Here is a 55,519-nt window from a genome sequence, read left to right on the forward strand (position 1 = left end):
CCGTACCCGGAGCACGGGAGCGGCCTCGTCGGCGGGCAGTACCACCTGGTGCGGCTCGCCGTCACGGTCGGGGTAGACCGTGCGCAGCACCTCGTGCCGGCCGATGACGTCCGCGAGGGCGCGCTCCAGCACGTCCCGGTCCAGCGCGCCGTCGAGGCGGAGGGCGAGAGGGATCTGGTACGGGGAGTGCTCGGGATCCATCGTGTCCAGGAACCACAGCCGGCGCTGCCCGAAGGAGGCGGGTACCGCCGCGCCACGCGGCCGGGGCCGCAGAACCGGACCCGCGTCCTGTCCCGTACCGAGCTTTCCGGCGAGGTCGGCCACGGTCGGCGCGTCGAAGACGGCACGCACCGCGAGTTCGGCGTCCAGGACGGTGCGTACGCGGGAGGCGAGCCGCATGGCCAGCAGCGAGTTGCCGCCCAGGTCGAAGAAGCTGTCGTCGATGCCGACCCGTTCGGCGCCGAGAAGCTCGGCGAACAGACCGCACAAGGTCTCTTCGAGAGGGGTGCGCGGCGCCCGGCTCTCCGCCCTCCCGGACAGTTCGGGCGCGGGCAGGGCCCCGTGGTCCAGTTTGCCGTTGGGGCTCAGGGGCAGCGTGTCGAGGACGACCACGGCGGCCGGGACCATGTACTCCGGCAGTCGTTCGGCGGCGTGCCGGCGCAGGACCGTGGCCGGCGTGCCGGCCTCCTGCGGGGGCGCCGGCTGTTCCCCGTCGGCCGCCACCACGTAGGCGACGAGCTGCTTGCCGCCGCCCGTGTCGTCGCGGGCCAGCACGGCCGCCCGCGCCACGCCGGGGTGCTCCTGGAGCACGGCCTGGATCTCTCCCAGCTCCACCCGGAAGCCGCGGATCTTCACCTGCTCGTCCGCGCGGCCCACGTACTGCAGCTCACCGCTCGGCAGCCAGCGCACCAGGTCGCCGGTGCGGTACATCCGCTCGCCGTCACCGAAGGGGCACGGCAGGTACCGCTCGGCGGTCAGTCCGGGACGGCCCAGGTAGCCACGCGAGACCCCGGCACCCGCGACGTACAGTTCGCCGACGACACCGACGGGGGTGGGCGCGAAGTCGGCGTCCAGGACGTAGACGCGGCCGTTCCACACCGGGCGCCCGATGTTCTGGCCGCTGGTTCCGCGCATGCGCTGCGGGCTCGTGGCGTCCGCGGTGCACTCGGTGGGGCCGTAGCAGTTGTACGTCTCCAGGCCCGGCATCGCCTCGACCTCGGCCAGCAGCGCCTCGCCGATCGCCTCGCCGCCCATGACGAGGACGGCGGGGTGGCGGCCGTCGAGCAGCCCGGCGAGCACCAACTGCTCGGCGAAGGAGGGGGTGACGTCGACGATGTCGATGAGCTGTTCGTCGACGAAGCGCACGAACGCCGCCGGATCGTACCGGCACACCTCGTCGACCAGGTGCAGTTCGTGCCCGTCGAGCATCCACATCATGCCGGCCACCGAGGCGTCGAACGAGATCGAGGCGGCCAGCGCCATCCGCAGACGGTCGGCCCCGGCGCGCCGGGCGGCCGGGCGGAAGTACTCGCTGCGGTGATTGTGGAAGAGGTTGACGGCGTTGCGGTGTTCGATCACCACGCCCTTGGGGGTGCCGGTCGACCCGGAGGTGTAGATGACGTACGCGGCGTTGGCCGGGGCGAGCGGGGCGGTGCGGTCGGCGTCGGTGAGGTCGGCGGCGGACCGGGCGGCCACGGCCGCGGCGACGGCGGGATCGTCCAGGAGCAGCGTCGGCGTGCCCTCGGGCAGCCGCGCCGCGTCCTCCCCGCTGGTGACGACCAGGACCGGTGCCGCGTCGGTCACCAGGTGGGCTATGCGGGAGACCGGGTACTCCGGGTCGACGGGTACGTACGCGGCGCCGCTCTTCTGGATGGCCAGTACCGCGGGCATCAGCTCGGGGGAGTGGCGCAGTGACAGGCCCACCAGACGTTCGGGTCCCGCGCCGTGCGCGACGAGCACCCGCGCCAGCTGGTTGGCCCGCGCGTTCAGCTCGGCGAAGGTCAGGGCCGTTCCGGCGAACACGGTGGCCACCGCGTCGGGGGTGCGTGCCACCTGTAACTCGAACAGTTCGGGCAGGGTGAGGGCCGGCACCCGGTGCGCGGTGTCGTTCCATTCGACCAGGAGGCGGTGTCGCTCGGCCTCCCCGAGCAGGTCGACCGCCGACAGCGGCTGGTCGGGGTCGTCGGCGTACGCGGTGAGCAGCCGTACCAGCCAGTCGAGGAGCCGGTCCGCGGTCTGCTCGTCGAGCGCGTCGCGGCGGTGGTCGATGCGGAGCCGCAGGCTGGATCCCGGCAGCACGGTGAGACCGAGGGGGTAGTGCGTGGCATCGATGTCGTACAGGTCGACGACGCGCGGCTCCAAGCCGTCCTGCCGGCTGCGGGCCGGATAGTTCTGGAACACCATGAGGGTGTCGAACAGCGGCCCGGAGCCCACGAGTTGCTGGATCTCGGTCAGCCCCAGGTTCTGGTGCGGGATGAGGCCGGCCTGCTCTTCCTGCAGGGCCCCGAACAGGGTGGACAGCGACGCCGACGAGGAGACGCGCAGTCGCGCCGGCAGGGTGTTGATGAGCAGTCCGATGATCCCGTCCACGCCCGGCAGCTCGGCCGGGCGGGTGGAGGCCGTGACGCCGAACACCACGTCGTCCCGGCCGGTGAGCCGGGACAGGGCCAGTGCCCACGCCCCCTGCACGACGGTGTTCACGGTGAGCAGTCCGCCACGGGCCCGCTCGGTGAGCGCCGCGGTCAGTTCCTCGCCGAGTTCGGCCTCCACCGTGCGCGACGGCTCCGCCACGGAGCCGGTGACGTCCGGGGCGACCAGAGTGGGTCCGTCGAGTCCGGCGAGCGCCTCCCGCCAGGCCGCGCGCGCCGCGGCCCGGTCCGTTCCGGCCAGCCACTCCAGGTAGGTCTCGTACGGGACGACCGGGGGCAGTCCGGCGCTGTCGCCCCCCTGGCGGTAGAGGGTGAGGAGTTCGTCGACCAGCGGCGGTACGGACCAGCCGTCGAGCAGGATGTGGTGGTGCGTCATGACCAGACGCCACCGGGTCGCGGACCGGCGTATCAGGGTGAACCGCAGCAGCGGCGGCTTGGCCAGGTCGAACGGGATCACCCGGTCCGCCGCCATGATCCGGGCGATGTCGGCCTCGCGCTCGGTGTCGGGCAGCCGGGACAGGTCGTGCTCGCGCAGCGGGACGTCCACCGTTGCGGGGATGAGCTGGGCCGGAGTGCCCTGCTTGCGGCTCATGCGGAAGCAGGCGCGCAGGTTGGCGTGGCGTTGCGTCAGCGTGTGCACGGCCTCCCGCAGGACTCCCGCGTCGACGTGCCCTTCGAGCTCGATCACCAGCTGCGGCATGTAGAGGCCGGCGGACCGCTCGTCGTACAGGGAGAGGAAGAGCATCCCCTCCTGCAGGGGCGACAGGGGCAGGACGTTGCTCAGTGCCCGGCTGTCAGAAGTCATTGGCCCACTCCTGCGTGAGGTCGTCGATGTCGTCCTGGCTCAGTGCGAGCAGGCCGGGGCCGGCGGATGCCGTCGTCGGTGCCTGCTGCGGCGCCACCGGTTCGAGCAGGTCGGCCAGGGCCGCGACCCGCTGCTGGGCGAACACGTCCTTCGGGGCGAGGGCCCAGCCCGCCTCACGGACCCGCGCCGCCAGGCGGATGGCCAGCACGCTGTCCCCACCGAGGTCGAAGAACGCGTCGTCGGGTCCGACGTGCTCGATGCCGAGCACCTCGGCGAACAGCCCGCACAGCAGTTCCTCGCGGGCGGTGCGCGGTGCGCGTGCGGGAGCCGAGCCGGACCGTTCGGGGGCCGGCAGGGCACCGCGGTCCAGCTTTCCGTTGCGGGTGACCGGCCACGCGTCGAGCAGCACCACCGCGCTGGGCACCAGGTACTCGGGCAGCCGGTCGCCGAGGTACCGGCGCAGTGCGACCGGGTCGGGGGCCGCGCCGTCGGCGGGTACGGCGTAGGCGACCAGGCGCTTGCCGCCCGGAGTGTCCTCCCTGGCCACGACCACGCTGTCCGCGACCTCGGGGTGCGTCTCCAGAGCGGCCTCGATCTCGCCGGGCTCGATCCGGAAACCGCGGATCTTGACCTGCTGGTCGATCCGGCCGCGGAACTCCAGATTGCCGTCCGCCCCCCACACGACGAGGTCGCCCGTACGGTACATGCGCTCGCCCGGCGGGCCGAACGGACACGGCAGGAACCGGTCCGCGGTGAGGCCGGGCCGGCCCAGGTAGCCGCGGGCGAGTCCGGCGCCGGCGATGAACAGCTCGCCCTCCTCGCCCGCGGGGACCGGCCGCAGGTCCGCATCGAGGACGTACACCCGGGTATTGACCACGGGGCGGCCGATCGGCGGCACGCGGACGCCGGCGGTGACCTCGGCGGCCAGAGCGTCCACGGTGGCCTCGGTGGGGCCGTAGGCATTGAACATCCGCCGCCCCGGGGCCCATTGGGCCACCAGCTTGCCGGTCAGCACGTCGCCCGCCGTGGCGATGGTCCGCAGCGTGGGGTAATCGGCGGCCGGCAGGGCCGCGAGTATCTGCGGCGGGATGGTCACGTGGGAAGCGCCCGTACGGTCGATGAGGGCGCCGAGTTCGTCCCCGGACAGGCAGTCCCGCGGACGGATGACGAGGGCCGCGCCCGAGCACAGGGCCATCACCAGGTCGCCGACGGAGCAGTCGAAGTTGAACGACGCGAACTGGAGCACGCCGTCGCCCTCGACGATGCCGAACCGCTCGATGTGGTCGACCGCGAAACTCGCCAGCCCCGTGTGCGTGACCACCACGCCCTTCGGCGTACCGGTGGACCCGGAGGTGTGGATGACGTAGGCGGCGTTGTGGGGGTGCAGCGGGCCGAGTCGCTCCGCGTCCGTCAGGTCGTGCCGGTGCTGCGCCGCGATCCGTTCGGCGGTGCCGGGGTGGTCCAGCACGAGGTGTTCGGTGCCCTGCGGCAGCACGGTCGAGGCCGACTCGGTGGTGAGGGTCAGCAGCGGTGCCGCCGAGTCCAGCAGGGCGGCGATCCGGGCCGGTGGGTACTCCGTGTCGATCGGGACCCAGGCCGCGCCGGACTTGGCCACGGCGAGGAGCGCGACCACCGTCTCCGCTGAGCGGGGCAGCGCCACCCCGACCAGGGTCTCCGGGCCGGCGCCCCGCTCGACCAGGATCCGGGCCAGCTGGTTGGCCCGGGCGTTGAGTTGCCGGTAGGTGAGGACAGTGTGGTCGTACACGACGGCCGTGTGGTCGGGTGTACGCCGGGTTTGTGCCTCCACCAGCGCGGGAAGCGTCGTCGTCAACCCGTCTCGGGCCGTGTCGTTCCAGTCCGCCCACGTCGCCCGGGTCGCCTCGGGCTCGGTGGCGGGCAGCGCACTCGTGTGCATCGGTCTCCCCCGTCGAATGGATCAGTCGCGTCGCCGGTACAGCGGGCGGCGGTCACAGCCGCCCTCTGCCACGTGCGAGGCCCGGCCTCCCCTGAGCGCGGGGCGCTCGGGACCACCCCGCACGACGCCTCAGCGGTGGGCGGGTGTGGCGTCACCGCGCTCCGGCGCACCACTCCAGAACGGCCATCGCCGCGTACATCTTGTTCTCCGACTGGTCGAAGGCCAGGCTGTGCGGGCCGTCCAGGACCTCCGCGGTGACGTCCTCACCGCGATGGGCCGGAAGGTCGTGCAGGAACACCGCGTCGGGGCTCTTGTCCCACAGCGCGGTCGTCACCTGGAACGGCGCGAAGACCGTCCGCCAGTCGGGATCGGGCTTGTTGGTGCCCGTCGTCTGCCACCGGGTCGTGTAGATGACGTCGCAGCCGACCGGGGCGCTCTCCATGGAGTGCACCTCCTCCACGTGCGCACCGTGGGCCTGCGCGTACCGCTGGGCCCGACGCAGCACGTCCGGGTGCAGGCCGTAGCCGGGCGGGGTACGCAGTTCGAGTTCCACCCCGCGGAACCGGCTCAGGGTGAGCGCCAGCGCGGCGGCCGAGTTGTTGCCCTCGCCGATGTAGCACACCCGCAGGTTCTCGATCCTGCCGAAGTGACGGAGCATCGTGGTCAGGTCGGCGATCGCCTGGGTGGGGTGCTCGTCGGAGGTCATCGCGTTGACCACGGACATGCGCTGCTGCCGTGCGAAGGCCCGCAGTTCGGCCGGGTCCCCCGCCGTGCGCACCACGAGCAGGTCGAGCATGCGGGACAACACCTCGGCGGTGTCCTCCAGCGTCTCGCCCGTGTTGGTCTGCAGGTCACCGGGGCCGAAGGAGATGAGCCCGGCACCGAGCCGCAGGGCGGCGGCGGAGAAGGAGGTGCGCGTCCGGGTGGACGTCTTCGTGAAGTAGATGCCGGCGACCAGGCCCGCCAGCTGATGGCCGGACCGTACCTTTCCGGCGGAGAACTCGGCGCCTCTCTCGACCAGGGCGTGCAATTGGGCGTCGGTCAGGTCGGTGCTCGAAATGAGGTGCTGCACCGGGGCGTTCGTCACTGTCTGCCTTTCACGACCCGTCGGTCTGGATCTGCCCGTCATACGGTTCGCCGTTCGGCCGGCGGCCGCTGTGGCCTCGCGTGCGCGTGGCGTCGGTTGTCAGGCGGTCGCCGTGTCACGGCGGCGCAGGCTGGCGGGCCTCATGTCGGTCCACACGTCGTCGATGTGCGCAAGACATTCCTGCTTGACGCCCTCGAAACCTTCCGCGCGCCACCCCGCCGGGATGTCCCTGCCCACGGGCCAGACCGAATACTGCTCTTCGCCGTTGATTACCACGCAAAAACGTTGGTCGTCACTCATGAATCCCCCTGAACGCGCAAGGATTCCCCGTCGGAGAATCTTTTCGCGGTTTCGATCCGTCCAAGTCGCATGCAGGCACCAGTGGTTCGCCGGTTCTGCAGCCCCTGTTCGTATACGTGACACACCGTCCGGCGCCCTGCGCCGACGTGTCCACACGTGACTGCGATGTCCCCCCGATCCCCCTGGCGACTCGTGTACACGGGCCTTGAGCTGTGGCGCGCGTAGACAAGCAAGCTGGCGTGCCGCCGGCGGCGGTCACGACCGCGACAGGTTGCCATTGAGTTACGCCGCGCAACTATGACCAAGGTCACATGAGGAATCGGAAGCGCCGAAAGGAGGCAGTGTCGACACCGTTTTCGGCCATCGCGCCGTGAACCCGTTCCTGCCCGACAGGGCCCGGATTCCATGCCCCGGAATCGATCCCGGTCGGCAGAGCAATATCATTCGGGCAAATTGCCGTCGAATTTCAGACGGGCGCTTTTCGCCGGATCCAGGCGGCGGCTTTCGGTCAGGTGCGGTGTGTTTCGGTCGCGCGCGGGTGGAACGGGCACCGCCAGTCCGGCTCGGCTGCGCGTCCGGAATACTGCCGTGCCTCCGACACCTCGCCGAACTCCCCGAGGTTCGGATTGATCGACTCCTGCAGCCGCACCTCACGCTCCCGTATCCGGCGCTGGAGCCCCCAATACACCCCGTTCTGCTTCAACCGGTCGAACTGGTGGTGCGAGTTGAAGGCCAGCGCCGTGAGCGGGGCCCGGCGGGTGATCCGCGAGGAACGCTCGTGCAGGCCCACCACGAAGAACGGGTGACCCGCGACGCTGTAGGCGAACCGGGGCGACTCCGGGTCCCGTTCCACGTCCGGGGCCCAGCCGTACCGCCGCGCGTCCAGCTCGTGCAGGTGCGTCAGCTGCTCCCACAGGGCGGACTCGAACTGCTCCTCGGTGAGCCCGGCGGGGCCGTCGAAGACCGCGATGAAGGTGGCGAAGTTCTCCTCCGGCGTGAGTTTCTCGGCCACGAACCGCTCCAGCTCCCGGTGCAGGTCCTCAGTGGCCTCCGGCTCGCCGAGCCGCCCCAGCGCCGCGTAGGTGATCAGGTCGCGGCGCAGCGCCGCCTTGCCCGCCAGGCAGCTGAAGCCGCCGCTTGTGATCCACTCACCGATCCGCGAGCGGACTTCGGCCTCCCACTGGTCGAGCTTCTCGGACACGCGACTCTCCCCCTTGCCACGGTGCACTGACGGCGTACGCGGCCATCGTGGGCACGCATCACCACGAACCCGGCGGTGCGCACTCCTCGCAATGTGCAGGGGCGAGATCGGTGGGGTGAACAAAAACGAGCAAGCGGTGTATATGGCTGTGTCTGCAGGCAAATCCCGGCCTCGCCACAGCACTTCGTCGCCCGAACGGCTCGTCCGCCTCACCACCCAGGACGTGGCCTGAGTACCGTCGGTCAGGCCGAAGACAGGCAACGCACCGCCCAACCCCCTTTCCAGGAGAAGGACATGAGACTTCTTGTCACGCCGGAGGCTCGCGCTCTCGGACTGCACCACCCGCGCGCGTGGCGGCTCACCGCCGCCGAGCCCCTGCTCGGCGGGGACGGTCTGACCGCTGAGCAGGTGGCAGCGATGTACGACACCGATTCGCCGCTTCCGGAGGGGTACCGCAAGCTGCTGGCCGGGCTCGGTCACCCGGACGTCGTCCCCGCCGGTGAGCGGCTGCGCACCCTGCTGGACACCCGTGGTTGGCGCTCGCACGGGCCGGTGGTGGACGCGGTGACCGTGGCGACCCTGCGCCACGGTGCGGGCATCGGGCTGCACCGGCTGCTGCCCGGCGATGCCGAGCGCGACCTCGTCGTGGGCCGGGCCGCCGGCGGCGAGCGCATCGTCCCCGCCTTCTCCAGCCGCTCCCGACCCATTCCGGCCGGAGACCTCGTCTACGGGGTGCCGCACACCGAGTCGGATCTGGAGCCGTTCGCCTGGCTGGGCCGCCGCGACTGCGACGCGGCCGAACGGCAGCTCGGCGAGGCCGACCGTGAGGGTCTGCTGGTCGTCCTGGGCTGTCCCGGCGAGGGGGCCGACCACACCGAGGCCATCGGGGCGACGGTCGCCGAGGTGCTGCGCGAGGTGCGCCCCGACATCACCCTCACCCCGCTGCCCGGGAGCGAGGGATGACGGCGGCGCGGTGACCGAGGCCCGTACCTGGGCGGTTTCCGGCCAGCCGGCGCCTGAGCGGCGCAACACCGCCCTTGTGCGCCTCTTGAACTGTGCCTACGTTTCTCCCTGTCGTAGGAGACAGCTGAGCGATTGACGCTCAACACGAGAGCTCTGGCCGGTGTGGGCCAGGGAGACGCCGAGGACTTCGCCCGAGGCTTCGCAGGCGATGGCACAGGTCGCCGGTGCCCGTTCCGGGGCCTCCGGCGCGCCGGGTGCGCGCCAGGGTCCGGTGGCCTCCTCCCGGCGGGGTGCCGGACGGGTCGCGGCGACCCACTCTTCCAGGTTGACGCATGGGGCCGGCAGAGCCCGCGTGTGCGCACACCGACGCCGAGGCCCGGTCGCGGGCCGCGTCCGGTGCCGTGCCGCGGGCACCGTCGTCGCGACCGTGCGCGAGCCAGATCTCAAGGAGCTGTGTGTCCACCATGTTCAAGGGGCTGATCCCGCCTCCCGGCCCGCCCCGAGGCCTTGCCCTCGCCCAACTCGTGTGCAGGCTGGGGGACGGCGCCTACAACATCTGCGCCGCCCTGTTCTTCACCCGGATCGTCGGACTGTCGCCGCTCGAGATGAGCCTGGGCCTGACCATCGGCTGGTCGGCGGCGCTCGTGCTGAGCGTTCCGCTGGGGCACCTGGCGGACCGGGCCGGCCCGCGCGGCACGGCCGTCGCGCTGTTCACGTGCGCGGCCCTGTCGATCCTGTCCTTCATCTTCGTCTCGTCCTTCGTACCGTTCGTCGTCGCCTCGTGCGTGTACGCCGTGAGTCAGCGCGGCGGCTTCGCGGCCGAGCAGGCGCTGCTGGCCGGTCTGGTCCCCAAGGAACAGGTCACCCGGGTCCGCGCGTACGTACAGTCCAGCTACAACGCGGGCATGACGATCGGCGCCGGGCTCGGCGGACTCGTGCTCCTCTTCGACACCCGGGAGGCCTACTACGCGGCGTTCGCGCTGAACTCCGCCGCCTTCCTGGTCTCCGCCTGGATCCTGCGCCGGCTGCCCGCCGTGGCGCCCCAGCCCGCCGCTCCCGCCAAGCCTGCCGACGCCGCGGTCGGCCGACGCGACGGATCGGTGTTCCGGGACGCCCCCTACGTCGTCCTCAGCGTCCTGAACACCTTCCTGCTCCTGTACGTTCCGCTCATCGCCGTCGCCCTGCCCCTGTGGATCAGTGAGCACACATCGGCCCCCGTGTCGCTGCTGTCGGTGATGCTGATGCTCAACACGGTCGTGGTGGCGCTGTTCCAGGTCCGGGTCTCCGAGGGAGTGAAGAATCTCGCCGGTGCGGCGCGCTATCTGATCCTGGGCAGCTTCCTGCTGGCAGCCGCATGCGTCGCGTTCGCCTTCTCCGCGGCCGGGGACTCCGCCTGGACGGCGGGGGCTCTCCTCGTCGCCGGCGCGGGCCTGATGGTGGTCGGCGAGATGATGCAGGCCGCCGGGGAATGGGAAGCGAGCTTCGGCCTGGCGCCCAAGGGCAAGACGGGCCAGTACCAGGCGTTCTTCGGCAACGGGATCACCATCTCGGAGATGCTCGGCCCCCTGGTCCTCACCGGACTGATCGTCTACTGGGGGCCGCCCGGCTGGATCCTGCTCGGCGTCATGTTCGTCGTTGTGTCCTTCGCCATGAAGCCCGTCATCCACTGGGGTGCCCGCGTCCGCGAAGAGAAGGACCGCCAGGAGCAGGAGCAGGAGCAGGAGCAGGAGCGGGAGGCACACCACGCCATGGAGGCCGCCACGCCGGACCCGGCCCGGCGCGGGCAGGACCGGGCCGAGCCGATGGACGAAGCGGTGTAGGGCCTGCCCTGTGCCCGGGCGCGGGCAAGGGGTCCATCCCTGGTCGGCCAGAAGGCGGCCCCATCACAGCGAAAAGCCCTCGTGCCTGCGGAAAAGCCGTCGGCACGGGGGCCTCGATCACTGTCACTGTTGAGCGACCTCGGACGGCCCAGGGACGGCCCAGACAACGGCCCGGCGGCGGCCTACGAGCTGATGGGCAACTCCCGTGCTCTCTGGCGTGCTTGGGCCCGGAGCTCCTTCAGGCGACTGTGAAACGCGTTGTGGCGGTTCTGGTCGAGGTTCAGCGGGAGGTCGAGTTGGGAGATGAGCTGTGACTCCGAGGTCCACGGTTCGTCTTGCTCGACCCAGCACACCCGCGCGTTGTCCGCCATCCACTGGCTGAGGGCGGCTTCGCCGGCCTTGCCGAACGTCATCCGCTTGCCGCTGCCCACGCGGCGCAGCTCAAGTCCGAGCAGGCACCCAAGAGTGAGCCGCAGGGTTGAGCCGGCCGCGTTGCCCCGGCAGTGGTAGCGCACCCGCTTGCGCAGGTTCTGGGTGCTGGTCCGGTTGGCCATGTACCGCGGGGCTATCCCGACGTAGAGCAGGCGCCGGGCGTCCAGATCCGGATGAGGCGGTTGCACGAAGTGCCACCCGTACAGCCCTGCCACCGCCGGGACAGGGCTCGGACGCACCAAGACCTCCTGCGCTGACCACAGTCGGTCGGGACTGACGAGAGCGGTAGCGTCCACGAAGCCTCCAGGTGTGCCACGGCTGATCATCGCAGGCTACTGGTCGATGCTGACAAGGTCCCTGGCCTGCGCAACTGCGTGACATCAGCTTGGGAAGCTGCGAGCATTTGGGGCGGTTCGGGCTCTGGCCTGCGCGAACGTTGGGTCACTGATCTTCCGGGCTCGGTCGCTTTCACCGTGGTTCCCCGTTGTTCCCCGCTCGTTCTGGTGCGGCAGTGGTGCAGAGCTGTGGCGACCAGGAGGTGATCAGCTGGGTACCTGCCATTCATGGAGGCGGATCTTCACCTGGCAGTTGCGGTCCGTGTGCCAGATCACCTCACCGGCGACAGTCGCGCCCAAGGTGGGCAGTTGCATGTGGTGAGGCATGGCGGTGATCTCGGCAAGGCCGACTGCATTCGGCAAGCCATCGATGAGGAGGAAGACGCCGAATGGCTGCCGGCCGATGACCCGTCCGCTGGCGTGAGATCCGAGGGGCAATGCGGCAACTGTTGCTGGCCAGCTCCGGTCGACGGCATCTGAGGGTGGCACCAGGGAGCGGTCCGGCCAACTGAACTCGGGCATTGGCCAATCATGGCCAGAGCAGTGGATGTTGTCGACAGCGGGGCGCAACGCCACACTGCTCGGCCGCGCAGGACCAACACGCTCTCCAACTGTGTTGGTGGGGTGGTGTGCCGAGTCTGGGGCCGTTCACCTGCGTTCATAGACGGCCGGTCGTGAGAGCGGCTACCGGGCTTCCGTCCCGACTGAACGACCGTGAACGGCGCTGAATGAGACGGAAAAGACTGAGACGGGACCGAGCTGGGCGAACGCTGAGGCCCGTTCAGCGCATGCTTCGAAAGGCCCCATGTTGTGGTGCTGTAGGCCACACTGGGCGCCCGGTTAAGCCAAGGGGGAACCACGAGCAGCCCGCACATCAACGCGCCCATCCAAGCTCGTATGTACGCGAACACACTGCACAAGGTGATCTGGGTGGTTGTGGTCGTGGTGTCGGCCGGCCTTCTTGCCCCGCCCCTGTTTTTCATCGCCGCTAAGAAGCGTGTCGTCAGCATGGTCGTGCCAGCTGTCTACGCGGTGATTATCTACGGGTCCGCTGTTCTGGGGTCGGTTCTCGGCAACCCGAAGAACTGGGTGGGTGGGTCCTTGTCCGTAGCTCTACAGAGTTCAGTCAGGAAGACATTCATCTGGCGGCCGACGAGCGGTGTCCGTTGCACGCCGCCTGGCGCGGCCCTGGCGGTTGGCGTCAAGCGTTGGGCGTTTCAAGCTTCTTCCGACCGATCAAGAGCCGATCGGTCGGAAGAAGCTTTGGCCATCACCCAAGTGCGGCACGCTCTCGCGCATCGAGGTCAGGCTGGGCGCAGCGCCCCGTACTCCTTGTCCAGATAAGCGCGGCCGAAGTCGTCACTGTCGTCGCTGTAGCCGGCCGACCAGGGCACTGGGCAGGGACCACTGTGGTCCGGGTCGGGACACAGGACGCGAATGAGTTCTTCGCGCAGGCTATCCATTTCACGGCGCGTAGCCAGTAGCCCTACCCGGATCTCGTATACCTGCCGCTGACCTGGCTCCTCCTGGAGATGCTCGTCGCTCCACTGCTGGGGCAACTCGTCGTAGAACTCAGACAGCGTTATGCCACCCGGTCGAGTTCCCAGTCTTCCTTCGACAACTCGAAGCTTCCACGGCACTCGCTCCCCCAGGGCTCGCTTGCAGCCGTCGACAATCGCCGCGATGTCGCCATCCGCGGCGTAGATACCGAGTTGGATCTCAAAGAGACCGACACTGGAGGTCATGAACTCCTGTCTTCGCTTGGTCGAGGGGGAAGCTAGCGGCGGCCGACGCTCTTCACGTCACAGTGCTTGGCCCGGTAACCGGGGCCAGCCCAGTCATTGGCGTTCTTCTTTGCGGCCTTGATGGAAGTATCCCTCGTCGGTCCAGTGCCTTTGCCCTCGACGAAGCCGACGGCGTCGTTGGTCGAGATCTTGACCTTGGCGCACTTCACCTTGGCAGCCCATCCCCTGGCCATTACTGACACACCGTCAGTGGCACTGGCTGAGCCCACAGGCCCAGCCAGGGCTATAAGGGCACTCGCAGCGAGGGCAGCCGAGATCGCACGCATCCGCATCAACGTGATTCACTCCCCGTGTTCTGATAGCCGCACAGGGCGGCCAACGCTTGTAAGGGCACCAAGGCGCCCCTGGTCAGGCGCAACTGTAGCTTGATCACTTGCGGTGAGCTGTGATGGAGGCAATGGAACCAACGGCAGCCGTAACGCATCCGCACTCCTGGTCCGGCCCGAGTCAAGGCCTGTTCACGGATGGACGACAACCTCGTGCACGATCTCGCAGAGTGCGGCAGGCAGGATGTCCGCCGTCTCGGACGGTCGCCCGTGGTCGGCGTAGTACGTCCACTGAATGCGGGTAACTAGTGCGCTCCGCCGAATGACGACAAGAAGATCGAGGCGAGTATGTGGAAGCGGCGAAGATGAGTAGACCGGCACCTGCCGCACGCGCCTAAACGAAGAGCGGGCGTCTCCCATCAGGAGAAACACCCGCTCTCGCGTCGAACTTCATCTGCGGGGCTAACAGGATTCTCCTTGACAGCCACGACGGACAGATGCTCTCCGTGACCCAGGTCGGCGCTGACAGTCACTTCAGTAGCTGTGTCCTCGATAGATGAAGCATCAATCAGCCACTGTTGCTGCGAATGGCCCGTGATGCGATTGGGCAGAGCGGGCCCTCCGCCAGGGAGCCGACAGTTGGTGCCATTCAAGAAGACTCGCTCTGAGTAGATGCGCAGCGACGCGAGCTCTGTATCTTCCCGCCCAGTGTTCTTGACAGAGACCAGGACGGCCCGAACTGTCTCACCCGAACTCCGTGCAAGGCGATCAGTGAAGAGCGCTTTCAGCGTCACGTTGGGCCGCGCTCGTTCACTTTCGCGTTTGGCTAGACGGGCCTGAGACAGGCTGATCACAACTGCCACCACAGAGACAACGAGGCTGGCGATAGATAGCACCAGGGGGGCCAACTCGGCACCTTTCCCATCGGCAAGCATGGAGGTCACGGTTGATCCTTGCAGTTCTACGGTCCCGAGACCGGTGGTACGCAGAACTTCCGATACACAGGGCTTCGCCCACCACTACTCCGGCCGGCACTCGCGAACGGCGCCCCCTCCATCTCGGAGCCTGAGCGCCCCCGCCGGAGGCATGCTTTGAGCGTTGCCGCGCTCCGCGGTTCTCGACTCATGGCTGCGGCAGGTGCGGATGCCGCGCAAGGTGGACGCCGGGTTCCTTCAGGTGTCGGTGACCCTGCGGGAGGATGCCATGCCGTTCATACGGGACTACCGGGCCGTGCCTCACCAACTCACCCTCGGCGCCACGCTGTCGGGCAAGTCCATGTATCTGCGACACCTGATCGCCGGACTCGCCCCTCAGCCGGTCGCCCTCGTCGGCATCGACTGCAAGCACGGTGTGGAACTGGCACCGTTCGCGGCCCGCCTCTCCGCGCTGGCGACCGAACCGGAACAGGCAGCAGAGCTGCTGCTCGTGCTCGTGAAGCAAGCAGGGGTTGAGGGCCGCACCCGCGTCGGCGTGCGGCCCTGCGTATGTGCTTACGGGGTCCAGCCGCCGTACGGCACGGTGATGAGTTCCATGGCGTGGCCCGCCGGGTCCATGAAGTACACTCCGCGGCCACCGTCGTTGTGGTTGATCGCGCCGGGCTGCTTCCGGTGGGGATCGGCGTAGTGCTCGATGCCGCGCTGCGTGATCTGCGCATACGCTGCGTCGAACTCCTCCTCGGAGACCAAGAAGGCGTAGTGCTGGGGAGTGATCCGGTCCGCAGGGATCGTGGCGAAGTCCAGCGTGACGCCGTTGCTCAGGTCGACCGCGATGAATGGGCCCCACTCGGCGGTGATCTCAAGGCTGAGCAGGTTCGCGAAGAATTCTGCGGACTCCCGGTTGTCCCGGGCATGGACGATCGTGTGGTTCAACTCGACTGACAAGGAATGCCTCCGAAGGCATGTCCCGACACCTCCATGCCTCACCCAGTCGGTGACCGACACGCGATGTCGCCGCAGATTCTAATCGCTGCCGCCTACATAGTCAGGCGGCGGTGGCAGATGAGGGCTGCGGCTATGCCGACGAAGGCCAGGAAGTGCTCGGCCTTGTGCTCGTAGCGGCGGTGCAGGCGTCGGCAGCCGGCGAGCCAGGACACCGTTCTCTCGACGACCCAGCGGTGGCGGCCCAGCCGCTGCGAGGACTCGACGCCTTTGCGTGCGATGCGGTGGCGGATGCCCCGCTTGCGGAGCCATCGGCGCAGGTGGTCGTAGTCGTATCCCTTGTCGGCGTGGAGCTTGGCCGGGCGCCGGCGGCGCGGGCCGTGCCGGGAGCGGATCGGTGGGATCCCGCGTACCAGCGGCTTCAGGCCGAGGCTGTCGTGCAGGTTGGCGCATGGAGTCGCAGCTTCGGCTGCACGCGTTCTCCTACCTGGGGTCACGTCCTCTCGGCTCCTTCCAGCCCGCTCACATCCGTGACTGGGTGAGGCAGCTCCAAGAGAACGGCGTCCGTGGCTCGTACGCTCGGACGATCTACTCCAATGTGCGGGCGGCTCTAAGCGCTGCCGTGGACGATGGGCACCTTCCCCGGAACCCGTGTGCTGCTCGCTCGGTCCGGCCGCCGACCGTGGACAGCAAGCGAGTCGTCCCATGGACGGCAGAGCGGGTCTTCGCAGTCCGGGCCGGCATGCCCGAGCGGTACCAAGCCATGGTCAACATGGGCGGCGGCTGCGGTCTCCGCCAGGGGGAGATCCGTGGCATCGCCGTCGACGCGATCGACTTTGCGGCGGGCACGCTCCACGTGGTCCAGCAGCTCAAGCTGAGCCGCAGCAAGCCCGTGTTCGCCCCACCCAAGGGCGGCAAGTTGCGGGACGTGCCGTTGCCCGGTCCGGTCGCTGATGCCCTCCGGGACCACATGAAGCCGTTCCCGCCGGTGGAGATCACCTTGCCGTGGAAGGTGGCGGACGGCCCTCCGGTGACCAAGCGGCTGATCTTCACCGGCCCGCGTGGCGGTCATGTCTGGCGGACGTCGCTCAACGAGGAAGTGTGGAAGCGGGCGCTCGCCTCGGCCGGGGTGATCCCCGAGCGGAAGCCGGGCGAGTCCTACGCCGAGTCCCGCGAGAACGGCATGCACGCCCTCCGGCACTTCTACGCCTCGGTGCTCCTGGACGCTGGAGAGAACATCAAGGCCCTGGCCGAGTACCTCGGCCACTCGGACCCCGGCTTGACGCTCCGCGTGTACGCGCACCTGATGCCCTCCAGCCAGGAGCACACCCGCAAGGCCCTGGCGTCCGTCTTCGAGCGCCAGTGACGAGCCTCATCAGTACCCGACGTGAACCAGTTCTGTGCTGCTAAAGGGCAGCAGTCTCGGCGAGTGGATTCACCAAAGTTGATTCCGTTAGCAGCGTCGTGGGAGATTGGGAGGCAAGCTCCTAGATGGCTTGCATAGGTTCTAGGAGATAGAACGACGGAGGACCTGGATCCGGCTGCAACCAGATCCAGGCCCTCATGCAGTCAGCGAGCCCGGTCGCCCACTAGCAGACCGGGCTCGCTGCATGTACAGCTCCCGGTCGCGACCGTCCTCGCGCGTGACCCGCTCATCGAGCGAACTGCATCACGCCGGTAGCGATGGCCACCAAGAGACCGGCTCCCGTAAGCCAGACCTGCCACCTCTCGGCACTGGTCCACCTACGGGGCTCGTCCTTCTCAAGGCTCACCTCTACTGCCTCCCTTCCTCCTTCAACCGGCCCGCTTCTCGGACCGGTGCCTTGGAACTCCCGAGCCAGTGGGCGGAGTTCAGGGAAGGATCAGGTGAGGCGCGACCAGCATACCGGCCATGTTGTTAGTCACCGAGGGACGACAGAAGGCTTGACAGCGGCCCCAAATCCCTTTCACGGCCCAGCGACGGCCCCACTGCAGCAACAAGGCCCCTGCCAGCGGAGAAACCGCAGGCAGGGGCCTTGATCAGTTCGGCTTACTTCTTCTTCCCCTGGTTCTTGACCGCCTCGATGGCCGCCGCAGCCGCGTCAGGGTCCAGGTACGTCCCGCCCGGGTTCACCGGCTTGAAGTCGGCGTCGAGTTCGTAGGACAGGGGGATGCCCGTCGGGATGTTGAGGCCCGCGATGTCCGCGTCGGAGACGCCGTCCAGGTGCTTGACCAGGGCGCGCAGGCTGTTGCCGTGGGCGGCGACCAGGACCGTGCGGCCGGTGAGGAGGTCGGGGACGATGGCGTCGAACCAGTAGGGGAGCATGCGGACGACGACGTCCTTGAGGCACTCCGTCTGCGGGCGCAGCTCCGGCGGGAGGGTCGCGTAGCGCGGGTCGGAGAACTGGGAGTACTCGGCGTCACGGTCCAGCGCCGGCGGCGGGGTGTCGTAGGAGCGGCGCCACAGCATGAACTGCTCCTCGCCGAACTCGGCGAGCGTCTGGGCCTTGTCCTTGCCCTGGAGGGCGCCGTAGTGGCGCTCGTTCAGGCGCCAGCTGCGGTGGACCGGGATCCAGAGGCGGTCGGCGGACTCCAGGGCGAGCTGCGCGGTGCGGATGGCGCGCTTCTGGAGGGACGTGTGCACGACGTCGGGGAGCAGGCCGGCGTCCTTCAGCAGCTCGCCGCCGCGCGTCGCCTCCTTCTCGCCCTTCGCGGTCAGGTTGACGTCCACCCAGCCGGTGAACAGGTTCTTCTCGTTCCACTCGCTCTCGCCGTGGCGGAGGAGGATCAGCTTGTACGGTGCGTCGGCCATGCCCCAGAGCGTAATCCACGCATTCGCCCGTTCGCGTGGCTGCCCGGCAGGCGGACGGTTGACGGGTTCTGTTAATTGAGTGGCCTCCGTCAAGCGCGGATTCGTAACGTGTGACCCCTGCATGCGCCGCTTACATGCGCCGCCTACATTCTTGCGTCCCGGGGGAGCCCATGTCGTCCATGCCGTACGGCCTGCGTGCCAGACGTGCCGTCCGGGAGACCGTCTCCGGACTGCCCCGCGAGTTCTGGTGGCTGTGGACCAGCACCCTCGTCAACCGGCTCGGCGCCTTCGTCGCGACCTTCATGGCGCTGTACCTGACGCTCGACCGCGGCTACTCCGCCACGTACGCCGGTCTGGTCGCCGCCCTGCACGGGCTCGGCGGGGTGATCTCCTCGCTGGGCGGTGGCGTGATGGCCGACCGGCTGGGGAGGCGGCCGACGCTGCTGATCGCGCAGGCCTCGACCGCCGTGTCCGTCGCGCTGCTCGGGTTCGTGCACCACCCGGTCGCGATCGCCGGTGTCGCGTTCCTCGTCGGCATGGCCAGCAACGCGTCCCGGCCCGCCGTGCAGGCGATGATGGCCGACATCGTCCGGCCCGAGGACCGCGTCCGCGCCTTCTCCCTCAACTACTGGGCCATCAACCTCGGCTTCGCCGTCTCCTCCACGGCCGCCGGGTTCATCGCCGAGGTCAGCTATCTCGCCGGGTTCCTGATCGAGGCGGGGATGACGATGGTCTGCGCGGTCCTCGTCTTCGTGAAGCTGCCGGAGTCCAAGCCCGCCGAGACGCTGAAGACGGCCGTCGCCTCCGAGGAGACGGCCGCGACGTCCGCCGACTCCGTCAGCCTCGGGACCGTACTGCGCGACGGACGCTTCATGGGCGTCGTCGGGCTGTCCTTCCTCGTCGCGCTGATCTTCCAGCAGGCGTACGTGGGGCTGCCGGTGGCCATGGGCGAGGCCGGGTTCACGCCCGCCGAGTACGGCATGGCGGTCGCCGTCAACGGCGTCCTGATCGTCGTGCTCCAGATCCCGGTCACGCGGTTCATCGAACACCGGGACCCGCGCCGGCTGCTCGTCGTCTCGTCCGTCCTCGCGGGGTACGGCTTCGGACTCACCGCCTTCGCCGGGTCGGTCGGCGTCATCGCCCTCACGGTGTGCGTGTGGACGCTGGCCGAGATCGTCAACGCCCCGACGCAGACCGGTCTGGTCGTCCGGCTCTCCCCGCTCCACGGACGCGGGCGCTACCAGGGGATGTACAACATGTCCTGGTCCGTCGCCGCGCTCGTCGCCCCGCTGATGTCCGGGTTCGTCATCGACCGCTTCGGGGCCGAGTGGCTGTGGGGTCTGTGCGCGGTGATCGGGACGGTGGCCGGGCTGGGGTACGGGGTGCTGATGCGGCGGGTGCCGGAGGAGGAGCCGGCTGAGCCCGATGAGTGGGCTCAGCCGACTGAGCCGACCGCTCCGGCCGGGCCTGCCGCCGTGGCCCCGGCGCAGGTCCCGGAGCTGCCCTAGGGCAGGACCCGGAGCCTTCCGCGTCCGCTCCCTGATCCGTTTCCGGGGTGTTCCCGATGGTGTGGCGATACGGCGCTTGATGAGCTGTTCCCATGACCCGTCACCGTCACCGTCACCGCCACCACAACAGGAAACCGCAGGCAGCCCGCCGCCTCCTCGTCGTTCTCGCCGCCCTCGTCGGCACCGCCACCCTCGCCGTCGCCGCCTCCGCGGTGCCCGGTACGTCCCACCACCCGCCGCCCCGATTACAGCCGGACGGCCAGGCAGCCCAGAAGTACCAGGCAGTCCAGAAGAACCAGGCCCCCCATACGAGGACCCAGGCCGTGCTGAACCGGATCGTCGCGCAGGGCACCCCGGGCGTCATCGCCCAGGTCCGCGACCGGCACGGAGTGTGGGACGGCCGGGCCGGTGTCCGCAAGCTCGGCTCGGAGCGGCCGCGGAGCACCCACGAGAGGTTCCGTATCGCCAGCGTGACCAAGACCTTCACCGCCACCGTGCTGCTCAAGCTCGAAGCCGAAGGCAAGCTGTCGCTGGACGACAGCGTGGCCAAGTGGCTCCCGGGAGTGGTGCGCGGCAACGGGTACCGGCCCGGGCACATCACCGTGCGGCACCTGCTCAACCACACGAGCGGGATCTTCGACTACAACATGGACGCCGGCTTCCGGGCCAGGTACGCCGGTGACGAGTTCGACCGGAACCGGCACACCCGGTGGTCCCCACGGGAGCTGGTGGACATCGCGCTCGCCCACCCGCCGAACTTCCAGCCGGAGCAGGGCAGCAGGCCGGGCCGCCCCGGCGAGTGGGACTACTCGGACACGAACTACGTCCTGGCCGGCATCGTCATAGAGAAGGCCACGGGCTGCAGCTACGCGCACGCCGTCGAGCGGCTCGTCATACGGCCCCTCGGTCTGCGCGGCACGAGCGTGCCGGACACCGCGCCCGGACTGCCCTCGCCCCACGCGCGGCACTATTCGACGCTCTTCGAGGACGGGCCGCAGGCGAAGGTGCGCGACGTCACCGAGTTCAGTCCCACGGTCGCCTTCTCCGCAGGGCAGATCATCTCGACCGTGGGCGACGTCAACACCTTCCTGTCCAGCCTGCTGGCCGGTGACCTGCTGCCGCCCGCACAACAGCGGCAGCTGCTCGACGCCGTCCCGGTCGACGGGGACAAGGGCCACGGCGGCCCGGAGGACGTCTACGGCCTCGGCCTACGGCACTTCAAGCTCGCGGAGAGCTGCTGGGCCTGGGGGCACGGTGGCATGATCCCCGGCTCCGCGACCCGCACCCTCGCCTCGGCGGACGGCCGGCAGGTCATGACCATGAACCGCAACGGCGACTGGGGCGAGCAGCGGCTGGAGGACGCCGCTGTCGAATCCGAGTTCTGCGGGAGCGCGCCCTGAGGCCGGCCGATCGGCAGGCCGGCCGGCCGCACCGCTCACTTCACTGGACCGTCAACGGCACCGGGTGGATCTCGTCCGCCTTGTGCCCCGCGCGTTCGTGGACGCGCTGGACCGCTTCCGCGGAGGGTGCCTCCGAAAGGCAGTAGACGAGGCCGGACTCCGGGTCCGCCCAGGCCCTCTCGAAGTGCACCTTCTCATCCGCTTCGATGGCGAGGTCCGCGTTGTGGGCCTCGAGCAGCTGCTCTTCCGTGATGCCCTTCATGCTGCGGTGGACATCCATGAACTTGGCCATGACGTCACGCTCCTTCCCAGGATCCGGCGGCACGCCGATACAGCGGGCGTACCTCCATGGTCCGCCCGTACCGGCACGAAGGCACCACGACGGCCGAAACCTTCACAACGCCACAGGGCCCCGGCGGCGAACCACCGGGGCCCTGCTGGTCGTACGAGAATGCCGGCGTCAGCCGCACTGGCAGGGGCTGCCCGACTGGCAGCCGCAGCCGCAGCCCGAGCCGCAGCCGCACGCGGCGACCAGGGGCAGGTTCCTGATCTCGGCGGGCTGCTCGGTCTCGCGCTGCTGCGTGGGGTCGGGCGCGGTGCTGGGGGATTCGGCCATGGGTCCCTCCTCGAGGCTGGTGCCTGTGCCCATTGGATGCCCGTTCCGCTGGGCGCATCAACGGCGCACAGAGGCGCCCGCGCGCCCTGGCCAATCCCCGCAGGCCCCCGGCCAATGGCCGACTCACGCCGCGCTCAGGCGCTCTCCGCCCCCGTCACCGCCTGGATCTCCGGCTGCGCGTCCGCCTGGAGCTCGTCCGCGTGCTCACCCGTCACCAGGTACACCACCCGCTTGGCGACCGAGACCGCGTGGTCGGCGAACCGCTCGTAGTAGCGGCCGAGCAGCGTCACGTCCACGGCCGTCTCGATGCCGTGCTTCCAGCGGTCGTCCATCAGGTGCTGGAAGAGCGTGCGGTGCAGCAGGTCCATCTCGTCGTCGTCCTGCTCCAGCTGGAGTGCCAGGTCGACGTCCTTGGTGATGATCACCTCGGCGGCCTTGGCCATCAGGCGCTGGGCGAGCTGGCCCATCTCCAGGATGGTGGCGTGCAGGTCGCTCGGCACCGCGCGGTCCGGGTAGCGCAGGCGCGCGAGCTTCGCCACGTGCTGGGCGAGGTCGCCCGAGCGCTCCAGGTCGGCCGACATGCGCAGCGACGTGACGACGATGCGCAGGTCCGTCGCCACGGGCTGCTGCCGCGCCAGCAGGGCTATGGCCCTGGCCTCCAGGTCGTGCTGCAGTTCGTCGACCTTCTGGTCGGCCTCGATGACGTTCTCGGCCAGCTTCAGGTCGGAGTCGAGCATGGCGGTGGTGGCGCGCCCGATCGCCGAGCCGACCAGCCGGGCCATCTCCACCAGACCGTCGCCGATCGAGTCCAGTTCCTCGTGGTACGCGTCCCGCATCAGGCATCCCTCTCGTGCGTCCGTGTCGGGGGTTCAAGGGCCGGGGCCCACCGAACATCCGGCGGTACGACCGTCGTATTACCAACGGTCCGAACCCCACGCTCCCACGTTCCGTCCCGTACGCGTCCGTTTCCGTCATCCCAAATGAACCAATACTGGCTCCAAGGTGAACTCTGGGCGACGAGTGTTCGAGGTCGCAGCCCGACGGCTGTGGCCCGTGCCCGACCCATGCCTAACCTGGGTGCATGGACGTGAACGCGGCGGTCGCCGCAGTGGCAGCGATCGCCGGGGTGCTCACCGGCGTCATCGCCATGCTGGCGTTCCGCTGGAGTGAGCGTGAACAGAAGCGCCCCACCCGCAGCTCCCTCCACACGGACGCGGTGCTCCCGCCGGGCGTGGACACCGTCCTGTCGGTCCTCAGGTCCTCCGCCGTCGTGCTCGACGAGGCGGACGCGGTGGTCAAGGCCAGCTCGGCGGCGTACGCGCTCGGCCTGGTCCGCGGCGGCAAGCTCGCCGTCGAGCCGATGCTGCAGATGGCCCGGGACACCCGGCGCGACGGGGAGATACGCCAGGTCGAACTGGACCTGCCGAGGCGCGGCACCGGACGCGGAGAGGCCCTGGCCGTCTCCGCGCGGGTCGCGCCGCTCGGCTCCCGGCTGGTGCTGCTGCTCGTGGAGGACCTCACCGAGGCCCGCCGGATCGAGGCGGTGCGGCGCGACTTCGTCGCCAACGTGAGCCATGAGCTGAAGACGCCCGTCGGCGCCCTGTCCCTGCTGTCCGAGGCCGTGATGGACGCCTCCGACGACCCCGAGGCCGTCGAGCGGTTCGCCGGGCGCATGCAGATCGAGGCCACCCGGCTCACCAGCCTGGTGCAGGAGCTCATCGACCTGTCGCGGGTGCAGAACGACGACCCGCTGGAGGACGCCGAGCCGGTCCGCGTCGACGAGCTCGTCGCCGAGGCCATCGACCGCTGCCGGCACCAGGCCGGCACCAAAGAGATCACCATGGCCGCGGGCGGCACCGCCGACCTGCATGTGTGGGGCAACCGCGGCCAGCTCGCCGCCGCCCTCGGCAACCTCGTCGAGAACGCGGTCAACTACTCGCCCGCCCGCACCCGCGTCGGCATAGCGGCCCGCAAGGTGAACGCGCCCGGCGGGGAACAGATCGAGATCGCCGTCACCGACCAGGGCATCGGCATCTCCGACAAGGACAAGGAGCGCATCTTCGAGCGCTTCTACCGCGTCGACCCGGCCCGCTCCCGTGCCACCGGCGGCACGGGCCTCGGGCTGGCGATCGTGAAGCACGTGGCCGCCTCGCACGGCGGGGAGGTCACGGTGTGGAGCGCCGAAGGCCAGGGCTCCACCTTCACCCTGCGGCTGCCGGAGGCCGGTGCGGCCCGCGACCGCGCACATCAGCAGCCCGCCCGAGAGATACGCGCAGGAGGCGCGGGCCTCGACGAGGAGGCCGGGCGGTCCACCCCCACATCCCCCGAATCAACAGCGTACGAATCGCTTCCCGCCCCGGAGGTCCTTCCGTGACCCGAGTGCTCGTCGTCGAGGACGAGGAGTCCTTCTCCGACGCCCTGTCGTACATGCTCCGCAAGGAGGGCTTCGAGGTCGCCGTCGCGACCACCGGGCCCGACGGACTCGACGAGTTCGAGCGCAATGGCGCCGACCTCGTCCTTCTCGACCTGATGCTGCCCGGCCTGCCGGGCACCGAGGTCTGCCGCCAGCTGCGCGGCCGTTCCAACGTCCCCGTCATCATGGTGACCGCCAAGGACAGCGAGATCGACAAGGTCGTCGGCCTGGAGATAGGAGCCGACGACTACGTCACCAAGCCCTTCTCCTCGCGCGAACTCGTCGCCCGCATCCGCGCCGTGCTGCGCCGCAGAGGTGAGCCGGAGGAGGTGACCCCCGCCGCGCTGGAGGCCGGCCCCGTCCGGATGGACGTCGACCGGCACGTGGTCACCGTCGGCGGCACCAAGATCGACCTGCCGCTGAAGGAGTTCGACCTGCTGGAGATGCTGCTGCGCAACGCCGGCCGCGTCCTGACGCGCATGCAGCTCATCGACCGCGTCTGGGGCGCCGACTACGTCGGTGACACCAAGACGCTCGACGTCCACGTCAAGCGCCTGCGCGCCAAGATCGAGCCGGACCCGGGCGCCCCGCGCTACCTGGTGACGGTCCGCGGCCTGGGCTACAAGTTCGAGCCGTAGGCCGGCCGCGTACGACGAACGAAGGGCGGGACCTCCCAGGAGGTCCCGCCCTTCGTTCGTCGTACGACTGCCTCGCGCGGGCTCAGTGCCCGGCGCCCGCGCCCGTCGACGCGCTCGCGGAGGCCGCGTCGGTCGGCGTGCCCGGCGACGCGTGGCCGCCCGGGGTCTCACCGGTGGCGGGGCTCTCGGTGCCGGCCGGCGAACCGGAGGGGCTCCCCGACGGCGAACCGGACGGGGACGCCGAGCCGCCCGGCGCGGCCGGCACCTCGGTCGGGCCCCACTCGGCGAAGTAGTGCTTGGCGGGGACGACGAACGCGCGCAGGCTCACGTCGCCCGTCTTGCTGAAGGTGAAGGTCACCTTCTGGGCGTTGCCGTCCTGGACGGCCTCGCGGCTGCTCGGCAGCATGGCCGTGGCGTTGTCCTTGCCGCCGAGGATCAGGCTGCCGCCGGCCGGGATGCTCAGGCTGCCGCCCTTGGCGGGCTTGAGCTCGGCCTTCTTGCCGGTGCCGGGCAGGGTGATGGACTCCAGCGTCTCGGCGGTGTTGCCGGAGTTGAAGAAGGTGGCGGAGATCGCGGCCGGGCCGGTCGACTCGAGGTCGGGCTGAGTGATCACGATCGCGTTCTGGATCTTGATGTTGCCGACGCTCGTCGCCGCGTTGTCCGGCTTGATCTCGAGGGTCTGCGCGTCGTTGCCCGCGCCGCACGCGGCGAGCGAGGCGACGGAGAACGCGATGGCGGCCGCGGCGAGGACGCCGCGTCGAAGGCTGCTGCTCACGGCGGCGGCAACTCCTTGACTCGAGCAGAGCGGCCGATAAAGCCGCCCTAAGTGTCTGTCAGCAGGCCTCAGGTTACCGAGCCGTCCCCGCCCGGCCGCACCCGACCCCCCGGCACCCGTCGTCCCACCTGAGCCACAAGTGACACCCGCGTCACATTGCGGGGTGCTCGTCCGGCATTCACATAAGCGCCTCGAGGCGGCAGCGCAGATTTTCCGTAAGGAATGTGCGGACCACCTGGGAATTGATCACCGGCGGCTCGTCCGGACGGCCGGTGATCAATTCCGGATTCGACCGGAACCCGGCTCGGGCCACCGAACGGAGTAGCGGAAGTCGATCATACGGAACCGGACATATGGGGATGTTCGGCCGTTCGGAGGGGGGTCCGGATGTGTGTAACGTACGCGTTTCACTCGGCCCGGAGAGCCGCTCCGACCTGCGAATACCTTCTTCCATCCCCTGTCCGAAGCACGTTCCTGTTGGACTTGTCAAGCCCCGAGATATGCCCTGACCTGCGAAAACGCCATTCAGAACCCGCAGTTTCCGTGTTACCCTGGATAGCCACGGAAGGGGTACCTGTCACATGACGTTCAAGGTTGGCGACACCGTGGTCTATCCCCATCACGGGGCCGCGCTGATCGAGGCTATCGAAACTCGCCAGATCAAAGGCGTGGACAAGACCTACTTGGTGCTGAAGGTCGCCCAGGGTGACCTGACAGTGCGTGTGCCAGCGGACAATGCGGAGTTCGTCGGCGTGCGTGATGTGGTCGGTCAGGACGGGCTGGACCGGGTCTTCGAGGTGCTGCGCGCGCCGTACGCCGAGGAGCCCACGAACTGGTCCCGTCGTTACAAGGCAAACCTGGAGAAGCTCGCCTCGGGCGATGTCATCAAGGTCGCGGAAGTGGTGCGTGACCTGTGGCGTCGTGAGCGTGAGCGTGGACTCTCCGCCGGCGAGAAGCGCATGCTCGCCAAGGCCCGCCAGATTCTGGTGAGCGAACTCGCCCTCGCGGAGAACACCAACGAGGACAAGGCCGAGGCCCTGCTCGACGAGGTTCTCGCCTCCTGAGGCGAAGCCGGTCGCTCAGCACTCTGCTGATCAATCCTGCACATCGAAATGCCGCGGTGCCCGATGACATTCTCCAGTCGCCGGGCGCTGCGGCATGTTCGCACTCGGACGCCGAATGCGCCGTCACCGCCGGATGTGTTATCACTCACGATCCGGTGCTTGGCGTGCCGGGCCCGGGCAGCCGGCTCGACCAGCGTCACGGAAGGGTCCGGTCGAGCGCGTCGCGCCCGGCACTCCTCCAGGCCATACCCACGCCAGGGCAACACACAAACCTGACAGGAACCGATGTCTGACGATTCGCGTCCCTCGCCGTCGGCCGCCCCTTCGGCAGGCCGTACGGCGGCCGTGATCCCGGCCGCCGGCCGTGGTGTACGGCTCGGCCCGGGCGCCCCCAAGGCGCTCCGCGCGCTGGGCGGCACCCCCATGCTCATCCACGCGGTCCGCGCGATGGCCGCCTCCCGTGCCGTCTCGCTGGTCGTCGTCGTGGCCCCGCCCGACGGTGCCGCCGAGGTCAAGTCGCTGCTCGACGCGCACGCGCTGCCCGAGCGGACGGACTTCCTCGTCGTACCGGGCGGACCGACCCGCCAGGCGTCCGTGAAGCTCGGCCTGGACGCGCTGCCCCCCGGTCACGACATCGTGCTGGTGCACGACGCGGCCCGGCCGCTGGTCCCGGTGGACACGGTCGACGCCGTGATCGAGGCCGTACGCGAGGGCGCCCCGGCCGTGGTCCCGGCCCTGCCGCTCGCTGACACCGTCAAGCAGGTCGAGCCCGCCGCGGCGCCAGGCGAGCCGGAGCCGGTCGTCGCCACGCCGGAGCGCGCGCGGCTGCGGGCGGTGCAGACGCCGCAGGGCTTCGACCGGGCGACGCTGGTCCGGGCGCACGAGACGGTCACCGGGGATGTCACGGACGACGCCGGCATGGTCGAGCAGCTCGGCCTCACGGTCGTGGCGGTGCCCGGCCACGAGGAGGCGTTCAAGGTCACCCGGCCCCTGGACCTGGTGCTCGCGGAGGCCGTCCTGGCCCGCAGGAGGCTCAACGATGGCTTCTGACGAGACCCCCGCGAAGGGCGAAACTCCCGCGGTGGACGAAACGCCCGCGGTGGACGAAACGCCCGCGGTGGACGAAACGCCCGCGGTGGACGAGACGCCCGCGGTGGACGAGACGCCCGCGATGCCCCTGCCCCAGGTCGGCATCGGCACCGACATCCACGCCTTCGAGGAGGGCCGCGAGCTGTGGTGCGCCGGCCTGAAGTGGGAGGGCGAGGGCCCGGGCCTGGCCGGCCACTCCGACGCGGACGTCGTCGCGCACGCCGCGTGCAACGCGCTGTTCTCGGCCGCCGGCCTCGGCGACCTGGGACAGCACTTCGGCACGGGCCGCCCCGAGTGGTCGGGCGCGTCGGGCATCACGCTGCTGACGGAGGCGGCCCGGATCGTCCGCGCGGCCGGCTTCCGCATCGGCAACATCGCCGTCCAGGTCGTGGGCCCGAGGCCGAAGATCGGCAAGCGCAGGGACGAGGCCCAGAAGCTGCTGTCGGAGGCAGCCGGAGCACCGGTTTCCGTATCGGGCGCGACGACGGACGGACTGGGCTTCCCGGGACGCGACGAGGGCCTGATGGCGGTGGCGACGGCGCTGGTCGTGCGGGTCGGGTGAACGGCTCTGCCCCACACACCCCCCACGGCCTACTACCCTGGTCCCGTGACTATTCGCCTGTACGACACCAGCGCCCGGCAGATCCGTGACTTCTCCCCGCTCAAGCCGGGTTGTGTCTCGATCTACCTGTGCGGTGCCACCGTGCAGGCCGCACCCCACATCGGGCACATCCGGTCGGGTCTGAACTTCGACATCATGCGCCGCTGGTTCGAGTACCGCGGCTGGGACGTCACGTTCGTGCGGAACGTGACGGACATCGACGACAAGATCATCTCCAAGGCGGACGAGCAGAACCGTCCGTGGTGGGCCATCGGCTACGAGAACGAGCGCGCCTTCAACGACGGCTACACCGTGCTGGGTTGCCTGCCGCCCACCTACGAGCCCCGCGCCACCGGCCACATCACCGAGATGGTCGAGATGATGCGGGACCTCATCGACCGCGGGCACGCCTACGAGGCCGACGGCAGCGTCTACTTCGACGTCCGCTCCTGGCCCTCCTACCTGGAGCTGTCCCGGCAGGACCTCGACGAGATGCGCCAGCCGGCCGAAGAGGGCATCACCGGCAAGCGCGACCCGAGGGACTTCGCCATGTGGAAGGCGGCGAAGCCGGGGGAGCCCAGCTGGGAGACGCCGTGGGGCCGCGGCCGTCCGGGCTGGCACCTGGAGTGCTCGGCGATGGCGCACAAGTACCTGGGCGCCGCCTTCGACATCCACGGCGGCGGCCTCGACCTGGTCTTCCCGCACCACGAGAACGAGATCGCCCAGGCCAAGGCCTACGGCGACGACTTCGCCCAGTACTGGGTGCACAACGCCTGGGTCACCATGAGCGGCGAGAAGATGTCCAAGTCGCTCGGCAACTCGGTGCTGGTCAGCGAGATGGTCAAGCGCTGGCGGCCCATCGTGCTGCGCTACTACCTGGGCACCCCGCACTACCGCTCGACGATCGAGTACAGCGAGGAGGCGCTGCGCGACGCCGAGTCGGCGTTCGCGCGGATCGAGGGCTTCGTGCAGCGCGTGGTGGAGAAGGCCGGTGCCGTCGAGCCGGCCGCCGACGTGCCGCCGGCCTTCGCCGAGGCGATGGACGACGACCTGGGCGTGCCGCAGGCGCTCGCCGTCATCCACACCACCGTCCGGCAGGGCAACAGCGCGCTGTCCGCCGACGACAAGGAAGCCGCCGTGGCCCGGCTCGCCGAGGTCCGCGCCATGCTCGGCGTCCTCGGGCTCGACCCCCTCGACCCGCACTGGGCCGGGGAGAGCGACCGCGGCGCCGACCTGCACGGCGTGGTCGACACGCTCGTCCGCATGGTCCTCGACCAGCGTGAGGCCGCCCGGGCCCGCAAGGACTGGCCCACCGCGGACGCCATCCGCGACCAGCTCGGCCAGTCCGGCCTGGTCATCGAGGACAGCCCGCAGGGGCCGCGCTGGAGCCTCGGACCGCGCTGACCCGGCCGCGATCCGGAAGATCGATTGTGCCGCCCGGGCCTCCGGGCGGCACACTTCATAGACGTACGCACGTACCGCACCCACAGACAGGTAGGTCATGGCAGCCAACAACCGCCGCATGTCCGGCAAGAAGGGCGCGCAGGTCGGCAGTGGCGGCCAGCGGCGCAAGGGCTTGGAGGGCAAGGGCCCCACCCCGCCCGCCGAGATGCGCAAGGGACACAAGAAGAACCGTGTCGCCGGCGCCAAGGCGCGGCAGACCGCGCGCCGTCCCGCGCCCCGGGGCCGCGGCGGCAAGTCCACGTCCGAGCTGGTCGTCGGCCGCAACCCGGTCTTCGAGGCGCTGCGCGACGGCGTGCCCGCCTCCACGCTGTACGTCCAGCAGTTCATCGACAACGACGAGCGCGTCCGTGAGGCCCTCCAGCTCGCCGCCGAGCGCGGCGGGATCAACCTCATGGAGGCCCCCCGCCCCGAGCTCGACCGGATGACGAACGGGCTGAACCACCAGGGGCTCGTGCTCCAGGTCCCGCCGTACGAGTACGCCCACCCGCAGGACCTCGCCGACGCCGCCCTCGACGACGGCGAGGACCCGCTGATCGTCGCGCTCGACGGTGTCACCGACCCGCGCAATCTGGGCGCGGTCGTCCGCTCCGTCTCCGCCTTCCGCGGGCACGGCGTCGTCGTACCCGAGCGCCGGGCCGCCGGGATGACGGCCGGTGCCTGGAAGACGTCCGCCGGTGCCGCCGCCCGTACGCCCGTCGCCCGCGCCACCAACCTGACGCGCGCGCTGGAGGCGTACAAGAAGGCCGGCATCGTGGTCGTCGGCCTGGCCGCCGACGGCGAGGTCGAACTCGGTGACCTGGAGGCCCTGGGCGGGCCCGTCGTCATCGTCGTCGGCAGCGAGGGCAAGGGCCTGTCCCGGCTGGTCGGGGAGACCTGCGACCACCGCGTGCGGATCCCGATGCCGGGCGGCGCGGAGTCGCTCAACGCCGGTGTGGCGGCGGGGATCGTGCTGTACGAGGCGGCCCGCCGACGCAGCTGAACGGGCGTCCGGCACCTCACCCGTACGGGTTAATTCCGGGAGCAGCGGGGCGACGAGGACAAGCTTGACGGGGTCCGGACAGATCCGGCGAGTCAAAGCAGTGTCCTATCCCGACGTCACTCGGTTAGATGAGTGTGGACACCAGAACACCCCGCACACCCACGGGGGACCGCTCGTCGGGACTCGACGACGCTCCCGCGCTGAGCATGGTGAAGGTGCCGAGCGACCCGGCGCAGGTCATCGTCAATCACGCGAGTTTCCGCGTGCAGTTGGGCGTCTCGACGCGTCGCGTCCAGTCCCCCCGGGTCGCACGGCATCTGACCACCAGCGAGGACACCGCCCGCATCCCCGTCGTCACCGCCGGGGGCGCGGCGGACGGGGCCGCCACCCGCCGCCGGCCCGTCGTCTGGAGCGGCAAGTCCGCGCCCGACGACACCGGCGCCCACCGCCTCCTCCAGGCCGTCCGGCACGAGAGCATCCGCCACCCCGACGAGTCCGCCACGGACACCGGGGCCACCCAGGTCATCTCCCGCGTGGGCACCGCCCCGCAGGGCCCGGGCTACGGCGCCGGGTACCAGGACGGCGGTTACGGCGGCACCGGCTACGAGGGTGACGGCTACCAGGGCGACGGCTACCAGGACGACCTCACCCAGACCGTCGAGACCCCCGTCGTCGGCCCGCAGCGCACCCACGAGCCCGCCGACGGCACGCGGCTGCTGCCGCCCATGCGCACGGTCGGCAGCGCCTACGACGAACCGGCGTACGACGAACCCGCCTACGCGGAAGAGGACTTCGAGGACGTCACCGGTGAGTCGGACGACACCGGGCGGCCCGTCAGGCGCCACGGCGACGACCCGGCACGGCACGCCTACTACCCGGGCCGCCGGCTGAACCTCGGCGTCGTCCTGCTCCCGCTGCGCGTCTTCCTCGGCTTCATCTCCATCTACGCCGGCATGGGCAAGCTGTGCGACCCCGTCTACTTCGACGGCGGCAAGCGCGGCACCATGGTGAAGTGGCTGAACACGCTGCACCCCTGGGAAGTCGCCGAGCCGCTGCGCCAGTTCGCCTTCGAGCACCCGGTCGGCTCGGGACTGGCCATCGCCTTCGCCCAGGTCATCGTCGGCGTCCTGACGGTCCTCGGCTGCTGGCAGCGCGTCGCCGCCTGCTTCGGCGCCCTGCTGTCGGCCGCGCTGCTGGTCACCGTCAGCTGGAAGAGCGTCCCCGTCTACGAGACCCCCGACATCATCTACCTCGCCGCCTGGTCCCCGCTGATCATCGCCGGCGCCCCCGTCTACTCCGTCGACGGCCGCCTGGCCGGCAGCGCCTGGCGCCGCCTCGGACCCCGCGCCGACATCTGGGACCTGCGCCGCTACGTGCTGCGCCGCGGCGCCCTCGTCACCGCCGTCGCGACCGGTCTCACGCTGCTCGTCGGCTCGCTGCTCGGCGGCGCCGTCCGCGACGCCGACCGGGTCGTCGTCCCCGGACCCGGCGAGCCCCCGCGCAACGAACTGCCCGGCTCCCCGCTCCCGGACGCCCCCGGCAAGCGGCAGGACAAGCGGACCCCGTCGGCCTCCACGTCGCCCACCCAGGGCGCCACGGCCGGCTCGGCCAGCCCCAGCGCGGGCACCACGACCACGCCGGGCGCCACCCGGGACGCCGGCACGGTCACCGGCGGCTCGCCCAGCCAGACCCAGGGCAGCGGCGCGGGCCAGGCCCCGCCCCAGCAGTCCTCCCCGGCCGGCCAGGCCCCGAGCACCACCTCGGGCCCCACCTCCGGTGGCACGGCGACCGGCGGCACGGGCTCGACCGGCGGCTCGGGCGACGGCGGCGGCTCCTCGTCCACGGGCCGGCCGGGCCTGGTGGGCGGTTTGCTGGGTTAGCCGGCAGCAGATATCAAGGGCCCCGCACCTTCGAGGTGCGGGGCCCTTATGACGCAGAGCGGGGCAGCAGACGCAAGGGGCGCGGGGAACTGCGCGACAAGCCACCGCAAGCCCGCAGCCGCCACACGACCACAACCAACCGAGCTCTCAGCGCCCCGACGCCAGTTCCTTCGCAGCCTCCGTCAGATCCTTCGCCGTGTCGATCGCACGCCAATACGACCCCTGAGGGATCGTGAACCCGGCAAGCTTCCGCTCGCGGGCCAGCCGGGGAAACGTCGTGCGCTCGTGGTCCCCACGGTCCGGCAGCAGCCCCGCGAACCCGGGGGAGAAGACGTACACACCCGCGTTGATCTCGAAGGTCGACGGCGGGGCCTCGATGAAGTCCGTGATGCGGCCGAAGCCGTCCGTCTTCACGGCGCCCCACGGCAGCCGCGGCCGCGCGAGGGCCAGCGTCGCGACGGCGTCCCGCTCGGTGTGGAAGTCCGCCATGTCACGCAGCGAGAACCGGGTCCAGATGTCGCCGTTGGTGGCGTACCAGGGCTGGTCCGGGTGGGGAAGATGCGCGGCGGCGTACTTGAGGCCGCCGCCGCGGCCGAGGGGCTCCGACTCCACGACCGTGGTGACGGAGACGGGCAGATCGGCCGTCTCCAGCCACTTCTGGAGCACCTCGGCGAGGTGGCCGCAGGAGACCACCACGTCCGTCACGCCCTCCTCGGCGAGCCAGGACAGCTGATGGCCGATGATCGGTGTCCCCGTCCCGGGGATCTCGACCATCGGCTTGGGCCGGTCGTCGGTGTACGGGCGTAGCCGGGAGCCCTGGCCACCGGCCAGAACGACGGCTTGAACGGGGCGGGACGCGGCGCTCGGATCGCTCATGAGACCGAACTGTACGTGGCGTCCCGCCCGGGGCCGCGGCGGACGAAGGTACTCGCGTCGGCCGCTGCCGGCTTCTCACCTCTCTCGTCCGGCGGCAGGGCGGGGTGCTCAGCTGTGCGCGGCCGCGACGCCCGTGGCGAAGGCGGTGTCGCAGACCGGGCGGGCGTAGGACTGGGCGCGTGTCGGGCCGTAGACCCGGACGGCGGCCTGGCCGAGGGCGCGGGCGATGGACGCGCAGTGCTTCGCCAGCGACGGGCGGCCGTTGACGGCCTGCTGGAGATGGGTGAGGGCGACGCCCGGGTTCTCCTCCTGGAGCTCGGTGAGCAGCTTGTCGCGCAGGACGTCCTGCGGAGTGCGCTTGGCGGCCCGCGGCGTGCCGGCGGACGTGCTGGTGTCCGCGGCGGTGAGCACCGGGTCGGAGGTGCTCCCCGACCAGTTGACTCGGGTGACCGCGAGGGTCCCGGAGAGCACCAGGACGACGGGCAGGACGAAAGCGAGGGAGCGGCCGATCCGGCGGGCGGGGCCCCGGCCGCGTCGCGTCTGTTGGTTAGTGGAGTGCTTCACGCGTGTGAGGGTAGCGCGGGGTAATGGTTTGTAGACATTTAGTCACCGGTTCGGGGGATGAGAGAGTGCCCTTTTTTGGGTAAGGCGTTGACGCACACCGCTCGAAACGTCCGGTCTGCCGGGGTATTTGTCGACAACGAGCGGCAACGAGAAGGGCCCCGCAGCACGCTGCGGGGCCCTCTTCGTCAACTTGGGTGATTCACCCGGGGTTGTGCGTTTGCCGACGGGTCAGTCGGACAGGCGCTCGCCCGTGGAGGTCGAGAACACGTGGGTCTCGCCGGAGCGCGGGACGATGTGCAGCGTGCTGCCCTTCTCCGGGACGTCACGGCCGCTGACGCGGACGACGAGGTCCTTGGAGTCGTCGCCGACCTTGGCGGTGCCGTAGACGTAGGCGTCGGCGCCGAGCTCCTCGACGACGTTGACGGTGACCGCGAGGCCCAGCTCGGCGTCCGGGCCGGCCACGTCGAAGTGCTCCGGGCGGACACCGACCGTGACGGTCTTGTCGGTGGTGGCGGCGAGCGCGTCGCGCTGCACCGGCACGACCGACTTGCCGAACTTCACGCCGCCGTCGGTCACCGGGACCTCGACGAGGTTCATCGCCGGGGAGCCGATGAAGCCGGCCACGAAGAGGTTGGCGGGCTTGTCGTACATGCTGCGCGGGGTGTCGATCTGCTGGAGCAGACCGTCCTTGAGGACCGCCACACGGTCGCCCATCGTCATGGCCTCGACCTGGTCGTGGGTGACGTAGACGGTGGTGATGCCCAGGCGGCGCTGGAGCGAGGCGATCTGCGTACGCGTGGACACACGGAGCTTGGCGTCCAGGTTGGACAGCGGCTCGTCCATGAGGAACACCTGCGGCTCACGCACGATGGCGCGGCCCATGGCGACACGCTGGCGCTGACCACCGGAGAGCGCCTTCGGCTTGCGGTCCAGGTACTCGGTGAGGTCGAGGATCTTCGCGGCCTCTTCGACCTTCTGCCGGATCTCCGCCTTGTTGACGCCGGCGATCTTGAGCGCGAAGCCCATGTTGTCGGCGACGGTCATGTGCGGGTAGAGCGCGTAGTTCTGGAACACCATGGCGATGTCCCGGTCCTTCGGCGGCAGGTGGGTGACGTCGCGGTCGCCGATGCGGATGGCGCCGGCGTTGACGTCCTCGAGGCCCGCGAGCATGCGGAGCGAGGTGGACTTGCCGCAGCCGGACGGGCCGACGAGGACGAGGAACTCGCCGTCCTCGATGTCGATCTCCAGCGCGTCAACAGCGGGCTTGGTGGAACCCGGGTAGATCCGGGTCGCCTTGTCGAACGAGACAGTGGCCATGATGAGTGAACCCCTTCTACCGGCAGGAACGTGCCGGACGATCCGAGTAGGAAGGTGGTGCCACGACGGTGTTCCGTTGTGGTGTAGTCCACGCGTGTGAACTGGCTCAGGACGGTACCTGGCGTTCACGTGGTCTGTCAGTACCTCCGGGCCTGTGAACTTCGCGGAAATTTTCGAAGACGCCGCACGGCTGGCGCCTCACGGCCGCCCGTACCGGTCCGCCAGTGCCGCCACCGCCCGCGCCACGGCCTGCCGCAGCCCGGGCGGCCCGAGGACCTCCGCCTCCGGACCCAGCCGGAGCAGGTCCCCGACCGCCACGGCCTCCGCCTCCACGGGCAGTTCCACCTCCACCCAGCCCTCCGTGTCCGGCACCCCCGCGCTCTGAAGGGCCTGCGCACCCGCCGCCCCGAACTGCATCGGCAGCAGCCGCTGCCCCCGCGGTGAGAGACGCAGCCGGGCGACACCCTGCCGCAGGGCGGCCTCCAGCCGCCGGGACGACTCCTCCCAGTAGGAGGCCAGGTCGAAGCCGGCCGGACGGTCGAAGAGCTCCCCGGTCTCCTCCACGGCCAGCAGGCGGGACACCCGGTACGTCCGCACGGACTCCTCCGCCAGGGCGACCAGGTACCAGATGCCGCCCTTCAGGACGAGCCCCAGCGGCCGCACCTCTCGGTGCACCTCGCCCCGCCAGCTCCGGTAGTGCACGCGCAGCACCCGCCGCTCCCACACAGCTGCCGCCACCGGCTCCAGACACGGCACCGGATCGGCCTCCCGGAACCACGCCGGCGCGTCCAGATGGAACCGCTCCTGCACCCGCCGCGCCTGCCCGGCCAGCTCCGCCGGCAGCGCGGCCTGCACCTTCAGCTGGGCACTGGCCAGCACCGCCCCCAGCCCCAGATCCCGCGCCGGGCCGGGCATCCCGGCGAGGAACAACGACCCGGCCTCGGCGTCGGTCAGACCGGTCAGCCGGGTCCGGTAGCCGTCCATCAGCCGGTAGCCGCCCTCCGGCCCGCGATCGGCGCACACCGGCACACCCGCCGCGCCCAGGGCCTCGACGTCCCGGTAGACCGTGCGCACGGACACCTCCAGCTCGGCGGCGAGCTCGGGCGCGGTCATCCGCCCGCGGTTCTGGAGCAGCAGGAGCAGGGAGAGGAGCCGGTCGGCACGCATGGGGGTCATTGTCCGGGGTGCGTTTCCTGTACCTGACAGGAGATGTCAGGTACAGCGAAGAGAGTGAGGTCCTGGACGGCCCGGACGGCCCGGACGGCCCGGACGGCCACCATCTGATCTTCTGATCTCCGAGAGGACCACCCATGCCCGGCAGCCCCCGCACCACCACCGGACACTTCACCTTCGCCGACTGGCAGGAGCGCGTGCTCGGCCCGGGGGAGGACGCGAACCCCCGGCTCGCCCACGCCTCCGTCCGGAACACCTTCAGCGGCGGCATCGAGGCGGCCGGGACGCTCTGCGAGTACTCCATCGTCTACGTCACCGAGAAGACCGGCTCCTACACCGGCATGGAACTGATCACCGGCCGGCTCGACGGGCGGGAGGGGAGCTTCGCCGTGGAGGAGCGGGGGTGGTTCGGCGAGGACGGGACGGTGCACTGCACGTTCGAGGTGGTGCGGGACTCCGGGAGCGGGGAGCTGGCCGGACTGCGGGGGAAGGGCGGTTTCACCGCGCACCACGGGGAGCCGACGGTGGCGTACCGCTTCGAGTACGAGCTGGAGTGAGACCGGGCGACGGGGAACTTCGTGGCTCGGGGTAACGGGCTCTGTGTACAGTGGTGCCGCCCTCGCGTACGGCGTTGTAGTACGCGGTGCCTCCTTAGCTCAGATGGCCAGAGCAACGCACTTGTAATGCGTAGGTCGTCGGTTCGAATCCGACAGGGGGCTCTGCTGGGATCCCAGGTCGGGCGCGTTCTGACCTGGGGTTTCTTCGTCAGGGGAGGTGGCGGCGGCGCCGGGCTCGGGCCGCGCGGCTGTCTCGGGTCTCAGTTGTGGTCTCAGACGCGGGTCTCTGGCCGGGCATCAAGGCGTCTCCCATGCGGCGCATGGCGGCCTTGGCGAGGTGGGATCTGCCCTTGACGTACCGGCGGGTCTGGCCGATCTGGGAGTGGCGGAGGATCTCCATGATCGTGGGGAGATCGACGCCCAGCTCGTTCAGGATCGTGCCGGCGGTGTGGCGGCTGCCGTCGTGCTGGCGCCGATCGTCGATACCGGCTTCTCGCACTCTCGCGGGGGAACTCGCCCTCCAGCTCCTCGCGCATGCCGCGTGCTTCGGCCTCCATCCAGGCGCAGGAGTGGTGGGCGACCAGGTTGATGACCCGATTGTCGGCGCCGGCCACGTCCCGGAGGTAGCGGGCCCCGTCTAGCGGATGGAATCCGGTCTTGGCCAGGTCCGGCGCGTAGCCGATGTCGTGGAGGACCGCGGCGGCCTCCAGCAGATCGGCGTCCTGGTCGAGAACGAGCGCGATCGTGCGCGCCTCTCGGCGACGCCGAGGCAGTGCTGCCACCGCCGAGGCAGCGGCTCGGCGAGCAGGGACTCAGCCAAGGGGTAGGCCCACTCCGTCAACTTCGGCAAGTTACGAACGCTCCTCTCGCGTCGGCAGGGCGCGGACGGTCCGCACCTTGCCCTGGCCGCCCCCCGCCAACACGCCGGCGGTCTCCAACTTCTCCAGTGCCTTGGTCACCGTGGGACGCGAGACCTGAAACCGTTCGGCCAGCGCGGAAGCGCTGGGGAATGGCTCCCCCACTTCAAGTCCGTCAGCCGTGATGATGCCCGCGATCCGCTCTTCGAGCGGGCGCCGGTCGACGTTTACGCCAGCGCGCACAACCCGCCACCGTCCGCCCGGCACCGGTTCGGCCAGACCCTCCTGCCTCAGCAGAGCGAACGCCCGGAGTGCGACCCCACGTGAGACCTTGTGCTCGCTCATCACCTCAGACAGAGCCGGGAGCTCGCTCATACCCTGGTCCGTCTCGATCCGTGTCTTGAGCGTGTCAGCGATCTTCAGGAAGGTCCCCCGAGGGTTGGCCTGCTGCGACACTCGCTCTCCCTCTCCGCTCGCCCGTCTTCTCCCCAAGACTCCCACGATCACGACAGTCCCGGAGAGAGCTCGGAAGGACCATCCGGCCTCGATGAAGCAGTGGACGGGGGCCGGGCGCAATGTCGAGTACTGCATCCCAACGCTCGAGGGGACACGGAGTGCACCGGCGGTCCATGTTGCGCCGACGGGCGGGCACCTGCTCCGAGTAGCGAACCTAGTTGTTCTTGTTGAACAGCATCACGCTCACCCTGATGATGTATCACGTGGACTATGACCTCACTCGTCTCGGTACACGAGAGTTCGAGCATCTCACTCAGGCGCTGGCAGTACGCATCCTCGGGTCTGGCGTCGAGGTCTTCGGTGACGGGCCTGACGGCGGGCGGGAAGCCGCGTTCCGGGGCAAGCTGAAGTATCCGGATCCCGCACCGGAGGGAGTATGGGACGGCTACGGTGTCCTTCAGGCGAAGTTTCGTGCACGCTCGCTCGGTACTAAGTTGGATACCGCTTGGTTTCTCGCGGAGGCGGAGAGAGAGCTCAACACCTGGGCTAATCCGAAGTCCAAGCGTGCCGAGTCACGTGAAGTCCCAGACTACATCCTTTTTGCTACCAACGTCGTTCTATCCCCGGTGGCGGTCACCGGAGGGATTGACCAGGTTAAGCGGCAAATCGATGCCTTGATCGCAAAACTTAAACTCCCTATCAAGGGTTGGCGAGTCTGGCATTACGATCAACTGAACACATTCTTGGATAATTTTCCAGATGTGCGTCAACCTTATGAAGCGCTGATCACCTCTGGGGATGTCCTTGCACACCTCCGCAAGATGTTGGAGGGCAGCGGGTTCATCGACGTTGCTGAACGTGCGACAACGTACAGCGTCATACAGCTGAAATCGGATACGCATGTCCGACTGCATCAGGCAGGTGAGGGCGACAATCAGCGTCTTAATTTGGCTGATGTTGCAATCGATCTAGTTTCGACCCTGATAGATGACAAAACTGGGGAGCCTAGGGACGTTAACACGGTTGAGTATGCGCTAAGGCATGGCGATGAGATTCTCAGGCCTAGCCGGAAGAAGTCGAGTTCGCTAAAAAACTGTGTGATCCTCGGAGGGCCAGGGCAAGGAAAGACTACGCTCAGTCAGCTTATCTGTCAGGCCTACCGGGTCGCCTTCCTGGCGGAAAGTCCGGCGTTGCTTTCTGAGGAACAACGCGACTTGCTGAACCGAATGCGCACTCATCTTTCTAATATTGGACTGCCCACTCCGGTGCAGCACCGCTGGCCGGCGCGGATCGATCTCGCGGCGTATAGTGACGTCATTGCCGGCGGCGAAAACGTTAGCGTTCTAAAGTATCTCGCCCAGCAGATCAACGAGAGCGCCCCGGAGGTCAATGCGAATCAATTGCGGTCGTGGCTCGGCAAGTGGCCGTGGTTGTTGGTGCTCGACGGTCTTGATGAAGTCGCATCGATTTCATCAAGAGAAGCTGTCATTGGGAAGTTGGACGACTTTTACACCGAAGCTCGACAAGTGGATGCGGACCTTTTTGTTGTAGCCACCAGTCGACCGCAGGGATACAGGGAGGAATTTTCTCCATCTAAGTACACGCACCTCTCCTTGAGTCCTCTGGGTCCTGAGGATGCGGTCGCCTATGCGGAACTGCTCACTGAGGCTCGTTTTCCCGGAGACAGCGAGAACGCGAAGAAGGTGCATGCCCGTCTGAAGAGCGCCGCCTCAGATGAGCTGACCGCCCGCCTCATGAGGACTCCCCTCCAGGTAACCATCATGTCTGTCTTGCTCGAAAGGCGTGAAAGGGTACCTCAGGAGAGGTATCGGTTGTTTGACGCCTACTACGAGACCATTTACAGTCGGGAGGTCGGTAAACCCGGCGCGACTGGGCGGTTGCTAGACCAGCATAAGACAACCATCGACCGGATTCATCAACAGGTGGGCTTGCACCTCCACGTTCTGGCTGAGAACGTAGGGGAACATGATGCTGCCCTGCCCCTTGAGAAACTGGAAGGCATTACTCGTGAGATCCTGAACGCGGCGGGATACGATGATCCTCAGGTAAATCAGAGATTGACCGACCGTCTTATCAGTGCAGCAACCACCAGGCTGGTGTTGCTGTCTCCCAAGGGAGACGGATTCGGTTTTGATGTGCGCAGCCTACAGGAATTTATGGCAGCGCAGGCGATCGCTCGCGATCAGGCTGCAGACCTCAGTAATCGCCTCCGCACCATTGCATGGTCGGCGCACTGGAGGAATACGTGGCTCTTGGCAGCAGGAAATGTATTCTTCCATCAAGGGCGCCAACGGCACAATCTCATGAATCTCCTTCGGGAGATACAGGTGGAAGACAACACTGCACTTTTCGTTAAGCCAGGTTCCTTGATCGCGATGGAACTACTCGACGATGATGTAGCAGCGGCGACACCAAGGTTTCGACGACTACTGGTTCAACTGGCTCTAGAGCTACTAGATGCCCCGCCGGACAGGGAGATCGCTCACCTCCTGCATCGCGTACTGAGTGACTCTGCAAAAGCGGACCCAGGTTGCAAACCCATCATCTTTCAGGCTATCGAAAGATCCCTCGCTTCGACTGGTATTAGTGCAACGGCTGCTTTGGCCCTAGTCGCAAATTGGGGTAGTGATCCAACACCGGAAGGAGCCAAGGCTCGCCAGCTTCTGGATAGAATGCGACGTACCGCCCCGGCCGGGATCTTTGGATTCGGTGAGGCATGCATCGGCTGCTGGCCCGCAGAGAATCGGGATGAGCGTGCGGTTCCGTTCACTGACCTACTAGAGGTCCCTGCTGCTCGTTCCGATGACGCAGAAACGGAATGGTTCGATGGTTGTGACGTAACTCTCGTCTCCACAACCAAGGGCGCCTGGGTGGTTCGAAAAGTGCGGACTCCGGCGGAGGCTCATTACATTGAGCCGATCGATGTCCGTGATGAAGTGCTTGATGCCGTTTCACGCCTTCCTGCCGAACATGCCTTCATCGCTACTATGGTGCGGAAGTGGCTGATCGAATGGGCTGAACGGAAACCTAGCGGCCCAGCCCTATTGGAATCGATCGCCAGGGATGAGTTTGAGGGCTAGCGGACGAAACCGCTCGTCTCTTCGCGCTAGATCCTAGTCGGGGGAACGAGTGGTGGCGGCAGCGAGGGACCGCCGTTCTGAGGGAGGCGGTATTGCTACCGGTGGGCTCAGTTGTGGTCTCGATTGCAGTCTGTTCCGGCGATGCCTGCTCTGGTCCACTGACGTCCGTTAGATGCTCCTGAACAGTGATGGGGCCCGTACGGAGACGTCTGCGGACACCCCCGGACCAAGATCGGACAACTTGTAATGCGTAGGTCGTCGGTTCGAATCCGACAGGGAGCTCACGCTCTGACCAGCGGTTTCCTTCGGGAAGCCGCTGGTCTGCTTTTGGCCCAGTTCGGGCTGGCCGAAGACGAGGTCGTTCTGCAGAGGACGGGCGGGCATCTGTGGGGCGGCCCCGGGTCGGTGGTCAGCCGGGGTGCGGTCCGCCGGTTGCTGCCGGAACGGCGTGCAGCCGAGTCAGCCGCGCCGTCTCGTCGTCGCGGAAGGTCGCTACTTCGCGGCAGCGCTGGCTCATCACGAATTCGCCGAGCGACAGGCACAGGTCCATGCGCTGGATGCAGACGCCGACCATGAACGGGCCGTCCATGGCGCGGTACAGCCGGACGCCGTAGTACCCCTCCTGGCAGTCGTTCGGGTTGTTGAACCGGCAGTCGGTGCACGTCTTGGGTAGGCGCACAGGCCGGATGCTCTTCGCGTACAGCGTGCGCCCGTCGGGCAGGCGGTACCGCACCCGCTGATCCGATGCTCCGGCCGTGATGATGCGGCGGACCGGCACGGCACCCAGGCGGTCGACGACGTCCTGCATGGCGGCCAGGGAGGCTCCCCCGTCCTCCAGCGATACGAGCATCCGGACCACGACGGAGCGACCGTGCCGCTCGATGATGCGGAGCACGCGGTCGACGTGGCCACGGTCGGGGATCACGATGTTGGCGGAGACCTTGATGCCGTGGGCGGTCGCGGTCTCGATCGTCGCGTCGAGGGCGGCCAGCTTGCGCTCGGCGAGCTTCGGTGAGGCCAGACGCGGTGCTTGTACGGCGGCGAGCTCGGCCGGGGTGGTGCCGAACACGGACAGGTTGATGCGGTCAAGGCCGGCTGCCGCGGCGGCGGGCAGGACAGCGGCGCCGTTCTCGCCGTTCGAGGTCAGCCCGACGGTGAGTCCGAGGCGTCGGGCGATGGTGATCAGCCCGGGCAGGTCGGGGTGCAGCGTCGGCTCACCACCGGTGAAGTGCACCTCGTTCGTCGGGAGGCTGCCGCGCACGGCAGCGAGGGCCATGGCGAAGTCGGCGTCGGCGGCGATCCGGGCGGGCAGGAAGTCGGCGCCGTTGGTACGGAGGTAGATGGAGACGCGTCCGGTGCGGCCCGGTACGGCGATGGGTGTTCCTTCGTTGTGGCAGAACGAGCAGGCGAGACCGCATGCGTCGATGATCTTCACGCGCAAGGTGCGGTCCGGTTTCACTTCCACCGGCACGTCACTCAGGTCGTGCATGGTGCCCCCTTCTCCGGGCCGGTCGGGGCGCGGTGCCCCGGCCGGAGTAGCAGGCGCCGGCCTACTCGAAACGCAGGTCGGCGATGGAGTCCAGGTCGATGCCGTACAGGGCGTAGACCTTCGTGGTGTTGATCGATGTGAGCTGGTCGTGGCCGATGCCCAGCGCGGCGGCGGCCGTCCACACTTGCGCTTCGTCGTCGGCCTCGATCTCCAGATACGGCGGGATGCGGGGCCACTCGTCGACCTCCAGGCGGACGGCGCCGAGGGTGTACGACGTGCGCCGGTTCTCCTGGTAGCTGCGCGGTGCCAGGCCGGCGAGCTCAAGCAGCGCGGCGGCCTCCTCGAAGCTGTCGACGGTGACCTCGGTCTCGTGTGTCCCGTCCACGGCGTCCGTCGTGATCTGCTTTACGCAGAGGGTGACGTCGGAGCCCGTGTCGCGTAGCCGCACCCATCGGCCGGGGACGGCCGGGATGGTGTCGTACACGTATCGCCGCATGAGGCGAGTCCCGTTCGTGCGCGTGCCACCGGCCTCGGTGATGAGCCGTGCGATCTTCGCCGGGTCAACGTCGAGGGCTTTCGCTTCGAACTCAATACCTGCCATGGGGTCTCCGATCGCTGGTCGCTGCTGGTGTCCGACGACCGTGCAGCGTAGGGGGCCGCAGCCCGACAACGGCCCCCGTTGGGGCCCCGGGTTACAGGCGTGTGCCGACGGCGATGGTGTCGTTGCCCGCGAGTCCGCACGAGCGCCCGCAGGATGATCGGCAGACGGCGTTCGTCGAGGTCCTGGCCTCCGCTAGGCGTCGGTTACCCGCCAGGGCCAAACGCGGCGGCGAGTACGGCAGGGTCGGTGAGTTCACCCGAGCCGCCCGGGCGCGTCAGCCAGAACCGGCCGCAGGCAGGCCAGCCCGTCGGCGGACAGTGCAGAGGCCAGCCGACCGGCTGCACTGTCACGGCCCGCAGGTCGCCCAGTTCGTCTGCGGCGTCGAGCGGCACGAGCCACCAGGCCATGTCGAGCGTCGGGTCGGCGACGACCGGCCCACGGCGCTCGGGACGGATCCGGTTGTGTGCCTGCATGCTCGCGACGAGCGGGGCCTCGGCCGCCAGCCACGCGTTGCCGGACGGGATCGGCGCGAGCGCCTCAAGGTTCCATGCCTCGCGCACGAGGGCGGGGTGCGCGGAGCAGCCAGCGAGCCACGCGTCCCCCGCCTCGTACCGCTCGGCGCACTTCGGTAGGGCCATGACCGGGACGCTACGGAGGGCGATTGCGCCCCCGGGCAGCGATTGCGCGCGATTGCGCACAGGGGAGGGAGTCTTGCGCCAGGTTGCTCAGGTGAGGTCCAGAGACGCCCTCGCGCGGCCGATCAGGCGCCGCGCTGAGGGCCCGTACTCGGCGGACTCGGCGAGCCAGTCCCACGCCCGCTCGTACAGCTGGACGTCGTCATCACCGGTGAGCCACAGTTCCTCGCTGATGGTCTCAACGATGACGAGTCGCCGGTCGTAGATCCAGAATGCGTGCGGTGCGGTGCGGCGCAACTGGGTGCCGAAGGGCAGGATGCCGAGTTCGATGCGCCGCTGTCCGACGAGGTTGTAGAGCCGGTCGAGCTGCTCGGCCATCACCTCGACAGGGCACGAGCGGTGGTACAGGGCCGCTTCGCAGACGAGGAACCGGAAGGTCTTCTCCGGGTCGTACAGCGCCTCCTGACGGCGCATGCGCGTCTCGACGGCCGCCTCGGTGGTGGGCGGGATCCCGCGGAATTCGGCGTTGCTGTCGAAGATGACCCGCGCGTACTCGGGGGTCTGGAACAGGCCCGGTATGCGGGAGACCTCAAGGCCCCGCAGCAGCGTCGTGTTCTCGGTCTGACGGACGGCGATCTCCTGCCGACCGCGGTGCCCGCCCGCGAGCTGCCGGCGCCAGGAGCGGTGCCGCTGCTTCATGTCCAGGCCGGCGAGGAGTCCGTGCAGTTCGGGCTCGGCGTCCGGGCGGCCGACCGCGTTCGCCCACGCGGTCAGATCGGCGCGGGTCGGGGTCTGTTTGCCGTTCTGCAGGCGGGAGACCTTCGACGTCTGCCAGCCCAGCTTGCCGGCGATGTCCTTGCCTTCCAGACCGGCCTCGGTGCGCAGCTCCCGCAGCCGCGCGCCGAGGGCCTCGCGTGCGGTCTGGAAGTCGGTGGTCACACTGTTGAAGCTACCCGTTTCGCGAACTCGGCTGCAGGCGCCGCGTGATGCCACGCGGCGTCCCGGGCCTGGCAGGCGGAGAGCACCTCGGCAGGGTCTTCGGTGACGTACACGCCGAGGGTGGTGTCGTCCCCGTCGAACGCGAACCGGGCCACGATCTTCGAGTCGAACAGCCAGAAGTCGCAGTCGGGCAGACGCAGGGCGCAGGCTTCGCCGCGGGGCAGGTACCGGATGTCTTCGCCGGCTGCGATGTTGCTGGGTGCGCGGGCCAGCAGGAACTGCTGCCCCTGGGTGAGGGGCTCATCGGCCAGGCGGACGCGCTCGAAACGCTTGCCCTGCTCGACTTGGGCGCGGACGTTCTGCCGCCACGCGTTGGCCGGCTCGTTGGCGACGTCCTCGCCGGCAAGCCACTTTGGCCAGAGCGGGGACTGGCGGTCGGAGGCGTAGCCGCGGCGGGTCTCCAGCCGGAACGCGGTGTGCCGGAACTCTCGGAACAGGTGCGAGATCGAGGCGAACGGCTGGAGCTCGGGCGCAGCGGTGCGGGGCGCGTATCGGGTCAGGAGGCTGCGAGGGACGCGGACGAACGTCTCGGTCGGCTTGACGTCCCGTAGCTGCACGAGGTGCTGGGGGTCCGTCTCTCGGTCTCCCTGCACGAGGATCTCGTCTGTGCCATCGATCTCGTACAGGGTGGGGCAGTCACCGTCATCGCTGGTGGTACCGAGGAACCTGAGCGCCATGTCGCCTCCGAGCCCTGGTGGGTTGGAGATCCAGGATGCGGGGTGGTTGCGCGGTGGCGCTCGCGGATTGCGGCAGATTGCCGGCCGAGGGCCTTGGCCTTTTGGTTGCGCGCAACCAGAGGTGCCCAGCCGAGGCCTCTTTCCCGCCCTACGGCATCCACGGAGGTGGTCCGGTGCGGGTCGCCCACGCGGCGAGGGCGCTCTCGTCGTAGAGCCGGATGCCGTGGTGCCCTGCGTACTCGGCTGCCGGCCGGGTGAAGACCGAGGTGGTGACGACTGCGGCGATATGGGCGCCGTGGACGCTGTAGCAGGTCCCTCCGAACCGCTGTAGATCGGGCGAGCCGACCTTGGTGGTGGGGCCGTACCGCTTGCATTGGATGACGACCCGCTGGCCGTGTGGGGCGGTAGCGATGACATCGGCGCCCAGGTCTCCGGCGCCTCCCACCACTTGGACTCTCGAGCAGCCGTCGCGCTCGCAGAGGAAGGCGATGGCGTGCTCGAACTCGCGCGGGTTCATGGCGTGGTAGCGGGCCACCTCGGTGGACTGCAACATGCGAACGTGCTGAAGCTCGGCTGCTTGCCGGGCCCGGCGTTTGCCGAGTGCGATACCGCCGCCGATGAGGGGCAGGACGAGGAAGAGGGCGCCGATGCCGTTCCCGTCGGCCCAAATGAGCAGGGCTGCTGGGAGGAGGACGATGGCAGCTGCTGCGAATAGGCAGTTGGCGGCCCTGGTCGGCTCGGACGGTTGTGTGAAGTGATGTGTGGGCGCGCCCATGGTCCCCCCCCAGGGATTGTGCAAGGTGGGGATGCTATCGGCCTGGTAGCGGGGTGGGCACCGTCTACGGCAGTAGCGTGCCCTGCAGAGCCTTGCTCAGCTCTTCCTCAAAACTGTTGCCCAGTAGCCGCGTTCACCACAAGATCGTCACGTCGCGCCGATCTCGCACGGTTGCCGGCCGGCGACCCAGGGGCTTGGGCGCGGTGCGCACGTCTGACCAGCGTGCGGATGAGTAACGGAAAATTCATGTACCGGGGGACGATGTGTCGACATCATCCATAGTCAGAAACCGCATGGCCAAGGGGAACGGCCGACGGAACAGGATCCGCGACATCGCCGCGCTGACGGCAGCGGCCGTGGCGTTGGGGGTCGCGGCACCGCTCGCGACTGCTACGGCCGCTGAACGAGACACGGCAGTGGTCGCGAGTACCAGTGATGCCGCCGAGGTGGAAACCGGCCTCGACGTGCTGGAGAACCTGAGTGAAGAGGACGCCTTCCGCGGTCTGGAGGAGGCCCTCCGGCTCGTCAGCGAGATCCCGGACGAGGTGCTCGCGCAGGGGCAGGAGGCCACCGAGCAGTGGCTGCAGGCCCGCCTCGGTGACACGGCCGGTGAGGGCCGCGTCCAGCTGATGAAGTTCGACGCCGGCGGGTGTGCCCGGGGCATCCTGCTGGCCGTGGGGTCGAACCTGCTGGCCATCGGGAAGATCTACAAGGTCAAGAAGGCCATCGACAAGCTCGGCGGTATCAAGAAGGTCGTCAAGAAGATCCAGGACAAGAAGAAGCGCGGCAAGAAGAGCTTCAAGAAGGCGATCATGGAGGTCTTCGAGGAGTCCGGGACCGGTATCGGCGCCATCGCGGCCGAGATCCTCGGTGTCGACCAGGTCATCAAGAACTGCTGGTGAGACCGGCCTCGGGGAAAGGAAACGTCCTATGCAGACAGTTGCGACCGTGCTCCAGTGGTCCTTCTTCGGCGCAGGCGTCGCCGTACTGGCCGTGGCCCTGGGCAGTTCCGTCAGGATGAAGCTCTCCGGCGCCCGCTTCGGCGTCGTCCTCGAAGCCATCGAGAGCCGGTGGTTCGGAGCGGGATCCGTACTCCTCGCCCTGCTCGTCGGCGGTGTGGCCATGACCGCTGCCGGGCGCCTGACCGACCACAGCATCGGCATCGAGGAGGCCGCGCTGGTCGTCTTCCCGCTCGCCCTGGTCGCCGCCTTCGCCGTGCGCCGGGTCACCGACAAGTACGGGCACAAAACCGCCGCCCGAGCTTCCGGCCTGGTGCTGGCTCCGGCCGTGTTCGGCGCCCTGATGTCGGCCGCCGGATGAGGCCGACGGGCTACTGAGGACTCGGGCGGCGGCCGCGGCCGCACACCGAAGCGCGGGCCATCGGAGGCACAACTCGCTGCCTCCGATGGCCCGTTCCGTCGTCATGAGCGAAGTCATGAGCGAAGCCATGAGTGACGTCGCATTCCGGCCGGGTCAGGTCGTCTCCGGCCCGGGCCTTTTTCTGTTCCGGACGTCGCTCAGGGCATCGGTGCTGTCCACCCACTGGTCGATCGCGCCGGTGTCGGGCAGGGAGCGGAGGGCCGGGTCCGTGATGCGGGCGCGCAGGGCCGCCGTGAAGCGTTCCGCGTGGAGGACCTGGAATGGGCGGCTGTGGTACGGGCGGGTGGTGGGGTCGACGGGGGCCGTGAGCGCGAGGTCGTTGTGGTGGGTCGCGACGGCCTCGTAGGCGTGCTTGAGGTGGTGCTCGCGGGTGTGCCGGTCGGGGGCGGTCAGCGCCGCCGTCAGGGTGGGGGTGAGGGCCGCGCCCCGGGGAGTCGCGGTGAAGGCGGTGCCGAGCCACTTGCTGTACGGCGGGTAGCGGCGGTGCATGAGGAGGCTCAGGCGCATCAGGTCGCGGATCAGACGGGCGGCCACGACCGCCGAGCCGAGTTCGTCGCCCACCTCGCCGCAGCGGCCCACGAAGGCCTCCTCCTGGGAGATGCGTTTCCACTGGCAGGCCAGGACGTACAGCCAGATGTCGTGCGGGTACCACCGGAGGGTGGTGCGGGCCGGGGCGAGTTGGTCGAGGCCGTCGTGGAAGACGGCGCCCGCGGTGACCTCGGCCAGGCGCTGGGTGGGCGTGGCCAGCCAGTCCGCCGTGGTGACGCCCTGGCCCGGGTCGAAGCCGAGCTGGTCCGTGAACCAGGTGGCGGGGTCCGTGATGTCGACGCGGTGGTGGACCGGGCCGTCGGTGACGGTCATGACGCGGATGTCGGTGCCCGGGTCGTCGCCGGTGAGGGCGAAGTGGGTGGGGTGGCCGAGGAACGTTTTCGGGAGGCGGTGGGAGAGGAGGGTGGCGAGGCGGGGGCCGTGGGTCTCGGTGTCCTCCGGGCGCAGGAAGAGCTGGAGGCGCGGGCCCCACTCGTGGTCGGCCGAGCGCGGGGTGTCGTAGCCGAGGACCTCGGAGCCGCTGCCGAGGCAGGCGGCGGAGTGGGGGATGCCGGGGAGGGCCTCGTCCAGGAGAGGGCGTACGGCCTCGGTGTAGAAGCGGCGGGAGAGCTCCAGGCCGGGGAGGAAGGGAGGCATGGGTCAGCCGGTGTGGGCGCGCAGGCGGCGGGCGATTTCGAGCTGGTCGTCGTCCAGGGGGCGGCCGTCCTCGATGTCCCACAGGGCGTTCTGGAGGAGGCGGCCGAGGGTCCAGGCGCGGGCGCGGGGGCGGTCCAGGGCGAGGACGTCGGTCATGGCGTCGAAGCGCCAGAGGATGTCGTCCGGGTCGTAGCGGTTGTCGATGGCCGGCCACAGCTCGAAGCCGGGGTCGCCCGCGAGGGGCTTGGGGTCGATGGCGAGCCAGGGGGCGCGGTCGGAGGCCAGGACGTTCTCGTCGTGGAGGTCCCAGTGCAGGAGCCGGTCGCCCGGTTCGTCGACGACCTCGCGTACGGCGGCGGCGCAGTCGGCGACGAGGCGGCGGGCCTCGGGGTCGGGGATGCGGTCGAGTGCCCAGGGGGTCTGGTCCAGCATGGCCCGGGCGATGTCGCCGAGGCGGCGCAGGCCGGGCGGGGCGGGGAAGGAGGTGAGGTGGGCGAGGAGTTCGGCGATGGTGACGACGGCCTGGTGGGGGTCCGGGACGTGGGAGAGCATCCGGGTCTCGTCGAGACGCTCCAGCAGCATCGTGCCGGTGGGCTCGTCGTGGTCGAGGAGACGGACCGCTCCGTCGCCGTCCCAGACGCGCAGCGCGACCGGTTCGCCCTCGCTCTCCTCGTCGAGGATCTGGAGCTTGAGGACCGCGGGGCCGCCGTCGGCGCGGACGACCGGGAGGACCAGGGCGGACACGCCGTGCATGGGCGGTCCGCCGGGCTCCAGTCCCCAGCGGTCGAGGAAGCCGGCCGCCAGATCCGGCAGTTCCTCGATGAAGGCGCGGCCCGCCTCGCCGTTGTACTTCTCCTGTGATGCCGCCAGTTCCCGGGGAATGTCGATCACTTTCCGCACGGTAGTGGGGCGGGCCGGGCGGGTCATGTGAATTAACCGTCGGGGCTGTCATGTGAATGGACAACAGGTGGTGCGCGCCGCCTCAGGGCTCCAGGACCACCTTTCCCATCGTCCTCCGGCTCTCCAGCGCCCGGTGCGCAGCCGCGGCCTCGCGCAGCGGGAAGCGCTGTACGGCCGGAGTGAGCCGGCCGGCGGCGGCCTCGGCCAGGGCGCGCAGTTCGAGCGTGCGCACCGGGTCGGGGCCGCCGGCCTTCCCGAGCATCACAGGGCCGAGGACCTGCTCCGAGACGCCGTCGACGAGGTAGGGCTCGCCGCCCTGGATGCCCTCCGCGGACCAGCCGAAGACGACGTGCCGGCCGCCGGGGCCGAGCAGGGCGACGGCCTCGCGGGCCACATCGCCGCCGACGCCGTCGAAGACCACGGTCGCTGCCCGGCCGCCGAGGTGGGCGCGGACCTTCGCGGGCCAGGACGGGTCCCTGTAGTCGACGGCGAGATCGGCGCCGCCCGCCTGCACGCGGGCGACCTTCTCCGGCCCGCCCGCGAGGCCGACGACCGTGGCACCGACGTTCTTGGCGTACTGCACGAGGAGCGTGCCGATGCCGCCGGCCGCGGCCGGGACGACGACCACCGAGTCGGGGCCCGGCTCGGCGAACTGCAGGATCCCCATCGTCGTACGGCCCGTGCCGATCATGGCGACGGCCTCGGCGAAGTCCAGGTTCCGCGGGATCTCGTGCAGCCGCTCGACTCCGGTGACGGCCAGTTCGGCGTAACCGCCGGGGACGAATCCGAGGTGGGCGACGACCCGCTTGCCGAGCCACAGGTCCGCGACGCCCTCGCCCAGGGACTCGACGACACCGGCGACCTCGCGGCCGGGGACGGTGGGCAGGGACGTCGGCTCGGGCGCCGGACCCTGTGCGCCCTCGCGCAGGGCGGTGTCCAGGAGGTGGACGCCCGCCGCCCGTACGGCGACACGGACCTGGCCGGGGCCCGGCCGCGGGTCCTCGACCTGCTCGTAGGTGAGGTTCTCGGCCGGGCCGAAGGCATGCAGGCGGATGGCGTGCATCGGGGCTCCTCATGTCGTGGTGGTCTGGGCCCAGCCTTCAACCTCAAGCTTGCTTGAGGTCAAGCTCCCGCCGGCCGAGCGCCAACGACACCGCCGTCAGGGCGCTGTTGAAGGAGACCTCCGACAGCACACCCGGGGCCGCGACCTGGTCGCCGGCGAGGTAGACACCGTCGCCCCGGTCCACGGAGGGCCGGTCGCGCCAGCTGGTGCCGGGCAGGTCGACCGCGCCCGTACGGCCGTTCGCGACGGCCTCGCGCCGCCAGGTGACGCGCTCGCGCCAGCCCGGGAAACCCAGGTCGAGCAGCTGCTCGGCGCGGGCCGTGCCGTCGGCCTTGGACTCGTGCGGGGCGATGGGGATCTGCCCCTGGATGAGCTGTTCGCCGGCCGGGGCGAGGCTGCGGTCCTGGGCGGTGAACCGTTCGAGCCAGCCCGGCGCGTCGAGGTCGGACACCGCGAACGCGTCCCCGCGGCGTGTCCGTACGGCGAGGTCGACGAGGACGGTACGGCCGCTCGGCCAGGTCAGGGAGTCGTCGCCGAGCAGGCGCCGGGCGGCGTCGAGGGAGGTGGCGACGACGACCGGGGTGTCGGTGGGGAGCGTGTCGACGCGGGACAGAGTCTCCATCCGGACGCCCAGGTTCCAGGCGCGGGCGGCCATCCGGTCGATGAGGCTGGCCCAGCCGCCGCGCGGGTAGTGCGCCTCGGGCGGCAGTTTGGTGGCGCGGCGCAGGCGCTCCTGCACGAACGCGGCCGACAGGGAACCGGGGTCGTGGTGGAAGAGGGCGACGGCCGAGTAGCGGGCGGCGGCCCGGGCCCCCTCCTCGCCCGCGACACCGGTCGCCCAGGTCAGGAAGTCGGCGTCCACGGGCGCCTGTTCGGCGGTCCGGCGCAGCAGCTTCAGCATCGGGAAGGGCGGGGTGCGGCGCAGCACGCCGTTGTGCCGCAGCCGGAGCCGGGCGGCCTCCAGGGGCGGGATCGGGGCGAGCGGCCCGATCAGGTCGCGCTGCTTGAGCCAGGCCCAGTGCGGGCCGCCGTTGTAGAGGGCGTGCGGGCCCTCGTTCGTGCGGTAGGGGCCGTCGGCGGTGCGGGCCCGGCCGCCGAGGGTGTGGTGGGCTTCGTGGATGGTGACCTTGGCGCCCGCCTCGGCGGCGGTGATGGCTGCGGTCAGTCCGGCGAAGCCGCCGCCGATGACGGTGATGCGGTGCATGACTGGGGGTCTCCCTCGGGGTCGGGGTCGCCTTCTGCGAGTACGACCGATCGAGGGCACCGGAATGTGACATGATCGGTGTTCTCGCAGGTCAGAGCCGGTTGTCAGTGGTGGGGTGAACCATGGGGGGCATGGCGAGGAGAGCAGCGGGCGGTACGGGTGTGAAAGGCGCGCGGCGACCGGAGATCCGGCTGCCCGCGCTGGAACCGTTCACGGGCGGCGGGCTCGAACCGGACGGGGACTACGACGGGCTGGAGTTCCTGGAGGCGGACTTCGCGGGGCAGGACGGGTCGGGGGCCCGCTTCCTGGACTGCGCCCTGACGGAGTGCGCGCTGGACGAGGTCAGGTTGCCGCACGCCTCCGTCCTGGACTCGGTCCTCACGGGCGTCCGGGGCGTCGGTACGCATCTCGCCGAGGCGACCCTGCGCGACGTCGAGCTGATCGACGCCCGCCTCGGGGGCACGCAGCTGCACGCGGCGGTGCTGGAGCGGGTGCTGATCCGCGGCGGCAAGATCGACTATCTGAACCTGCGCATGGCCCGGCTCAGAGACGTCGTCTTCGAGGGCTGCGTCCTGGTCGAGCCGGACTTCGGCGGTGCCCGCCTGGAGCGCGTGGAGTTCGTGGACTGCGCGCTGAAGGGCGCGGACCTCCACGCGGCGACCCTCAAGGACGTCGACCTGCGCGGTGCCGTGACACTGGAGATCAGCCGCGGCCTGGACCGGCTGGCCGGGGCGGTGATCAGCACGGGCCAACTGCTGGACCTGGCACCGGTGCTGGCGATGCAGTGGGGGATCAGGGTGGAGGACTGATCACCCGCTCAACTCCCGTACCAGCCCCAGGTTGCCGCCCGTTCCGGGCAGTCGTAGGACTGGTGCAGCGCGATCAGGGCGTTGATCAGGCGCGGGTCCACCTCGTGGCTCAGCAGCCGGTAGTCCTCGGCCACCGCGCGGAAGACGAGATGGGCACGGCGTGAGGTGTCGCGCCAGATGATGCGGCGCGGCGGCCCAAAACCGTCGCCGTCTCCCGCCAGAAGAGCCCAGATCAACAACAGCAGGTACACCGGGAAACCAACGGGCCACCACAGCGCCCACCACACCAGCCGGCCCTGGTACCCCTGGAGGACGGGGCCGGCCACCGGCTCCACGGTCCAGCGCTCGCGGCCCCAGCGGAAGGCGCGCCGGCGCCGCAGCGTGATCCGCCCGAGGGGCGCGCCGTGGGGATCCAGCGCCTGGTACACCGCCGGGCGCCCGCTCAGCCGGGACCCCAGGGCCTGCTCCGTGACCACGCGGGCGACCGGCGTCCCGTCCTCGGCGCGCAGATGGAAGGCCCGCAGCGAGCGGAGCCGGTCGGGAGCGGGACTGTCGGGGTCACGGCACAGCCGGACGGAGGTGCCCTGCCCCGGTCCGTCGCCGACGACGGCCGGTGGGTTCACCCTGTAGTCCAGCCGGTAGGTCACACGCCCCTGCGTCATGCTCCCGCTTTCCCCGTGTCAGGTACTGATCACGGACAAGGGTGTCACCGCGGTCGTCGGCGCCTTTCAGGAGACCCTGGGGAAACGCGCCTGGAGCGTCCAGATCGCCGGGTTCTCGGCGAGGTCGTCATGCAGGTCGGTGAGGTCGGCGATCAGGTCGTGCAGGAAGTCGCGGGCCTCGCGGCGCAGTTCGGAGTGGGAGACGGTGAGCGGGGGCTCCTCCGCGCGCATCCAGTCGGCCTCGATGTCCACCCAGCCGAAGCGGCGCTCGAACAGCATCCGGTCGGTCGATTCGGTGAAGTCCAGCTCCGCCCGCTGCGGCCGGGACGCCCGCGAGCCCGCCGGGTCCCGGTCGATCCGCTCCACGATGTCGCACAGCGCCCACGCGAAGTCGAGCACCGGCACCCATCCCCAGGCTGTGGACACCTCATGGTCGGTCTTGGTGTCCGCCAGATAGACGTCGCCGCAGAACAGGTCGTGCCGCAGGGCGCGGACGTCCGCGCGGCGGTAGTCGGTCTGCGGCGGGTCGGGGAAGCGGTTGGAGAGGGCGTAGCCGATGTCGAGCACGGATGTGATGGTGTCACGCGCCCCAAGGGGGTGTCCGCAAAGTCCCGCCTGCCCTGCGACGCCCGGCACGCTCCCCCACTGCCTTAAGGGCGTGGGAGGTGCCCCCACTCGCCGCACCGGGCGACCACCCGCGTACAACCAGTACGCGGGCGTCCGCCCGGCACTCCCCCAGCCTTCGGCCGGGGGGACCCCCAGAGCACGCACCGGACGCCGCGGGGCCCGCCCTCCGGGCGGACGACGGGACTTTACGGACACCCCCTAGGATCGCCACCGTGGCCCGATCTGTACGTCTTGTCCCCGCGCTGACCGCCGTTTCCGCAGCCCTGGCCCTCACCGCGTGCGGCGGCGGAGTCCACGGCACCCCGGGCGGCTCCGGCGTGCGCGACCCGTACTTCCCGAAGGCCGGCAACGGCGGCTACGACGTCACCCACTACGACCTGCGCCTCGACTACGCCCCGGACGCACACCGCCTCACCGGCACGGCCACCCTCACCGCCCGGGCCACCGAGGCGCTCTCCGCCTTCAACCTCGACCTGCTCGGTCTGGAGGTCGGGAAGGTCACCGTCGGCGGCGAGACCGCCCGCTGGAACCGTGCCGGGCAGGAGCTCACCGTCCGGCCGCGCGAGGATCTCGACCGGGGTGAGACGTTCCGCGTGACCGTCGGCTACTCCGGGGCGCCCGAGACCGTCACCGACCCGGACGGCTCGCAGGAGGGCTGGCTGCGCACGGCGGACGGGGCGCTCGCGCTGGGCGAACCCACCGGGTCGATGGCCTGGTTCCCCGGCAACCACCACCCCTCCGACAAGGCGGCGTACGACCTCACGGTGACCGTGCCGCGGGGCCTGCAAGCCGTGTCCAACGGGGAGCTGCGCGGCGAGACGACCGCGCGGGGCCGGACGGCCTTCCGCTGGCACACCGCCGAGCCGATGGCGAGCTACCTCGCCACGCTCGCGATCGGCCACTACGACATCTCCCGCTCGACCGTCCGGGACGGCCTGCC

The 55,519-nt window shown here is 69.6% G+C and carries 51 protein-coding genes, 1 tRNA gene and 5 pseudogenes (2 of these 57 running past the window's edge); 21 read left to right on the forward strand and 36 right to left on the reverse strand.

All coding sequences use genetic code 11. The features are described 5' to 3' along the window. The 5 genes from ACZ3I3_RS29580 to gntA all read right to left on the reverse strand — a co-directional run. Positions 1-3,453 carry the 5' portion of an amino acid adenylation domain-containing protein gene (locus ACZ3I3_RS29580; RefSeq protein WP_467370090.1) on the reverse strand. It extends 3,732 nt beyond the left edge of the window, so 3,453 of the gene's 7,185 nt are visible here — the first part of the coding sequence; its start codon is at positions 3,451-3,453; its stop codon lies off the left edge, out of view. Beyond that, on the reverse strand, positions 3,443-5,368 hold the full coding sequence (locus ACZ3I3_RS29585) for a non-ribosomal peptide synthetase (protein WP_467370092.1): 1,926 nt from the start codon (positions 5,366-5,368) through the stop codon (positions 3,443-3,445). Before ACZ3I3_RS29585 ends, ACZ3I3_RS29580 begins: the two co-directional genes overlap by 11 nt. Before the next feature lie 151 nt (positions 5,369-5,519). Then, the gene (locus tag ACZ3I3_RS29590) at positions 5,520-6,497 is read right to left on the reverse strand and encodes an ornithine carbamoyltransferase (RefSeq protein ID WP_467370094.1); all 978 of its coding nucleotides are present in this window, start codon (positions 6,495-6,497) and stop codon (positions 5,520-5,522) included. 57 nt (positions 6,498-6,554) lie between these two features. Beyond that, a complete protein-coding gene (locus ACZ3I3_RS29595; protein WP_467370096.1) occupies positions 6,555-6,755 on the reverse strand; it encodes an MbtH family protein in 201 nt (66 codons plus the stop codon). Positions 6,756-7,263: 508 nt separating this feature from the next. Then, positions 7,264-7,956, reverse strand: a complete 693-nt coding sequence (gene gntA, locus ACZ3I3_RS29600; RefSeq protein WP_467370098.1) for a guanitoxin biosynthesis heme-dependent pre-guanitoxin N-hydroxylase GntA — start codon at positions 7,954-7,956, stop codon at positions 7,264-7,266. Positions 7,957-8,250: 294 nt separating this feature from the next. On the opposite strand from gntA, the gene ACZ3I3_RS29605 reads away from it, so the two are divergent. Both ACZ3I3_RS29605 and ACZ3I3_RS29610 read left to right on the forward strand, forming a co-directional pair. Further along, positions 8,251-8,919, forward strand: coding sequence for a hypothetical protein (locus ACZ3I3_RS29605; protein WP_467370100.1), 669 nt, complete (start codon positions 8,251-8,253; stop codon positions 8,917-8,919). Between the two features lie 464 nt (positions 8,920-9,383). Continuing rightward, positions 9,384-10,739 carry an MFS transporter gene (locus tag ACZ3I3_RS29610; protein WP_467370166.1) on the forward strand — a complete coding sequence of 452 codons (1,356 nt, stop codon included), beginning with the start codon at positions 9,384-9,386 and terminating at the stop codon, positions 10,737-10,739. A gap of 182 nt (positions 10,740-10,921) precedes the next feature. Here the strand turns inward: ACZ3I3_RS29610 and ACZ3I3_RS29615 are convergent, their stop codons facing one another. From ACZ3I3_RS29615 to ACZ3I3_RS29635, 5 genes are all read right to left on the reverse strand, one after another. Then, on the reverse strand, positions 10,922-11,410 hold the full coding sequence (locus ACZ3I3_RS29615; RefSeq protein ID WP_467370101.1) for a GIY-YIG nuclease family protein: 489 nt from the start codon (positions 11,408-11,410) through the stop codon (positions 10,922-10,924). 303 nt (positions 11,411-11,713) lie between these two features. Continuing rightward, entirely contained in the window at positions 11,714-12,028 is a 315-nt protein-coding gene (locus ACZ3I3_RS29620) for a S1 domain-containing protein (RefSeq protein ID WP_467370102.1), read from the reverse strand. Positions 12,029-12,810: 782 nt separating this feature from the next. Continuing rightward, complete coding sequence (locus ACZ3I3_RS29625) at positions 12,811-13,251, reverse strand: hypothetical protein (protein ID WP_467370104.1); 441 nt, start codon at positions 13,249-13,251, stop codon at positions 12,811-12,813. A 32-nt stretch (positions 13,252-13,283) separates the two neighbouring features. Beyond that, positions 13,284-13,460: a hypothetical protein gene (locus ACZ3I3_RS29630; protein ID WP_467370105.1), complete on the reverse strand. Its 177-nt coding sequence runs from the start codon at positions 13,458-13,460 to the stop codon at positions 13,284-13,286. Positions 13,461-13,996: 536 nt separating this feature from the next. Then, complete coding sequence (locus tag ACZ3I3_RS29635; protein ID WP_467370107.1) at positions 13,997-14,521, reverse strand: hypothetical protein; 525 nt, start codon at positions 14,519-14,521, stop codon at positions 13,997-13,999. Positions 14,522-14,705: 184 nt separating this feature from the next. On the opposite strand from ACZ3I3_RS29635, the pseudogene ACZ3I3_RS29640 reads away from it, so the two are divergent. Then, positions 14,706-15,017, forward strand: a pseudogene (locus tag ACZ3I3_RS29640) (FtsK/SpoIIIE domain-containing protein); the annotation flags it as partial. Between the two features lie 50 nt (positions 15,018-15,067). Here ACZ3I3_RS29640 and ACZ3I3_RS29645 read toward each other — a convergent pair. Next, positions 15,068-15,457, reverse strand: a complete 390-nt coding sequence (locus tag ACZ3I3_RS29645) for a VOC family protein (RefSeq protein ID WP_467370108.1) — start codon at positions 15,455-15,457, stop codon at positions 15,068-15,070. Positions 15,458-15,549: 92 nt separating this feature from the next. Further along, positions 15,550-15,903 (reverse strand): annotated as a pseudogene (locus ACZ3I3_RS29650) (transposase); the annotation flags it as partial. Positions 15,904-15,905: 2 nt separating this feature from the next. Between ACZ3I3_RS29650 and ACZ3I3_RS29655 the strand changes: the two are divergent. Further along, a pseudogene (locus ACZ3I3_RS29655) lies at positions 15,906-16,820 on the forward strand (tyrosine-type recombinase/integrase); the annotation flags it as partial. Positions 16,821-17,483: 663 nt separating this feature from the next. Here the strand turns inward: ACZ3I3_RS29655 and ACZ3I3_RS29660 are convergent. Then, positions 17,484-18,245: a phosphoglyceromutase gene (locus ACZ3I3_RS29660; protein ID WP_359193090.1), complete on the reverse strand. Its 762-nt coding sequence runs from the start codon at positions 18,243-18,245 to the stop codon at positions 17,484-17,486. A 170-nt stretch (positions 18,246-18,415) separates the two neighbouring features. On the opposite strand from ACZ3I3_RS29660, the gene ACZ3I3_RS29665 reads away from it, so the two are divergent. Together ACZ3I3_RS29665 and ACZ3I3_RS29670 are read left to right on the forward strand one after the other, a co-directional pair. After that, complete coding sequence (locus tag ACZ3I3_RS29665; RefSeq protein WP_467370110.1) at positions 18,416-19,753, forward strand: MDR family MFS transporter; 1,338 nt, start codon at positions 18,416-18,418, stop codon at positions 19,751-19,753. Between the two features lie 92 nt (positions 19,754-19,845). After that, complete coding sequence (locus ACZ3I3_RS29670; RefSeq protein WP_467370112.1) at positions 19,846-21,153, forward strand: serine hydrolase domain-containing protein; 1,308 nt, start codon at positions 19,846-19,848, stop codon at positions 21,151-21,153. Between the two features lie 40 nt (positions 21,154-21,193). On the opposite strand, the gene ACZ3I3_RS29675 is transcribed toward ACZ3I3_RS29670, so the two are convergent. The 3 genes from ACZ3I3_RS29675 to phoU all read right to left on the reverse strand — a co-directional run bounded on the left by ACZ3I3_RS29675 (position 21,194) and on the right by phoU (position 22,605). Next, positions 21,194-21,445 carry an SCO4226 family nickel-binding protein gene (locus tag ACZ3I3_RS29675; RefSeq protein WP_467370114.1) on the reverse strand — a complete coding sequence of 84 codons (252 nt, stop codon included), beginning with the start codon at positions 21,443-21,445 and terminating at the stop codon, positions 21,194-21,196. A gap of 168 nt (positions 21,446-21,613) precedes the next feature. After that, positions 21,614-21,769, reverse strand: coding sequence for a hypothetical protein (locus ACZ3I3_RS29680; RefSeq protein ID WP_307175998.1), 156 nt, complete (start codon positions 21,767-21,769; stop codon positions 21,614-21,616). 134 nt (positions 21,770-21,903) lie between these two features. Next, the gene (gene phoU / locus ACZ3I3_RS29685; RefSeq protein WP_467370116.1) at positions 21,904-22,605 is read right to left on the reverse strand and encodes a phosphate signaling complex protein PhoU; all 702 of its coding nucleotides are present in this window, start codon (positions 22,603-22,605) and stop codon (positions 21,904-21,906) included. 245 nt (positions 22,606-22,850) lie between these two features. Between phoU and phoR the strand changes: the two genes are divergently transcribed. Together phoR and phoP are read left to right on the forward strand one after the other, a co-directional pair. Further along, complete coding sequence (phoR, locus tag ACZ3I3_RS29690) at positions 22,851-24,143, forward strand: two-component system sensor histidine kinase PhoR (RefSeq protein ID WP_467370117.1); 1,293 nt, start codon at positions 22,851-22,853, stop codon at positions 24,141-24,143. A gap of 5 nt (positions 24,144-24,148) precedes the next feature. After that, positions 24,149-24,820: a two-component system response regulator PhoP gene (phoP, locus tag ACZ3I3_RS29695; protein ID WP_020271862.1), complete on the forward strand. Its 672-nt coding sequence runs from the start codon at positions 24,149-24,151 to the stop codon at positions 24,818-24,820. Positions 24,821-24,902: 82 nt separating this feature from the next. Here phoP and ACZ3I3_RS29700 read toward each other — a convergent pair whose 3' ends face one another. Next, entirely contained in the window at positions 24,903-25,595 is a 693-nt protein-coding gene (locus ACZ3I3_RS29700) for a copper chaperone PCu(A)C domain-containing protein (protein WP_467370119.1), read from the reverse strand. Between the two features lie 581 nt (positions 25,596-26,176). On the opposite strand from ACZ3I3_RS29700, the gene ACZ3I3_RS29705 reads away from it, so the two are divergent. The 6 genes from ACZ3I3_RS29705 (at position 26,177) to ACZ3I3_RS29730 (ending at position 32,672) form a co-directional block, all read left to right on the forward strand. Continuing rightward, entirely contained in the window at positions 26,177-26,659 is a 483-nt protein-coding gene (locus ACZ3I3_RS29705) for a CarD family transcriptional regulator (protein WP_003953493.1), read from the forward strand. Positions 26,660-26,944: 285 nt separating this feature from the next. Next, positions 26,945-27,709, forward strand: coding sequence for a 2-C-methyl-D-erythritol 4-phosphate cytidylyltransferase (ispD, locus tag ACZ3I3_RS29710; RefSeq protein ID WP_467370120.1), 765 nt, complete (start codon positions 26,945-26,947; stop codon positions 27,707-27,709). 121 nt (positions 27,710-27,830) lie between these two features. Then, positions 27,831-28,310, forward strand: coding sequence for a 2-C-methyl-D-erythritol 2,4-cyclodiphosphate synthase (gene ispF / locus ACZ3I3_RS29715; RefSeq protein ID WP_467370167.1), 480 nt, complete (start codon positions 27,831-27,833; stop codon positions 28,308-28,310). Positions 28,311-28,355: 45 nt separating this feature from the next. Next, positions 28,356-29,753: a cysteine--tRNA ligase gene (gene cysS, locus ACZ3I3_RS29720; RefSeq protein WP_467370122.1), complete on the forward strand. Its 1,398-nt coding sequence runs from the start codon at positions 28,356-28,358 to the stop codon at positions 29,751-29,753. A gap of 97 nt (positions 29,754-29,850) precedes the next feature. After that, positions 29,851-30,792 carry a 23S rRNA (guanosine(2251)-2'-O)-methyltransferase RlmB gene (gene rlmB / locus ACZ3I3_RS29725; protein ID WP_467370124.1) on the forward strand — a complete coding sequence of 314 codons (942 nt, stop codon included), beginning with the start codon at positions 29,851-29,853 and terminating at the stop codon, positions 30,790-30,792. 128 nt (positions 30,793-30,920) lie between these two features. Beyond that, positions 30,921-32,672: a DoxX family protein gene (locus ACZ3I3_RS29730; protein ID WP_467370126.1), complete on the forward strand. Its 1,752-nt coding sequence runs from the start codon at positions 30,921-30,923 to the stop codon at positions 32,670-32,672. 147 nt (positions 32,673-32,819) lie between these two features. Here ACZ3I3_RS29730 and ACZ3I3_RS29735 read toward each other — a convergent pair whose 3' ends face one another. From ACZ3I3_RS29735 to ACZ3I3_RS29750, 4 genes are all read right to left on the reverse strand, one after another. Further along, on the reverse strand, positions 32,820-33,548 hold the full coding sequence (locus ACZ3I3_RS29735; protein WP_467370127.1) for a nucleotidyltransferase family protein: 729 nt from the start codon (positions 33,546-33,548) through the stop codon (positions 32,820-32,822). A 108-nt stretch (positions 33,549-33,656) separates the two neighbouring features. Next, positions 33,657-34,112 (reverse strand): hypothetical protein, encoded by a 456-nt coding sequence (locus ACZ3I3_RS29740; protein ID WP_467370129.1) that lies wholly within the window; start codon positions 34,110-34,112, stop codon positions 33,657-33,659. 228 nt (positions 34,113-34,340) lie between these two features. Next, the gene (locus ACZ3I3_RS29745) at positions 34,341-35,429 is read right to left on the reverse strand and encodes an ABC transporter ATP-binding protein (protein ID WP_274817274.1); all 1,089 of its coding nucleotides are present in this window, start codon (positions 35,427-35,429) and stop codon (positions 34,341-34,343) included. A gap of 198 nt (positions 35,430-35,627) precedes the next feature. Continuing rightward, positions 35,628-36,596, reverse strand: a complete 969-nt coding sequence (locus tag ACZ3I3_RS29750; RefSeq protein WP_467370131.1) for a helix-turn-helix transcriptional regulator — start codon at positions 36,594-36,596, stop codon at positions 35,628-35,630. Positions 36,597-36,739: 143 nt separating this feature from the next. Between ACZ3I3_RS29750 and ACZ3I3_RS29755 the strand changes: the two genes are divergently transcribed. Further along, positions 36,740-37,159: a DUF3224 domain-containing protein gene (locus ACZ3I3_RS29755; protein WP_467370133.1), complete on the forward strand. Its 420-nt coding sequence runs from the start codon at positions 36,740-36,742 to the stop codon at positions 37,157-37,159. An 88-nt stretch (positions 37,160-37,247) separates the two neighbouring features. Then, positions 37,248-37,321 (forward strand) — tRNA-Thr (locus ACZ3I3_RS29760). Between the two features lie 46 nt (positions 37,322-37,367). Here the strand turns inward: ACZ3I3_RS29760 and ACZ3I3_RS29765 are convergent. From ACZ3I3_RS29765 to ACZ3I3_RS29775, 3 genes and pseudogenes are all read right to left on the reverse strand, one after another. Beyond that, positions 37,368-37,652: pseudogene (locus ACZ3I3_RS29765) on the reverse strand (tyrosine-type recombinase/integrase); the annotation flags it as partial. Between the two features lies 1 nt (position 37,653). Beyond that, positions 37,654-38,009 (reverse strand): annotated as a pseudogene (locus tag ACZ3I3_RS29770) (HD domain-containing protein); the annotation flags it as partial. 1 nt (position 38,010) lies between these two features. After that, positions 38,011-38,472 (reverse strand): GntR family transcriptional regulator, encoded by a 462-nt coding sequence (locus ACZ3I3_RS29775; protein ID WP_467370134.1) that lies wholly within the window; start codon positions 38,470-38,472, stop codon positions 38,011-38,013. 263 nt (positions 38,473-38,735) lie between these two features. Here ACZ3I3_RS29775 and ACZ3I3_RS29780 point away from each other — a divergent pair, with 263 nt between their 5' ends. Beyond that, positions 38,736-41,573, forward strand: a complete 2,838-nt coding sequence (locus tag ACZ3I3_RS29780) for an NACHT domain-containing protein (protein WP_467370136.1) — start codon at positions 38,736-38,738, stop codon at positions 41,571-41,573. A 409-nt stretch (positions 41,574-41,982) separates the two neighbouring features. On the opposite strand, the gene ACZ3I3_RS29785 is transcribed toward ACZ3I3_RS29780, so the two are convergent. From ACZ3I3_RS29785 to ACZ3I3_RS29810, 6 genes are all read right to left on the reverse strand, one after another. Beyond that, positions 41,983-43,062, reverse strand: a complete 1,080-nt coding sequence (locus tag ACZ3I3_RS29785; protein WP_467370137.1) for a radical SAM protein — start codon at positions 43,060-43,062, stop codon at positions 41,983-41,985. A 61-nt stretch (positions 43,063-43,123) separates the two neighbouring features. Next, a complete protein-coding gene (locus ACZ3I3_RS29790; RefSeq protein ID WP_467370138.1) occupies positions 43,124-43,663 on the reverse strand; it encodes a CYTH domain-containing protein in 540 nt (179 codons plus the stop codon). Positions 43,664-43,866: 203 nt separating this feature from the next. Next, the gene (locus tag ACZ3I3_RS29795; RefSeq protein WP_467370140.1) at positions 43,867-44,301 is read right to left on the reverse strand and encodes a hypothetical protein; all 435 of its coding nucleotides are present in this window, start codon (positions 44,299-44,301) and stop codon (positions 43,867-43,869) included. An 87-nt stretch (positions 44,302-44,388) separates the two neighbouring features. After that, positions 44,389-45,237: a helix-turn-helix domain-containing protein gene (locus tag ACZ3I3_RS29800; RefSeq protein ID WP_467370142.1), complete on the reverse strand. Its 849-nt coding sequence runs from the start codon at positions 45,235-45,237 to the stop codon at positions 44,389-44,391. Next, on the reverse strand, positions 45,234-45,974 hold the full coding sequence (locus ACZ3I3_RS29805; RefSeq protein ID WP_467370143.1) for a DUF6879 family protein: 741 nt from the start codon (positions 45,972-45,974) through the stop codon (positions 45,234-45,236). Before ACZ3I3_RS29805 ends, ACZ3I3_RS29800 begins: the two co-directional genes overlap by 4 nt. A 148-nt stretch (positions 45,975-46,122) precedes the next feature. After that, the gene (locus ACZ3I3_RS29810) at positions 46,123-46,749 is read right to left on the reverse strand and encodes a restriction endonuclease (protein ID WP_467370145.1); all 627 of its coding nucleotides are present in this window, start codon (positions 46,747-46,749) and stop codon (positions 46,123-46,125) included. Positions 46,750-47,042: 293 nt separating this feature from the next. On the opposite strand from ACZ3I3_RS29810, the gene ACZ3I3_RS29815 reads away from it, so the two are divergent. Continuing rightward, positions 47,043-47,651 carry a hypothetical protein gene (locus ACZ3I3_RS29815; protein ID WP_467370147.1) on the forward strand — a complete coding sequence of 203 codons (609 nt, stop codon included), beginning with the start codon at positions 47,043-47,045 and terminating at the stop codon, positions 47,649-47,651. A gap of 28 nt (positions 47,652-47,679) precedes the next feature. Then, positions 47,680-48,069 carry a hypothetical protein gene (locus ACZ3I3_RS29820; RefSeq protein ID WP_467370149.1) on the forward strand — a complete coding sequence of 130 codons (390 nt, stop codon included), beginning with the start codon at positions 47,680-47,682 and terminating at the stop codon, positions 48,067-48,069. 153 nt (positions 48,070-48,222) lie between these two features. Here the strand turns inward: ACZ3I3_RS29820 and ACZ3I3_RS29825 are convergent, their stop codons facing one another. Genes ACZ3I3_RS29825 through ACZ3I3_RS29840 form a run of 4 tightly spaced genes read right to left on the reverse strand, consistent with a single transcriptional unit; the run spans position 48,223 to position 52,481 of the window. Then, complete coding sequence (locus ACZ3I3_RS29825) at positions 48,223-49,314, reverse strand: DUF4037 domain-containing protein (RefSeq protein ID WP_467370151.1); 1,092 nt, start codon at positions 49,312-49,314, stop codon at positions 48,223-48,225. Between the two features lie 3 nt (positions 49,315-49,317). Continuing rightward, positions 49,318-50,241 carry an aminoglycoside phosphotransferase family protein gene (locus ACZ3I3_RS29830; protein WP_467370152.1) on the reverse strand — a complete coding sequence of 308 codons (924 nt, stop codon included), beginning with the start codon at positions 50,239-50,241 and terminating at the stop codon, positions 49,318-49,320. 55 nt (positions 50,242-50,296) lie between these two features. Next, positions 50,297-51,277 carry a zinc-binding dehydrogenase gene (locus ACZ3I3_RS29835; protein WP_467370154.1) on the reverse strand — a complete coding sequence of 327 codons (981 nt, stop codon included), beginning with the start codon at positions 51,275-51,277 and terminating at the stop codon, positions 50,297-50,299. 43 nt (positions 51,278-51,320) lie between these two features. Continuing rightward, a complete protein-coding gene (locus ACZ3I3_RS29840) occupies positions 51,321-52,481 on the reverse strand; it encodes an FAD-dependent oxidoreductase (RefSeq protein WP_467370155.1) in 1,161 nt (386 codons plus the stop codon). A gap of 131 nt (positions 52,482-52,612) precedes the next feature. Here ACZ3I3_RS29840 and ACZ3I3_RS29845 point away from each other — a divergent pair, with 131 nt between their 5' ends. Continuing rightward, positions 52,613-53,290 carry a pentapeptide repeat-containing protein gene (locus ACZ3I3_RS29845; RefSeq protein ID WP_467370156.1) on the forward strand — a complete coding sequence of 226 codons (678 nt, stop codon included), beginning with the start codon at positions 52,613-52,615 and terminating at the stop codon, positions 53,288-53,290. Between the two features lie 8 nt (positions 53,291-53,298). Here the strand turns inward: ACZ3I3_RS29845 and ACZ3I3_RS29850 are convergent, their stop codons facing one another. Together ACZ3I3_RS29850 and ACZ3I3_RS29855 are read right to left on the reverse strand one after the other, a co-directional pair. Continuing rightward, positions 53,299-53,952, reverse strand: coding sequence for a hypothetical protein (locus ACZ3I3_RS29850; RefSeq protein WP_467370158.1), 654 nt, complete (start codon positions 53,950-53,952; stop codon positions 53,299-53,301). 66 nt (positions 53,953-54,018) lie between these two features. Continuing rightward, positions 54,019-54,519, reverse strand: coding sequence for a hypothetical protein (locus ACZ3I3_RS29855; protein WP_385657589.1), 501 nt, complete (start codon positions 54,517-54,519; stop codon positions 54,019-54,021). A 272-nt stretch (positions 54,520-54,791) separates the two neighbouring features. On the opposite strand from ACZ3I3_RS29855, the gene ACZ3I3_RS29860 reads away from it, so the two are divergent. Next, a protein-coding gene (locus tag ACZ3I3_RS29860) for a M1 family metallopeptidase (RefSeq protein WP_467370160.1) crosses the window boundary here: on the forward strand, positions 54,792-55,519 show its 5' portion. The gene runs 670 nt beyond the window's last position; 728 of the gene's 1,398 nt are visible here — the first part of the coding sequence; it begins with the start codon at positions 54,792-54,794; the stop codon falls past the right edge of the window.

Source organism: Streptomyces sp. NPDC016851 (assembly GCF_055562795.1).

Bases quoted from the DNA above. Each gene is read 5' to 3' on its own strand.
- ACZ3I3_RS29845 (WP_467370156.1), top strand. From the start codon at position 52,613: ATGGCGAGGAGAGCAGCGGGCGGTACGGGTGTGAAAGGCGCGCGGCGA.
- ACZ3I3_RS29625 (WP_467370104.1), bottom strand. From the start codon at position 13,251: ATGACCTCCAGTGTCGGTCTCTTTGAGATCCAACTCGGTATCTACGCC.
- ACZ3I3_RS29810 (WP_467370145.1), bottom strand. From the start codon at position 46,749: ATGGGCGCGCCCACACATCACTTCACACAACCGTCCGAGCCGACCAGG.
- ACZ3I3_RS29620 (WP_467370102.1), bottom strand. From the start codon at position 12,028: ATGCCCGAGTTCAGTTGGCCGGACCGCTCCCTGGTGCCACCCTCAGAT.
- ACZ3I3_RS29605 (WP_467370100.1), top strand. From the start codon at position 8,251: ATGAGACTTCTTGTCACGCCGGAGGCTCGCGCTCTCGGACTGCACCAC.
- ACZ3I3_RS29585 (WP_467370092.1), bottom strand. From the start codon at position 5,368: ATGCACACGAGTGCGCTGCCCGCCACCGAGCCCGAGGCGACCCGGGCG.
- ACZ3I3_RS29830 (WP_467370152.1), bottom strand. From the start codon at position 50,241: ATGACCCGCCCGGCCCGCCCCACTACCGTGCGGAAAGTGATCGACATT.
- ACZ3I3_RS29610 (WP_467370166.1), top strand. From the start codon at position 9,384: ATGTTCAAGGGGCTGATCCCGCCTCCCGGCCCGCCCCGAGGCCTTGCC.
- ACZ3I3_RS29850 (WP_467370158.1), bottom strand. From the start codon at position 53,952: ATGACGCAGGGGCGTGTGACCTACCGGCTGGACTACAGGGTGAACCCA.
- ACZ3I3_RS29750 (WP_467370131.1), bottom strand. From the start codon at position 36,596: ATGCGTGCCGACCGGCTCCTCTCCCTGCTCCTGCTGCTCCAGAACCGC.
- ACZ3I3_RS29705 (WP_003953493.1), top strand. From the start codon at position 26,177: ATGACGTTCAAGGTTGGCGACACCGTGGTCTATCCCCATCACGGGGCC.
- ispD (WP_467370120.1), top strand. From the start codon at position 26,945: ATGTCTGACGATTCGCGTCCCTCGCCGTCGGCCGCCCCTTCGGCAGGC.
- ACZ3I3_RS29670 (WP_467370112.1), top strand. From the start codon at position 19,846: ATGACCCGTCACCGTCACCGTCACCGCCACCACAACAGGAAACCGCAG.
- ACZ3I3_RS29805 (WP_467370143.1), bottom strand. From the start codon at position 45,974: ATGGCGCTCAGGTTCCTCGGTACCACCAGCGATGACGGTGACTGCCCC.
- ACZ3I3_RS29665 (WP_467370110.1), top strand. From the start codon at position 18,416: ATGTCGTCCATGCCGTACGGCCTGCGTGCCAGACGTGCCGTCCGGGAG.
- ACZ3I3_RS29815 (WP_467370147.1), top strand. From the start codon at position 47,043: ATGGCCAAGGGGAACGGCCGACGGAACAGGATCCGCGACATCGCCGCG.
- ACZ3I3_RS29820 (WP_467370149.1), top strand. From the start codon at position 47,680: ATGCAGACAGTTGCGACCGTGCTCCAGTGGTCCTTCTTCGGCGCAGGC.
- ACZ3I3_RS29745 (WP_274817274.1), bottom strand. From the start codon at position 35,429: ATGGCCACTGTCTCGTTCGACAAGGCGACCCGGATCTACCCGGGTTCC.
- ACZ3I3_RS29680 (WP_307175998.1), bottom strand. From the start codon at position 21,769: ATGGCCGAATCCCCCAGCACCGCGCCCGACCCCACGCAGCAGCGCGAG.
- ACZ3I3_RS29590 (WP_467370094.1), bottom strand. From the start codon at position 6,497: ATGACGGGCAGATCCAGACCGACGGGTCGTGAAAGGCAGACAGTGACG.
- phoR (WP_467370117.1), top strand. From the start codon at position 22,851: ATGGACGTGAACGCGGCGGTCGCCGCAGTGGCAGCGATCGCCGGGGTG.
- ACZ3I3_RS29840 (WP_467370155.1), bottom strand. From the start codon at position 52,481: ATGCACCGCATCACCGTCATCGGCGGCGGCTTCGCCGGACTGACCGCA.
- ACZ3I3_RS29755 (WP_467370133.1), top strand. From the start codon at position 36,740: ATGCCCGGCAGCCCCCGCACCACCACCGGACACTTCACCTTCGCCGAC.
- ACZ3I3_RS29785 (WP_467370137.1), bottom strand. From the start codon at position 43,062: ATGCACGACCTGAGTGACGTGCCGGTGGAAGTGAAACCGGACCGCACC.
- ACZ3I3_RS29595 (WP_467370096.1), bottom strand. From the start codon at position 6,755: ATGAGTGACGACCAACGTTTTTGCGTGGTAATCAACGGCGAAGAGCAG.
- ACZ3I3_RS29660 (WP_359193090.1), bottom strand. From the start codon at position 18,245: ATGGCCGACGCACCGTACAAGCTGATCCTCCTCCGCCACGGCGAGAGC.
- ispF (WP_467370167.1), top strand. From the start codon at position 27,831: ATGCCCCTGCCCCAGGTCGGCATCGGCACCGACATCCACGCCTTCGAG.
- phoU (WP_467370116.1), bottom strand. From the start codon at position 22,605: ATGCGGGACGCGTACCACGAGGAACTGGACTCGATCGGCGACGGTCTG.
- ACZ3I3_RS29835 (WP_467370154.1), bottom strand. From the start codon at position 51,277: ATGCACGCCATCCGCCTGCATGCCTTCGGCCCGGCCGAGAACCTCACC.
- ACZ3I3_RS29790 (WP_467370138.1), bottom strand. From the start codon at position 43,663: ATGGCAGGTATTGAGTTCGAAGCGAAAGCCCTCGACGTTGACCCGGCG.
- ACZ3I3_RS29795 (WP_467370140.1), bottom strand. From the start codon at position 44,301: ATGGCCCTACCGAAGTGCGCCGAGCGGTACGAGGCGGGGGACGCGTGG.
- ACZ3I3_RS29730 (WP_467370126.1), top strand. From the start codon at position 30,921: ATGAGTGTGGACACCAGAACACCCCGCACACCCACGGGGGACCGCTCG.
- ACZ3I3_RS29825 (WP_467370151.1), bottom strand. From the start codon at position 49,314: ATGCCTCCCTTCCTCCCCGGCCTGGAGCTCTCCCGCCGCTTCTACACC.
- rlmB (WP_467370124.1), top strand. From the start codon at position 29,851: ATGGCAGCCAACAACCGCCGCATGTCCGGCAAGAAGGGCGCGCAGGTC.
- ACZ3I3_RS29675 (WP_467370114.1), bottom strand. From the start codon at position 21,445: ATGGCCAAGTTCATGGATGTCCACCGCAGCATGAAGGGCATCACGGAA.
- ACZ3I3_RS29735 (WP_467370127.1), bottom strand. From the start codon at position 33,548: ATGAGCGATCCGAGCGCCGCGTCCCGCCCCGTTCAAGCCGTCGTTCTG.